At 53.4% G+C, this 57671-nt stretch carries 41 protein-coding genes, 4 tRNA genes, 5 rRNA genes, 1 pseudogene and 1 riboswitch (1 of these 52 only partly in view); of the genes and pseudogenes, 35 read left to right on the top strand and 16 right to left on the bottom strand.

Going from position 1 to position 57671, the window contains the following annotated elements; translation table 11 throughout:
* The 4 genes from IB196_RS21200 to birA all read left to right on the top strand — a co-directional run.
* Positions 1–1899: ribosomal RNA gene (locus tag IB196_RS21200) — 23S ribosomal RNA — on the top strand; it begins 1008 nt to the left of the window's first position.
* Between the two features lie 94 nt (positions 1900–1993).
* Positions 1994–2109 (top strand): 5S ribosomal RNA (gene rrf / locus IB196_RS21195).
* 177 nt (positions 2110–2286) lie between these two features.
* Positions 2287–3315: a UDP-N-acetylmuramate dehydrogenase gene (murB, locus tag IB196_RS21190; protein WP_040232294.1), complete on the top strand. Its 1029-nt coding sequence runs from the start codon at positions 2287–2289 to the stop codon at positions 3313–3315.
* Positions 3312–4274: a bifunctional biotin--[acetyl-CoA-carboxylase] ligase/biotin operon repressor BirA gene (birA, locus tag IB196_RS21185; protein WP_188232195.1), complete on the top strand. Its 963-nt coding sequence runs from the start codon at positions 3312–3314 to the stop codon at positions 4272–4274. The genes murB and birA overlap by 4 nt, the downstream gene beginning before the upstream one ends.
* Before the next feature lie 32 nt (positions 4275–4306).
* Here the strand turns inward: birA and coaA are convergent, their stop codons facing one another.
* Together coaA and IB196_RS21175 are read right to left on the bottom strand one after the other, a co-directional pair.
* Positions 4307–5257: a type I pantothenate kinase gene (gene coaA, locus IB196_RS21180; protein ID WP_040232296.1), complete on the bottom strand. Its 951-nt coding sequence runs from the start codon at positions 5255–5257 to the stop codon at positions 4307–4309.
* 302 nt (positions 5258–5559) lie between these two features.
* A pseudogene (locus tag IB196_RS21175) lies at positions 5560–5628 on the bottom strand (hypothetical protein); the annotation flags it as partial.
* Between the two features lie 19 nt (positions 5629–5647).
* Between IB196_RS21175 and IB196_RS21170 the strand changes: the two are divergent.
* The 13 genes from IB196_RS21170 (at position 5648) to rpoC (ending at position 19838) form a co-directional block, all read left to right on the top strand.
* Positions 5648–5723, top strand: a tRNA-Thr gene (locus IB196_RS21170).
* An 8-nt stretch (positions 5724–5731) separates the two neighbouring features.
* Positions 5732–5816: transfer RNA gene (locus IB196_RS21165), tRNA-Tyr, on the top strand.
* A gap of 115 nt (positions 5817–5931) precedes the next feature.
* Positions 5932–6006 (top strand) — tRNA-Gly (locus IB196_RS21160).
* A gap of 5 nt (positions 6007–6011) precedes the next feature.
* Positions 6012–6087, top strand: a tRNA-Thr gene (locus IB196_RS21155).
* A gap of 118 nt (positions 6088–6205) precedes the next feature.
* Positions 6206–7390 carry an elongation factor Tu gene (gene tuf, locus IB196_RS21150; RefSeq protein ID WP_003031109.1) on the top strand — a complete coding sequence of 395 codons (1185 nt, stop codon included), beginning with the start codon at positions 6206–6208 and terminating at the stop codon, positions 7388–7390.
* A gap of 229 nt (positions 7391–7619) precedes the next feature.
* Entirely contained in the window at positions 7620–8003 is a 384-nt protein-coding gene (gene secE / locus IB196_RS21145; protein ID WP_003033128.1) for a preprotein translocase subunit SecE, read from the top strand.
* 1 nt (position 8004) lies between these two features.
* Positions 8005–8550, top strand: coding sequence for a transcription termination/antitermination protein NusG (gene nusG / locus IB196_RS21140; protein WP_003033125.1), 546 nt, complete (start codon positions 8005–8007; stop codon positions 8548–8550).
* A 155-nt stretch (positions 8551–8705) separates the two neighbouring features.
* On the top strand, positions 8706–9134 hold the full coding sequence (rplK, locus tag IB196_RS21135; protein WP_003033122.1) for a 50S ribosomal protein L11: 429 nt from the start codon (positions 8706–8708) through the stop codon (positions 9132–9134).
* Positions 9135–9137: 3 nt separating this feature from the next.
* Positions 9138–9845, top strand: coding sequence for a 50S ribosomal protein L1 (gene rplA / locus IB196_RS21130; protein WP_005132897.1), 708 nt, complete (start codon positions 9138–9140; stop codon positions 9843–9845).
* A 414-nt stretch (positions 9846–10259) separates the two neighbouring features.
* Positions 10260–10757 (top strand): 50S ribosomal protein L10, encoded by a 498-nt coding sequence (gene rplJ, locus IB196_RS21125; RefSeq protein WP_005132895.1) that lies wholly within the window; start codon positions 10260–10262, stop codon positions 10755–10757.
* 66 nt (positions 10758–10823) lie between these two features.
* Positions 10824–11189, top strand: a complete 366-nt coding sequence (gene rplL, locus IB196_RS21120; RefSeq protein WP_000028882.1) for a 50S ribosomal protein L7/L12 — start codon at positions 10824–10826, stop codon at positions 11187–11189.
* Positions 11190–11509: 320 nt separating this feature from the next.
* Positions 11510–15538: a DNA-directed RNA polymerase subunit beta gene (rpoB, locus tag IB196_RS21115; RefSeq protein WP_003033111.1), complete on the top strand. Its 4029-nt coding sequence runs from the start codon at positions 11510–11512 to the stop codon at positions 15536–15538.
* 76 nt (positions 15539–15614) lie between these two features.
* Positions 15615–19838, top strand: a complete 4224-nt coding sequence (rpoC, locus tag IB196_RS21110; RefSeq protein ID WP_005132891.1) for a DNA-directed RNA polymerase subunit beta' — start codon at positions 15615–15617, stop codon at positions 19836–19838.
* 51 nt (positions 19839–19889) lie between these two features.
* Here the strand turns inward: rpoC and IB196_RS21105 are convergent, their stop codons facing one another.
* Both IB196_RS21105 and IB196_RS21100 read right to left on the bottom strand, forming a co-directional pair.
* The gene (locus tag IB196_RS21105) at positions 19890–20207 is read right to left on the bottom strand and encodes a PTS lactose/cellobiose transporter subunit IIA (RefSeq protein ID WP_005132889.1); all 318 of its coding nucleotides are present in this window, start codon (positions 20205–20207) and stop codon (positions 19890–19892) included.
* 4 nt (positions 20208–20211) lie between these two features.
* A complete protein-coding gene (locus IB196_RS21100) occupies positions 20212–20517 on the bottom strand; it encodes a PTS sugar transporter subunit IIB (protein ID WP_048214121.1) in 306 nt (101 codons plus the stop codon).
* 1093 nt (positions 20518–21610) lie between these two features.
* Here IB196_RS21100 and IB196_RS21095 point away from each other — a divergent pair.
* Entirely contained in the window at positions 21611–21823 is a 213-nt protein-coding gene (locus tag IB196_RS21095; RefSeq protein ID WP_005132883.1) for a cold-shock protein, read from the top strand.
* Between the two features lie 118 nt (positions 21824–21941).
* Here the strand turns inward: IB196_RS21095 and thiH are convergent, their stop codons facing one another.
* From thiH to IB196_RS21060, 7 genes are all read right to left on the bottom strand, one after another.
* Positions 21942–23075, bottom strand: coding sequence for a 2-iminoacetate synthase ThiH (gene thiH, locus IB196_RS21090; RefSeq protein ID WP_005132882.1), 1134 nt, complete (start codon positions 23073–23075; stop codon positions 21942–21944).
* On the bottom strand, positions 23072–23842 hold the full coding sequence (gene thiG / locus IB196_RS21085; protein ID WP_005132880.1) for a thiazole synthase: 771 nt from the start codon (positions 23840–23842) through the stop codon (positions 23072–23074). The genes thiH and thiG overlap by 4 nt, the downstream gene beginning before the upstream one ends.
* A 1-nt stretch (position 23843) precedes the next feature.
* Positions 23844–24044, bottom strand: a complete 201-nt coding sequence (gene thiS, locus IB196_RS21080; RefSeq protein WP_005132879.1) for a sulfur carrier protein ThiS — start codon at positions 24042–24044, stop codon at positions 23844–23846.
* Positions 24025–24783 (bottom strand): HesA/MoeB/ThiF family protein, encoded by a 759-nt coding sequence (locus IB196_RS21075; protein ID WP_005132877.1) that lies wholly within the window; start codon positions 24781–24783, stop codon positions 24025–24027. The genes thiS and IB196_RS21075 overlap by 20 nt, the downstream gene beginning before the upstream one ends.
* Positions 24776–25411, bottom strand: coding sequence for a thiamine phosphate synthase (gene thiE / locus IB196_RS21070; RefSeq protein ID WP_005132875.1), 636 nt, complete (start codon positions 25409–25411; stop codon positions 24776–24778). Before thiE ends, IB196_RS21075 begins: the two co-directional genes overlap by 8 nt.
* The gene (gene thiC, locus IB196_RS21065; protein WP_040230803.1) at positions 25411–27309 is read right to left on the bottom strand and encodes a phosphomethylpyrimidine synthase ThiC; all 1899 of its coding nucleotides are present in this window, start codon (positions 27307–27309) and stop codon (positions 25411–25413) included. The genes thiE and thiC overlap by 1 nt, the downstream gene beginning before the upstream one ends.
* A gap of 83 nt (positions 27310–27392) precedes the next feature.
* Positions 27393–27515: riboswitch (TPP riboswitch) on the bottom strand.
* 51 nt (positions 27516–27566) lie between these two features.
* Positions 27567–28055, bottom strand: a complete 489-nt coding sequence (locus IB196_RS21060) for an Rsd/AlgQ family anti-sigma factor (RefSeq protein WP_005132871.1) — start codon at positions 28053–28055, stop codon at positions 27567–27569.
* A gap of 96 nt (positions 28056–28151) precedes the next feature.
* On the opposite strand from IB196_RS21060, the gene nudC reads away from it, so the two are divergent.
* From nudC to IB196_RS21030, 6 genes are all read left to right on the top strand, one after another.
* Positions 28152–28925, top strand: a complete 774-nt coding sequence (nudC, locus tag IB196_RS21055) for an NAD(+) diphosphatase (protein WP_005132869.1) — start codon at positions 28152–28154, stop codon at positions 28923–28925.
* Positions 28926–28975: 50 nt separating this feature from the next.
* Complete coding sequence (hemE, locus tag IB196_RS21050; RefSeq protein WP_005132867.1) at positions 28976–30040, top strand: uroporphyrinogen decarboxylase; 1065 nt, start codon at positions 28976–28978, stop codon at positions 30038–30040.
* Positions 30040–30720, top strand: coding sequence for a deoxyribonuclease V (nfi, locus tag IB196_RS21045; RefSeq protein ID WP_005132865.1), 681 nt, complete (start codon positions 30040–30042; stop codon positions 30718–30720). The genes hemE and nfi overlap by 1 nt, the downstream gene beginning before the upstream one ends.
* Positions 30721–30753: 33 nt before the next feature.
* Complete coding sequence (locus tag IB196_RS21040; protein ID WP_003842015.1) at positions 30754–31344, top strand: YjaG family protein; 591 nt, start codon at positions 30754–30756, stop codon at positions 31342–31344.
* Positions 31345–31530: 186 nt separating this feature from the next.
* Positions 31531–31803: a nucleoid-associated protein HU-alpha gene (gene hupA / locus IB196_RS21035; RefSeq protein ID WP_001044509.1), complete on the top strand. Its 273-nt coding sequence runs from the start codon at positions 31531–31533 to the stop codon at positions 31801–31803.
* 11 nt (positions 31804–31814) lie between these two features.
* Complete coding sequence (locus IB196_RS21030; RefSeq protein ID WP_005132858.1) at positions 31815–32507, top strand: DUF1481 domain-containing protein; 693 nt, start codon at positions 31815–31817, stop codon at positions 32505–32507.
* A gap of 23 nt (positions 32508–32530) precedes the next feature.
* Here IB196_RS21030 and zraP read toward each other — a convergent pair whose 3' ends face one another.
* The gene (zraP, locus tag IB196_RS21025; RefSeq protein WP_149691959.1) at positions 32531–32956 is read right to left on the bottom strand and encodes a zinc resistance sensor/chaperone ZraP; all 426 of its coding nucleotides are present in this window, start codon (positions 32954–32956) and stop codon (positions 32531–32533) included.
* A gap of 263 nt (positions 32957–33219) precedes the next feature.
* Here zraP and zraS point away from each other — a divergent pair, with 263 nt between their 5' ends.
* Both zraS and zraR read left to right on the top strand, forming a co-directional pair.
* Entirely contained in the window at positions 33220–34605 is a 1386-nt protein-coding gene (gene zraS / locus IB196_RS21020) for a two-component system sensor histidine kinase ZraS (protein ID WP_040230809.1), read from the top strand.
* A gap of 5 nt (positions 34606–34610) precedes the next feature.
* A complete protein-coding gene (gene zraR, locus IB196_RS21015) occupies positions 34611–35936 on the top strand; it encodes a sigma-54-dependent response regulator transcription factor ZraR (protein ID WP_005132845.1) in 1326 nt (441 codons plus the stop codon).
* Here the strand turns inward: zraR and purD are convergent.
* Together purD and purH are read right to left on the bottom strand one after the other, a co-directional pair.
* Positions 35933–37222: a phosphoribosylamine--glycine ligase gene (gene purD, locus IB196_RS21010; RefSeq protein ID WP_040230811.1), complete on the bottom strand. Its 1290-nt coding sequence runs from the start codon at positions 37220–37222 to the stop codon at positions 35933–35935. The genes zraR and purD overlap by 4 nt on opposite strands.
* 15 nt (positions 37223–37237) lie before the next feature.
* Positions 37238–38827, bottom strand: a complete 1590-nt coding sequence (purH, locus tag IB196_RS21005) for a bifunctional phosphoribosylaminoimidazolecarboxamide formyltransferase/IMP cyclohydrolase (protein ID WP_188232270.1) — start codon at positions 38825–38827, stop codon at positions 37238–37240.
* Positions 38828–39447: 620 nt separating this feature from the next.
* Between purH and IB196_RS21000 the strand changes: the two genes are divergently transcribed.
* The 3 genes from IB196_RS21000 to rrf (IB196_RS20990) all read left to right on the top strand — a co-directional run bounded on the left by IB196_RS21000 (position 39448) and on the right by rrf (IB196_RS20990) (position 44341).
* Positions 39448–40989 (top strand): 16S ribosomal RNA (locus tag IB196_RS21000).
* A 235-nt stretch (positions 40990–41224) separates the two neighbouring features.
* Positions 41225–44131 (top strand): 23S ribosomal RNA (locus IB196_RS20995).
* Positions 44132–44225: 94 nt separating this feature from the next.
* Positions 44226–44341, top strand: a 5S ribosomal RNA gene (rrf, locus tag IB196_RS20990).
* The 16S, 23S and 5S rRNA genes sit together here, the layout of an rRNA operon.
* Positions 44342–44423: 82 nt before the next feature.
* Here the strand turns inward: rrf (IB196_RS20990) and IB196_RS20985 are convergent.
* Complete coding sequence (locus tag IB196_RS20985; RefSeq protein ID WP_005132840.1) at positions 44424–44861, bottom strand: acetyltransferase; 438 nt, start codon at positions 44859–44861, stop codon at positions 44424–44426.
* 157 nt (positions 44862–45018) lie between these two features.
* Here IB196_RS20985 and metA point away from each other — a divergent pair, with 157 nt between their 5' ends.
* From metA to aceK, 4 genes are all read left to right on the top strand, one after another.
* Positions 45019–45948 (top strand): homoserine O-succinyltransferase, encoded by a 930-nt coding sequence (gene metA / locus IB196_RS20980; RefSeq protein ID WP_005132837.1) that lies wholly within the window; start codon positions 45019–45021, stop codon positions 45946–45948.
* Positions 45949–46216: 268 nt separating this feature from the next.
* Positions 46217–47818 carry a malate synthase A gene (aceB, locus tag IB196_RS20975; protein ID WP_005132836.1) on the top strand — a complete coding sequence of 534 codons (1602 nt, stop codon included), beginning with the start codon at positions 46217–46219 and terminating at the stop codon, positions 47816–47818.
* Positions 47819–47849: 31 nt separating this feature from the next.
* Positions 47850–49154, top strand: a complete 1305-nt coding sequence (aceA, locus tag IB196_RS20970) for an isocitrate lyase (RefSeq protein ID WP_188232223.1) — start codon at positions 47850–47852, stop codon at positions 49152–49154.
* Between the two features lie 102 nt (positions 49155–49256).
* The gene (gene aceK, locus IB196_RS20965) at positions 49257–51041 is read left to right on the top strand and encodes a bifunctional isocitrate dehydrogenase kinase/phosphatase (protein WP_040229872.1); all 1785 of its coding nucleotides are present in this window, start codon (positions 49257–49259) and stop codon (positions 51039–51041) included.
* A 52-nt stretch (positions 51042–51093) separates the two neighbouring features.
* Here aceK and iclR read toward each other — a convergent pair whose 3' ends face one another.
* On the bottom strand, positions 51094–51918 hold the full coding sequence (gene iclR / locus IB196_RS20960) for a glyoxylate bypass operon transcriptional repressor IclR (protein ID WP_005132825.1): 825 nt from the start codon (positions 51916–51918) through the stop codon (positions 51094–51096).
* Between the two features lie 195 nt (positions 51919–52113).
* Here iclR and metH point away from each other — a divergent pair, with 195 nt between their 5' ends.
* Together metH and IB196_RS20950 are read left to right on the top strand one after the other, a co-directional pair.
* Positions 52114–55797: a methionine synthase gene (gene metH / locus IB196_RS20955; RefSeq protein WP_188232224.1), complete on the top strand. Its 3684-nt coding sequence runs from the start codon at positions 52114–52116 to the stop codon at positions 55795–55797.
* Positions 55798–56036: 239 nt separating this feature from the next.
* On the top strand, positions 56037–57668 hold the full coding sequence (locus IB196_RS20950; protein WP_040229869.1) for a Na/Pi cotransporter family protein: 1632 nt from the start codon (positions 56037–56039) through the stop codon (positions 57666–57668).
* Positions 57669–57671: the final 3 nt, after the last annotated feature.

Here is a 57671-nt window from a genome sequence, read left to right as displayed (position 1 = left end):
AGTCACAGTTAAGTGGGAAACGATGTGGGAAGGCACAGACAGCCAGGATGTTGGCTTAGAAGCAGCCATCATTTAAAGAAAGCGTAATAGCTCACTGGTCGAGTCGGCCTGCGCGGAAGATGTAACGGGGCTAAACTGTGCACCGAAGCTGCGGCAGCGACACTATGTGTTGTTGGGTAGGGGAGCGTTCTGTAAGCCGTTGAAGGTGTGTCGTGAGGCATGCTGGAGGTATCAGAAGTGCGAATGCTGACATAAGTAACGATAATGCGGGTGAAAAACCCGCACGCCGGAAGACCAAGGGTTCCTGTCCAACGTTAATCGGGGCAGGGTGAGTCGACCCCTAAGGCGAGGCCGAAAGGCGTAGTCGATGGGAAACAGGTTAATATTCCTGTACTTGGTGTTACTGCGAAGGGGGGACGGAGAAGGCTATGTTAGCCGGGCGACGGTTGTCCCGGTTTAAGCATGTAGGCGGAGGTTCCAGGTAAATCCGGTACCTTTTTAACGCTGAGGTGTGATGACGAGGCACTACGGTGCTGAAGTAACAAATGCCCTGCTTCCAGGAAAAGCCTCTAAGCATCAGGTAACACGAAATCGTACCCCAAACCGACACAGGTGGTCAGGTAGAGAATACCAAGGCGCTTGAGAGAACTCGGGTGAAGGAACTAGGCAAAATGGTGCCGTAACTTCGGGAGAAGGCACGCTGATATGTAGGTGAAGTGATTTACTCATGGAGCTGAAATCAGTCGAAGATACCAGCTGGCTGCAACTGTTTATTAAAAACACAGCACTGTGCAAACACGAAAGTGGACGTATACGGTGTGACGCCTGCCCGGTGCCGGAAGGTTAATTGATGGGGTTATCCGTAAGGAGAAGCTCTTGATCGAAGCCCCGGTAAACGGCGGCCGTAACTATAACGGTCCTAAGGTAGCGAAATTCCTTGTCGGGTAAGTTCCGACCTGCACGAATGGCGTAATGATGGCCAGGCTGTCTCCACCCGAGACTCAGTGAAATTGAACTCGCTGTGAAGATGCAGTGTACCCGCGGCAAGACGGAAAGACCCCGTGAACCTTTACTATAGCTTGACACTGAACACTGGTCCTTGATGTGTAGGATAGGTGGGAGGCTTTGAAGTGTGGACGCCAGTCTGCATGGAGCCAACCTTGAAATACCACCCTTTAATGGCTGGTGTTCTAACGTGGGCCCGTAATCCGGGTTGCGGACAGTGTCTGGTGGGTAGTTTGACTGGGGCGGTCTCCTCCTAAAGAGTAACGGAGGAGCACGAAGGTTAGCTAATCCTGGTCGGACATCAGGAGGTTAGTGCAAAGGCATAAGCTAGCTTGACTGCGAGAGTGACGGCTCGAGCAGGTGCGAAAGCAGGTCTTAGTGATCCGGTGGTTCTGAATGGAAGGGCCATCGCTCAACGGATAAAAGGTACTCCGGGGATAACAGGCTGATACCGCCCAAGAGTTCATATCGACGGCGGTGTTTGGCACCTCGATGTCGGCTCATCACATCCTGGGGCTGAAGTAGGTCCCAAGGGTATGGCTGTTCGCCATTTAAAGTGGTACGCGAGCTGGGTTTAGAACGTCGTGAGACAGTTCGGTCCCTATCTGCCGTGGGCGCTGGAGAATTGAGGGGGGCTGCTCCTAGTACGAGAGGACCGGAGTGGACGCATCACTGGTGTTCGGGTTGTCATGCCAATGGCATTGCCCGGTAGCTAAATGCGGAAGAGATAAGTGCTGAAAGCATCTAAGCACGAAACTTGCCCCGAGATGAGTTCTCCCTGAGACTGTAAGTCTCCTGAAGGAACGTTGAAGACGACGACGTTGATAGGTCGGGTGTGTAAGTGTAGCGATACATTGAGCTAACCGATACTAATGAACCGTGAGGCTTAACCTTACAACGCCGAAGATGTTTTGGCGGAATTGAGACGATTTTCAGCCTGATTACAGATGACATCGACATGCCAGGGCGTGTTGATAAACAGAATTTGCCTGGCGGCTGTAGCGCGGTGGTCCCACCTGACCCCATGCCGAACTCAGAAGTGAAACGCCGTAGCGCCGATGGTAGTGTGGGGTCTCCCCATGCGAGAGTAGGGAACTGCCAGGCATTAATTAAAGTGAAGAAGCCCATCCTGCCGGATGGGCTTTTTTGCGTCTGTGCGAAAATGCCGGATGCGGCGCAGCGTGTGCCATCGGGTGCAAAGCAACCCCACGCTTCCATAAAACAAGCCATCCTGTGGCATATGCGGTAAACTAAGCGCGATTTTGCATCAGGAAAGCGTCTATGAATCACTCCCTTAAAGCCTGGAACACCTTCGGCATTGACCAGTCTGCCAACGAGATTGTTTGTGCTGAAAATGAGCAACAACTATTGAGCGCCTGGCAAGCTGCCAATGTATTAAACCATCCGGTACTGATTCTGGGTGAGGGGAGTAACGTCCTGTTTCTTGATACCTTCCATGGCACGGTGATCGTCAACCGTATCAAAGGTATAGAGGTTACAGAGAAGCCTGACGCGTGGTATCTACACGTTGGGGCTGGTGAGAACTGGCATCATCTGGTACAGCATACATTGCAGCTTGGCATGCCTGGACTGGAAAATCTGGCGCTTATTCCCGGCTGTGTTGGCTCATCGCCAATCCAGAACATTGGTGCTTATGGTGTAGAGCTGCAGCGCGTCTGCGAATACGTAGACTGCGTAGAGCTTTCGACCGGCAAACATCTGCGTGTTAACGCCACAGAATGTCGATTTGGTTACCGTGACAGCATCTTCAAGCATGAGTACCAGGATCGTTTCGCGATTGTAGCCGTTGGTCTGCGCTTGCCTAAACAGTGGCAGCCCGTTTTGACTTACGGCGACCTGACGCGTCTGGATCCTGCAACCGTGACACCTCAGCAGGTTTTTGACTCTGTTTGCCATATGCGCACCACAAAATTGCCCGACCCAAAAGTACAGGGCAACGCGGGGAGCTTCTTTAAAAATCCGGTTGTCAGCGCTGATATTGCACAGGAACTTCTGGCTAAATTTCCGACTGCGCCTCATTACCCGCAGGCTGACGGCTCTGTAAAACTGGCTGCTGGCTGGCTCATCGATCAATGCCAGCTTAAAGGCATGCGTATTGGTGGCGCAGCAGTACATCAACAACAAGCACTGGTACTGATCAATGCGGGTAATGCGACGAGCCAGGATGTCGTGCAACTTGCACATCATGTACGACATAAAGTGGGTGAGAAGTTTAATGTCTGGCTTGAGCCAGAGGTTAGATTCATGGGCCCGCAGGGTGAAGTGAATGCTGTGGAGATCATCGCATGAAGGATAATACCGTCCCCCTGACGCTCATCTCATTATTGGCTGATGGCGAATTCCATTCAGGTGAGCAACTCGGTGAAAAACTGGGAATGAGTCGTGCAGCGATCAACAAACACATCCAGACGCTACGCGACTGGGGCGTTGATGTATTTACTATTCCAGGTAAAGGCTACAGCTTACCAGAGCCCATCCAGCTCTTAGACTCATCCGTTATTTATTCTCAGCTGGGCGGCGGGAACATCACTGTTCTACCCGTAATCGATTCAACCAACCAGTATCTGCTGGATCGAATTGGTCAACTGGAGTCAGGAGATGCCTGCGTCGCCGAATATCAGCAGGCCGGGCGTGGTCGCCGTGGACGTAAATGGTTCTCTCCCTTTGGCGCTAACCTGTATCTCTCTATGTTCTGGCGCCTGGAGCAGGGCCCGGCAGCGGCGATTGGCCTGAGCCTGGTGATTGGTATTGTCATGGCCGAGGTATTACGCGATCTGGGTGCGGATAAAGTACGTGTTAAATGGCCGAACGATCTCTATTTGCTCGACCGTAAGCTGGCAGGGATCCTGGTAGAACTCACCGGTAAGACGGGTGATGCCGCGCAGATTGTTATTGGTGCAGGTATTAACATGTCCATGCGTCGAGTTGAAGAGAATGTGGTTAATCAAGGCTGGATTAATCTACAGGAAGCAGGGATTAACATTGACCGCAATACTCTGGCAGCACGGCTGATCCGCGAGCTTCGTGCTGCACTGATACTATTTGAGCAAGAGGGGTTAGTGCCTTATTTATCACGCTGGAAGGCACTTGATAACTTTATCAATCGCCCGGTTAAACTCATTATTGGTGATAAAGAAATATTTGGCATATCACGAGGAATAGATGCGCAAGGTGCATTACTGCTTGAGCAGAATGGTGAGATAAAGCCATGGATGGGTGGGGAAATATCGCTTAGAAGCGCTGAATAATAAGAAGAAGGGGAGCATTGGCTCCCCTTTTTTTATTTTCTTAACCTGACTTGTTCAACGGCATGATTGGCACTCTTGGTCATAATCAAGCTGGCCCGCTCACGCGTTGGTAGTATGTTCTGCTTTAAATTCAACCAATTAATCTCTTTCCAGAGCGACATTGCAGTATTGATTGCCTCATCTTCGGACAATTTAGCATAGTTATGGAAATAAGAGTCTGGGTTGGTGAATGCCCCTTCGCGGAATTTCAGGAAACGGTTGATATACCATGTTTGCAGTAATTCCTCTGGCGCATCAACGTAAATAGAAAAATCGACAAAGTCAGAAACAAATACATGATGCGGGTCGTGGGGGTAGTCCATTCCGCTTTGTAATACATTGAGCCCCTCGAGAATCAATATATCCGGCTGGGCAACCGTTTTGTCACCATCAGGGATTACATCATAGATAAGATGAGAATAGACCGGTGCCGTAACGTTGGGGACGCCAGACTTCAGATCGGAAACGAATTTAACCAGACGGTGCATATCATAGGACTGAGGAAAGCCTTTCTTCTTCATGAGTCCACGTTCTTTCAACACCTGGTTAGGATGAAGAAAACCATCTGTTGTAATCAGCTCAACCTTACGATGCTCGGGCCAACGACTCAGTAACGCCTGCAACACGCGCGCAGTCGTACTTTTACCGACAGCGACGCTGCCAGCAATGCTAATGATATAAGGAATACGCTCGCCGTTGGTGCCTAAAAATTGCTCCAGCACAGCCTGACGCCGCAGGTTCGAACTGATGTAAAAATTTAGCAAACGCGATAGAGGCAAATAAATCTCAGCAACTTCTTCCAGCGATAAGTCTTCGTTAATGCCTTTCAGACGAGCAATCTCTTCCTCGGTCAGGGTCATCGGCACTGAATCACGAAGCGCAGCCCACTGGTTGCGATCAAACTGTAGGTAAGGCGACGTTAACGCTTGCTCTTTTATACTCATACGCATGGTCTGGCTGTCATTGCTATATCAGGTCAGTGATAAAAAACGAAATCATCCCCGGCACGCAATGGCACGCACATTTCAGTTAATTTGGACAATGGGCAGGAGGGTAACACCAGATGAGGGGGAATAATAAGAAAAAATCGTCCCCTGAAAAGCATTGTGACGAGTATTCCAGATGTATAAAGATGTGCTTTCTCTCTGTCTGGACGTGAATAACGGAGCAAAACCCTCTCCGGTTATAACGCCCAACGTTGGAAATTTGTGCAATTCAGATAAGAAATAGATTATTTATCGGACGTATAGTGCAAAATGTGAGCGGAAGAACATTTTATGCAATTTTTTAGTTGCATGAGCACGCAGGTATCCATAAAATGCGCGCTACTTGATGCCGACTTAGCTCAGTAGGTAGAGCAACTGACTTGTAATCAGTAGGTCACCAGTTCGATTCCGGTAGTCGGCACCATCAAGTCCGGTGGGGTTCCCGAGCGGCCAAAGGGAGCAGACTGTAAATCTGCCGTCACAGACTTCGAAGGTTCGAATCCTTCCCCCACCACCACTTTCTGGCAGCGTTATCGCCGCCTGAGTTGGTTAAAAAATTTAATCAGCTCGAACATAAAAGAGAGAAATCTCTTTTTTGTTACAGAAAGAACTGGGTAGCCGAGTTTCAGGATGCGGGCATCGTATAATGGCTATTACCTCAGCCTTCCAAGCTGATGATGCGGGTTCGATTCCCGCTGCCCGCTCCAGACGTGCTGATATGGCTCAGTTGGTAGAGCGCACCCTTGGTAAGGGTGAGGTCCCCAGTTCGACTCTGGGTATCAGCACCACTTCACTTCTCCTTCCCGTTTCTCTCTGTTTACTTTTAAAAGCATTCAACAGCTCAGGTATATTGCCTGGTTGATGTGGTGATATCACCGATTTATCCGTGTCTTAGAGGGACAATCGATGTCTAAAGAAAAATTTGAACGTACTAAACCGCACGTTAACGTCGGTACTATCGGCCACGTTGACCATGGTAAAACAACGCTGACCGCTGCAATCACTACCGTTCTGGCTAAAACCTACGGCGGTGCTGCTCGCGCATTCGACCAGATCGATAACGCGCCGGAAGAAAAAGCACGTGGTATCACCATCAACACTTCTCACGTTGAATATGACACCCCGACTCGCCACTACGCGCACGTAGACTGCCCGGGCCACGCCGACTATGTTAAAAACATGATCACCGGTGCTGCGCAGATGGACGGCGCGATCCTGGTTGTTGCTGCGACTGACGGCCCGATGCCGCAGACTCGTGAGCACATCCTGCTGGGTCGTCAGGTAGGCGTTCCGTACATCATCGTGTTCCTGAACAAATGCGACATGGTTGATGACGAAGAGCTGCTGGAACTGGTAGAAATGGAAGTTCGTGAACTTCTGTCTCAGTACGATTTCCCGGGCGATGACACGCCGATCGTTCGTGGTTCTGCTCTGAAAGCGCTGGAAGGCGAAGCAGAGTGGGAAGCGAAAATCATCGAACTGGCTGGCTTCCTGGATTCTTACATCCCGGAACCAGAACGTGCTATCGATAAGCCGTTCCTGCTGCCAATCGAAGACGTATTCTCCATCTCCGGTCGTGGTACCGTTGTTACCGGTCGTGTAGAACGCGGTATCATCAAAGTTGGTGAAGAAGTTGAAATCGTTGGTATCAAAGAGACTGCCAAGTCTACCTGTACTGGCGTTGAAATGTTCCGCAAACTGCTGGACGAAGGCCGTGCTGGTGAGAACGTTGGTGTTCTGCTGCGTGGTATCAAACGTGAAGAAATCGAACGTGGTCAGGTACTGGCGAAGCCGGGCTCTATCAAGCCGCACACCAAGTTCGAATCTGAAGTGTACATTCTGTCCAAAGACGAAGGCGGCCGTCATACTCCGTTCTTCAAAGGCTACCGTCCGCAGTTCTACTTCCGTACTACTGACGTGACTGGTACCATCGAACTGCCGGAAGGCGTAGAGATGGTAATGCCGGGCGACAACATCAAAATGGTTGTTACCCTGATCCACCCGATCGCGATGGATGACGGTCTGCGTTTCGCAATCCGTGAAGGCGGTCGTACCGTTGGCGCGGGCGTTGTTGCCAAAGTAATGAGCTAATTGCCGATAACATTTGACGCAATGCGCAATAAAAGGGCATCATTTGATGCCCTTTTTGCACGCTTTCACACCAGAACCTGGCTCATCAGTGATTTTTTTTGTCATAATCATTGCTGAGACAGGCTCTGAAGAGGGCGTTTAGTCCGAAACGCACCAGAGCATTTCGGTTTGGATCGCCTCGCTTACGCGGGGTGAAAATGTTTGTAGAATACTTCTGACAGGTTGGTTTATGAGTGCGAATACCGAAGCTCAAGGAAGCGGGCGCGGCCTGGAAGCGATGAAGTGGGTTGTTGTCGCTGTATTGCTGCTTGTAGCTATCGTTGGCAACTACCTCTATCGTGACATGATGCTGCCGCTGCGTGCGCTGGCCGTAGTGATTCTGATTGCCGCAGCGGGTGGTGTCGCGCTGTTGACTACAAAAGGTAAAGCGACCGTTGCTTTTGCCCGTGAAGCGAGAACCGAAGTCCGTAAGGTCATTTGGCCAACTCGCCAGGAAACGCTGCACACCACGCTGATCGTTGCTGCGGTCACTGCGGTAATGTCACTGATCCTGTGGGGACTGGATGGTATTCTGGTTCGCCTGGTATCCTTTATCACTGGCCTGAGGTTCTAAGATGTCTGAAGCCCCTAAAAAGCGCTGGTACGTCGTTCAGGCGTTTTCCGGTTTTGAAGGCCGCGTAGCGACCTCGCTGCGTGAGTATATCAAGTTACAAAATATGGAAGAGCTGTTTGGTGAAGTCATGGTGCCGACCGAAGAAGTGGTCGAAATCCGTGGCGGCCAGCGTCGCAAGAGCGAGCGTAAATTCTTCCCGGGCTATGTACTGGTCCAGATGGTAATGAATGATGCAAGCTGGCACCTGGTGCGCAGCGTGCCGCGTGTGATGGGCTTTATCGGCGGTACATCTGACCGTCCGGCACCTATCAGCGACAAAGAAGTTGATGCGATCATGAACCGCCTGCAGCAGGTTGGTGATAAGCCACGTCCGAAAACGATGTTTGAGCCAGGTGAAATGGTTCGTGTTAGCGACGGTCCGTTCGCTGACTTTAACGGTGTGGTTGAAGAAGTGGACTACGAGAAGTCTCGTCTGAAAGTTTCCGTATCTATCTTCGGTCGTGCGACTCCGGTTGAACTGGACTTCGCTCAGGTTGAAAAAGCCTAATACGCCGATCAAAAAAGCGACGATTTAATCGTTGCACAAGGCGCGAGATTGGAATACAATTTCGCGCCTTTTGTTTTTATGGATTCTATCCGTAAAACGAATTTAATCACGGGGAGCCTCCTTGAGGCGCTATAACCCAATCAGAGGAATTTAGAATGGCTAAGAAAGTCCAAGCCTATGTCAAGCTGCAGGTTGCAGCTGGTATGGCTAACCCGAGTCCGCCGGTAGGTCCAGCACTGGGTCAACAAGGCGTGAACATCATGGAATTCTGCAAAGCGTTCAACGCTAAGACTGATTCCATGGAAAAAGGTCTGCCGATCCCGGTTGTTATCACCGTTTACGCTGACCGTTCTTTCACTTTCGTTACCAAAACGCCTCCGGCAGCAGTTCTGCTGAAGAAAGCGGCTGGTATCAAGTCTGGTTCCGGCAAGCCGAACAAAGACAAAGTGGGTAAAATTTCCCGCGCTCAGCTGCAGGAAATCGCGCAGACCAAAGCTGCCGACATGACTGGTTCCGACATTGAAGCGATGACTCGCTCCATTGAAGGTACTGCACGTTCCATGGGCCTGGTAGTGGAGGACTAAGAAATGGCTAAACTGACCAAGCGCATGTCCGTGATCCGTGACAAAGTTGATGCTACTAAACAGTACGACATCAACGAAGCTATCGCTCTGCTGAAAGAGCTGGCCACTGCTAAATTCGTAGAAAGCGTGGACGTTGCCGTTAACCTCGGCATCGATGCACGTAAATCTGACCAGAACGTACGTGGTGCAACTGTACTGCCGCACGGTACTGGCCGTTCCGTTCGCGTAGCCGTATTTACCCAGGGCGCAAACGCTGAAGCTGCTAAAGCTGCAGGCGCTGAGCTGGTAGGTATGGAAGATCTGGCTGACCAGATCAAAAAAGGCGAAATGAACTTTGACGTTGTTATTGCTTCCCCGGATGCAATGCGCGTTGTTGGCCAGCTGGGTCAGGTTCTGGGTCCGCGCGGCCTGATGCCAAACCCGAAAGTTGGTACTGTAACCCCTAACGTTGCTGAAGCTGTTAAGAACGCTAAAGCAGGTCAGGTTCGTTACCGTAACGACAAAAACGGCATCATTCACACTACCATCGGTAAAGTGGATTTTGACGCTGACAAACTGAAAGAAAACCTGGAAGCTCTGCTGGTTGCGCTGAAAAAAGCTAAACCGACTCAGGCAAAAGGCGTGTACATCAAGAAAGTTAGCATCTCCACCACCATGGGTGCTGGTGTTGCCGTTGATCAGTCCGGTCTGACTGCGACTGTGGCGAACTAATATTCGCCTTTACGTGGGAGGTGATTTTGTCTACAATCTTACCCCCACGTTTCTGCTAATTGCAGACGTATATCCGAGATATTCAGGCTGTGGCAAGGCGACAACTGAGTGAATCGCCAGGAGCATAGTTAACTATGTGACTGGTGTGAACGAAGACAGTCAACGCCGGCACAGGTTGAATAGCGACAGATAGACAAGATTTGTTCGTTGGAGCCTGGCCTATCCAGGCCTCCGTCGAAGACCGCAGGTGTTTCGTCAGAAACTTAATGCCCTGCGTAGACGGTGACAGAACGCTAAGATTATTTCTGATACTCTGGCTTGTTTCTGCTCACCGTATTTAGACGCTCTCTCCGTTGGGAGGAGTGAAGTGAGTTCCGGAACATGAGTTCCGGCAAACATCCAGGAGCAAAGCTAATGGCTTTAAATCTTCAAGACAAACAAGCGATTGTTGCTGAAGTCAGCGAAGTAGCCAAAGGCGCGCTGTCTGCAGTAGTTGCGGATTCCCGTGGCGTAACTGTAGATAAAATGACTGAACTGCGTAAAGCAGGTCGTGAAGCTGGCGTATACATGCGTGTTGTTCGTAACACCCTGCTGCGCCGCGTCGTTGAAGGTACTCAGTTCGAGTGCCTGAAAGACACGTTTGTTGGTCCGACCCTGATTGCATACTCTATGGAACACCCGGGCGCTGCTGCTCGTCTGTTCAAAGAGTTCGCGAAAGCGAATGCAAAATTTGAGGTCAAAGCCGCAGCCTTTGAAGGTGAGTTGATCACGGCATCGAACATCGATCGCCTGGCAACCCTGCCGACCTACGAAGAAGCAATTGCACGCCTGATGGCAACCATGAAAGAAGCTTCGGCTGGCAAACTGGTTCGTACTCTGGCTGCTGTACGCGATGCGAAAGAAGCTGCTTAATCGCAGTTATCTTTCTCAAGCATCTGCTTACGTATAAACTTATTCTGATTTTCAGGAACAATTTAAATGTCTATCACTAAAGATCAAATCATTGAAGCAGTATCCGCTATGTCCGTAATGGACGTTGTAGAACTGATTTCTGCAATGGAAGAAAAATTCGGTGTTTCCGCTGCTGCTGCTGTAGCTGTAGCTGCTGGTCCGGCTGAAGCTGCTGAAGAAAAAACTGAATTCGACGTAATTCTGAAAGCTGCTGGCGCTAACAAAGTTGCTGTTATCAAAGCAGTACGTGGCGCAACTGGCCTGGGTCTGAAAGAAGCTAAAGACCTGGTAGAATCTGCACCGGCTGCGCTGAAAGAAGGCGTGAGCAAAGATGACGCAGAAGCACTGAAAAAATCTCTGGAAGAAGCTGGCGCTGAAGTTGAAGTTAAATAAGCCAACTTTTCTGGTTGCAGCCTAAGAAATTAGGCTGATGGCTGGTGACTTTTTAGTCACCAGCCTTTTTGCGCTGTAAGGCGCCAGTAGCATTTCACACTGTTTGACTACTGCTGTGCCTTTCAATGCTTGTTTCTATCGACGCCTTAATATACTGCGACAGAGCATCAGTTCTGTGTAAATCGCAATGAAATGGTTTAAGCGTGATAGCAACAGGCATTGCGGAAAGTATTCGATTTTCCGGTCAACAAAATAGTGTTGCACAAACTGTCCCTTCGTCGGACAGATGGGTCGACTTGTCAGCGAGCTGAGGAACCCTAATGGTTTACTCCTATACCGAGAAAAAACGTATTCGTAAGGATTTTGGTAAACGTCCACAAGTACTGGACATACCTTATCTCCTTTCTATCCAGCTTGACTCGTTTCAGAAGTTCATCGAGCAAGATCCTGAAGGGCAGTATGGTCTGGAAGCAGCTTTCCGTTCCGTTTTCCCGATTCAGAGCTATAGCGGTAATTCCGAGCTGCAATACGTCAGCTACCGCCTTGGCGAACCGGTGTTTGACGTTCAGGAATGTCAGATCCGTGGCGTGACCTATTCCGCACCGCTGCGCGTAAAACTGCGTCTGGTGATCTACGAGCGCGAAGCGCCGGAAGGCACCGTAAAAGACATTAAAGAACAAGAAGTCTACATGGGCGAAATTCCGCTCATGACTGACAACGGTACCTTTGTTATCAACGGTACTGAGCGTGTTATCGTTTCTCAGCTGCACCGTAGTCCAGGCGTCTTCTTTGACTCCGACAAAGGTAAAACCCACTCTTCGGGTAAAGTGCTGTATAACGCGCGCATCATTCCTTACCGTGGTTCCTGGCTGGACTTCGAATTCGATCCGAAGGACAACCTGTTCGTACGTATTGACCGTCGCCGTAAACTGCCTGCGACCATTATTCTGCGTGCGCTGAACTACACCACTGAGCAGATCCTTGACCTGTTCTTTGAGAAAGTTGTTTTCGAAATTCGTGACAACAAGCTGCAGATGGAACTGGTGCCGGAACGCCTGCGTGGTGAAACCGCCTCCTTTGACATCGAAGCTAACGGCAAAGTCTACGTCGAAAAAGGCCGTCGCATCACTGCGCGCCACATTCGCCAGCTGGAAAAAGACGATATCAAACATATCGAAGTTCCGGTTGAATACATTGCTGGTAAAGTTGCGGCTAAAGACTACGTTGACGAATCTACTGGCGAGCTGATCTGCGCAGCTAACATGGAGCTGAGCCTGGATCTGCTGGCTAAGCTGAGCCAGTCTGGCCACAAACGTATCGAAACGCTGTTCACTAACGATCTGGACCACGGTCCGTACATTTCTGAAACTGTACGCGTCGACCCAACCAACGATCGTCTGAGCGCGCTGGTAGAAATCTACCGCATGATGCGCCCTGGTGAGCCGCCGACTCGTGAAGCTGCTGAAAGCCTGTTTGAGAACCTGTTCTTCTCCGAAGACCGCTATGACCTGTCTGCGGTTGGTCGTATGAAGTTCAACCGTTCTCTGCTGCGCGACGAAATCGAAGGTTCCGGTATCCTGAGCAAAGACGACATCATCGAAGTGATGAAGAAGCTCATCGATATCCGTAACGGTAAAGGCGAAGTCGATGATATCGACCACCTCGGCAACCGTCGTATCCGTTCCGTAGGCGAAATGGCGGAAAACCAATTCCGCGTTGGCCTGGTACGTGTTGAGCGTGCGGTGAAAGAGCGTCTGTCTCTGGGCGATCTGGATACCCTGATGCCTCAGGACATGATCAACGCCAAGCCGATTTCCGCAGCAGTGAAAGAGTTCTTTGGTTCCAGCCAGCTGTCTCAGTTTATGGACCAGAACAACCCGCTGTCTGAGATTACGCACAAACGTCGTATCTCTGCACTCGGCCCAGGCGGTCTGACCCGTGAGCGTGCAGGCTTCGAAGTTCGAGACGTACACCCGACTCACTACGGTCGCGTATGTCCAATCGAAACGCCTGAAGGTCCGAACATCGGTCTGATCAACTCCCTGTCCGTGTATGCACAGACTAACGAATACGGCTTCCTCGAGACGCCGTACCGTAAAGTGACCGACGGTGTTGTAACTGACGAAATCCACTACCTGTCTGCTATCGAAGAAGGCAACTACGTTATCGCTCAGGCGAACTCCAACCTGGATGACGAAGGCCACTTTGTAGAAGATTTGGTTACCTGCCGTAGTAAAGGCGAATCCAGCTTGTTCAGCCGCGACCAGGTTGACTACATGGACGTATCCACCCAGCAGGTGGTATCCGTCGGTGCGTCCCTGATCCCGTTCCTGGAACACGATGACGCCAACCGTGCATTGATGGGTGCGAACATGCAACGTCAGGCGGTTCCGACTCTGCGCGCTGATAAGCCGCTGGTTGGTACCGGTATGGAACGTGCTGTTGCCGTTGACTCCGGTGTTACTGCAGTTGCTAAACGTGGTGGTACCGTTCAGTACGTGGATGCTTCCCGTATCGTTATCAAAGTTAACGAAGACGAGATGTACCCGGGCGAAGCAGGTATCGACATTTATAACCTGACTAAATACACCCGTTCTAACCAGAACACCTGTATCAACCAGATGCCTTGCGTATCTCTGGGCGAGCCGGTTGAACGTGGTGATGTGCTGGCAGACGGTCCGTCCACCGACCTCGGTGAACTGGCGCTAGGTCAGAACATGCGCGTGGCATTCATGCCATGGAACGGTTACAACTTCGAAGACTCCATCCTCGTATCCGAGCGTGTTGTCCAGGAAGACCGTTTCACCACCATCCACATTCAGGAACTGGCATGTGTGTCCCGTGACACCAAGCTGGGGCCGGAAGAGATCACCGCTGACATCCCGAACGTGGGTGAAGCTGCGCTCTCCAAACTGGATGAATCCGGTATCGTTTACATTGGTGCAGAAGTCACCGGTGGCGACATTCTGGTTGGTAAGGTAACACCGAAAGGTGAAACCCAGCTGACGCCAGAAGAGAAGCTGCTGCGTGCGATCTTCGGTGAGAAAGCGTCTGACGTTAAAGACTCTTCTCTGCGCGTGCCAAATGGTGTTTCCGGTACGATTATCGACGTTCAGGTCTTTACTCGCGATGGCGTAGAAAAAGACAAACGAGCGCTGGAAATCGAAGAGATGCAGCTGAAGCAGGCGAAAAAAGACCTGTCTGAAGAACTGCAGATCCTCGAAGCTGGCCTGTTCAGCCGTATCTACGCTGTGCTGGTTTCCGGTGGTGTTGAAGCTGAGAAGCTCGACAAACTGCCGCGCGACCGCTGGTTAGAACTCGGCCTGACCGACGAAGAAAAACAGAATCAGCTGGAACAACTGGCTGAGCAGTACGACGAACTGAAACACGAATTCGAGAAAAAACTCGAAGCGAAACGCCGTAAAATCACTCAGGGCGACGATCTGGCACCGGGCGTGCTGAAGATTGTTAAGGTTTATCTGGCGGTTAAACGTCGGATCCAGCCTGGTGATAAGATGGCAGGTCGTCACGGTAACAAGGGTGTAATCTCTAAGATCAACCCGATCGAAGATATGCCACACGATGCTAACGGTACGCCGGTAGATATCGTACTGAACCCGCTGGGCGTACCATCGCGTATGAACATCGGTCAGATCCTTGAAACCCACCTGGGTATGGCTGCAAAAGGTATCGGCGATAAGATCAACGCCATGCTGAAACAGCAGCAAGAAGTCGCGAAACTGCGCGAATTCATCCAGCGTGCTTACGATCTGGGTTCAGATGTTCGTCAGAAAGTTGACCTGAATACCTTCAGCGATGAAGAAGTTCTGCGTCTGGCTGAAAACCTGAAAAAAGGTATGCCGATCGCAACGCCGGTATTCGACGGTGCGAAAGAGTCTGAAATCAAGGAACTGTTACAGCTGGGTGGCCTGCCGACTTCCGGTCAGATCACACTGTTCGACGGTCGTACCGGTGAGCAGTTCGAGCGCCAGGTTACCGTTGGCTACATGTACATGCTGAAACTGAACCACCTGGTTGATGACAAAATGCATGCGCGTTCTACCGGTTCTTACAGCCTGGTTACTCAGCAGCCGCTGGGTGGTAAGGCGCAGTTCGGTGGTCAGCGCTTCGGGGAGATGGAAGTGTGGGCGCTGGAAGCATATGGCGCAGCATACACCCTGCAGGAAATGCTCACCGTTAAGTCTGATGACGTGAACGGTCGTACTAAGATGTATAAAAACATCGTGGACGGCAACCATCAGATGGAACCAGGCATGCCGGAATCCTTCAACGTACTGTTGAAAGAGATTCGTTCGCTGGGTATCAACATCGAGCTGGAAGACGAGTAACTCTCGATCAAACAGGTCACTGGTGCTGGCGTAACAGCCAGCGCCAGATTGTGCTAACTCCGACGGGAGCAAATCCGTGAAAGATTTATTAAAGTTTCTGAAAGCGCAGACTAAAACCGAAGAGTTTGATGCGATCAAAATTGCTCTGGCCTCGCCAGACATGATCCGTTCATGGTCTTTCGGTGAAGTTAAGAAGCCGGAAACCATCAACTACCGTACGTTCAAACCTGAACGTGACGGCCTTTTCTGCGCCCGTATCTTTGGGCCGGTAAAAGACTACGAGTGCCTGTGCGGTAAGTACAAGCGCCTGAAACACCGTGGTGTGATCTGTGAGAAGTGCGGCGTTGAAGTGACCCAGACTAAAGTACGCCGTGAGCGTATGGGCCACATCGAGCTGGCGTCTCCGACTGCGCACATCTGGTTCCTGAAATCTCTGCCGTCCCGTATCGGTTTGCTGCTTGATATGCCGCTGCGTGATATCGAACGCGTACTGTACTTCGAATCATATGTTGTTATCGAAGGCGGTATGACCAACCTGGAACGTCAACAGATCCTGACTGAAGAGCAGTATCTGGACGCGCTGGAAGAGTTCGGTGACGAATTCGACGCGAAGATGGGTGCGGAAGCAATCCAGGCCCTGCTGAAGAGCATGGATCTGGAGCAAGAGTGTGAAACTCTGCGCGAAGAGCTGAACGAAACCAACTCTGAAACCAAGCGTAAAAAGCTGACCAAGCGTATCAAACTGCTGGAAGCCTTCGTACAGTCTGGCAACAAGCCAGAGTGGATGATCCTGACCGTTCTGCCGGTTCTGCCGCCAGATTTGCGTCCGCTGGTTCCGCTGGATGGTGGTCGTTTCGCAACCTCAGATCTGAACGATCTGTATCGTCGCGTGATCAACCGTAACAACCGTCTGAAACGTCTGCTGGATCTGGCTGCGCCGGATATCATCGTACGCAACGAAAAACGTATGCTGCAGGAAGCGGTTGACGCCCTGCTGGATAACGGTCGTCGCGGTCGTGCGATCACCGGTTCTAACAAACGTCCTCTGAAATCTTTGGCTGATATGATCAAAGGTAAACAGGGTCGTTTCCGTCAGAACCTGCTCGGTAAGCGTGTTGACTACTCCGGTCGTTCTGTAATCACCGTAGGTCCATACCTGCGTCTGCATCAGTGCGGTCTGCCGAAGAAAATGGCACTGGAACTGTTCAAACCGTTCATCTACGGCAAACTGGAACTGCGTGGCCTCGCCACCACCATCAAAGCCGCGAAGAAAATGGTTGAGCGTGAAGAAGCTGTCGTTTGGGATATCCTGGACGAAGTTATCCGCGAACACCCGGTACTGCTGAACCGTGCACCAACCCTGCACCGTCTGGGTATCCAGGCATTTGAACCGGTACTGATCGAAGGTAAAGCTATCCAGCTGCACCCGCTGGTTTGTGCGGCATATAACGCCGACTTCGATGGTGACCAGATGGCTGTTCACGTACCGCTGACGCTGGAAGCCCAGCTCGAAGCGCGTGCGCTGATGATGTCTACCAACAACATCCTGTCTCCGGCGAACGGCGAACCTATCATCGTTCCGTCTCAGGACGTTGTATTGGGTCTGTACTACATGACCCGTGACTGTGTTAACGCCAAAGGCGAAGGCATGGTGCTGACTGGCCCGAAAGAAGCTGAGCGTATCTATCGCGCAGGTCTGGCCTCTCTGCATGCGCGCGTTAAAGTGCGTATCACCGAATACGAAAAAGATGAAAACGGCGAATTCGTTGCGAAAACCAGCCTGAAAGACACGACCGTTGGCCGTGCCATTCTGTGGATGATCGTACCGAAAGGTCTGCCTTTCTCCATCGTCAACCAGGCGCTGGGCAAGAAAGCTATCTCCAAAATGCTGAACACCTGTTACCGCATTCTGGGCCTGAAGCCGACCGTTATTTTTGCTGACCAGACGATGTACACTGGCTTTGCTTATGCAGCACGTTCAGGTGCATCTGTTGGTATTGATGACATGGTCATCCCAGAGAAGAAACACGAGATCATCTCTGAAGCGGAAGCTGAAGTTGCTGAGATCCAGGAGCAGTTCCAGTCTGGTCTGGTAACCGCGGGCGAACGCTATAACAAAGTTATCGATATCTGGGCTGCGGCGAACGATCGTGTATCCAAAGCGATGATGGATAACCTGCAAACCGAAACTGTTATTAACCGTGACGGCGTAGAAGAGCAGCAGGTTTCCTTCAACAGCATCTACATGATGGCCGACTCCGGTGCGCGTGGTTCTGCAGCACAGATTCGTCAGCTGGCTGGTATGCGTGGTCTGATGGCGAAGCCAGATGGCTCCATCATCGAAACGCCAATCACCGCGAACTTCCGTGAAGGTCTGAACGTACTCCAGTACTTCATCTCTACTCACGGTGCGCGTAAAGGTCTGGCGGATACCGCACTGAAAACAGCGAACTCCGGTTATCTGACTCGTCGTCTGGTTGACGTTGCGCAGGACCTGGTGGTTACTGAAGACGATTGCGGCACGCTGGAAGGCATCACCATGACCCCGGTTATCGAGGGTGGTGACGTTAAAGAGCCGCTGCGCGATCGCGTTCTGGGTCGTGTGACTGCTGAAGACGTTCTGAAGCCGGGTACGGCGGATATTCTGGTTCCACGCAACACGCTGCTGCACGAACAGTGGTGTGACCTGCTGGAAGAGAACTCCGTTGACTCCGTCAAAGTCCGTTCCGTTGTATCCTGTGACACCGACTTTGGTGTATGTGCGCACTGCTATGGTCGTGACCTGGCGCGTGGCCACATCATCAACAAAGGTGAAGCAATCGGCGTTATCGCGGCACAGTCCATCGGTGAACCGGGTACACAGCTGACGATGCGTACGTTCCACATCGGTGGTGCGGCATCTCGTGCGGCTGCTGAATCCAGCATCCAGGTGAAAAACAAAGGTAGCATCCGTCTGAGCAATGCGAAGTCGGTTGTGAACTCCAGCGGTAAACTGGTTATCACCTCACGTAACACCGAACTGAAACTGATCGACGAATTCGGCCGTACCAAAGAAAGCTATAAAGTGCCTTACGGCTCCGTTATGGCGAAGGGTGATGGCGAACAGGTTGCTGGCGGCGAAACCGTAGCGAACTGGGATCCGCACACCATGCCGGTTATCACCGAAGTGAGTGGTTTCGTCCGCTTCACTGACATGATCGACGGCCAGACCATTACTCGTCAGACCGACGAGCTGACCGGTCTGTCTTCTCTGGTGGTTCTGGATTCTGCAGAGCGTACTGCGGGTGGTAAAGACCTGCGTCCGGCACTGAAAATTGTTGATGCTCAGGGCAACGACGTTCTGATCCCAGGCACCGATATGCCGGCTCAGTACTTCCTGCCGGGTAAAGCGATTGTTCAGTTGGAAGATGGCGTACAGATCAGCTCTGGTGACACTCTGGCGCGTGTTCCGCAGGAATCCGGCGGTACCAAGGATATCACCGGTGGTCTGCCGCGCGTTGCGGACCTGTTCGAAGCACGTCGTCCGAAAGAGCCGGCTATCCTGGCAGAAATCAGCGGCATCATTTCCTTCGGTAAAGAAACTAAAGGGAAACGTCGTCTGGTTATCACCCCGGTAGACGGTAGCGAACCGTACGAAGAGATGATTCCGAAATGGCGTCAGCTCAACGTGTTCGAAGGTGAACGTGTAGAACGTGGTGACGTGGTTTCCGACGGTCCGGAAGCGCCGCACGACATCCTGCGTCTGCGTGGTGTACATGCTGTAACTCGTTACATCGTTAACGAAGTTCAGGACGTATACCGTCTGCAGGGTGTTAAGATTAACGATAAACACATCGAAGTTATCGTTCGTCAGATGCTGCGTAAAGCCACCATCGAAAATGCGGGTAGCTCCGACTTCCTCGAAGGCGAGCAGGTTGAATACTCTCGCGTCAAGATCGCTAACCGCGAGCTGGAAGCGAACGGCAAAGTGGGTGCAACATTCTCCCGCGATCTGCTGGGTATCACCAAAGCGTCTCTGGCAACCGAGTCCTTCATCTCTGCAGCATCGTTCCAGGAAACCACGCGTGTCCTGACCGAAGCCGCTGTTGCGGGTAAACGTGATGAACTGCGCGGTCTGAAAGAGAACGTCATCGTGGGTCGTCTGATCCCGGCAGGTACCGGTTACGCGTACCACCAGGATCGTATGCGCCGTCGCGCAGCGGGTGAACTGCCAGCTGCACCGCAGGTCACTGCTGAAGATGCGTCTGCCAGCCTGGCAGAACTGTTGAACGCAGGTCTGGGCGGTTCTGACAACGATTAATCGTTGCTGACCCTAATAAAAAACCCGCTTCGGCGGGTTTTTTTATGTCTGTTAACTGGCAGGCGGTAACCGCCGATAAAGCTCAATCATATCGCCCGCCAGATCCTGAATCACCATCGCGTTCATCAAATGGTCCTGCGAATGGACGGTGATGAGATTGACCGGTAGCTTGCCGGTACCTTCGTCGATACCGATCAGTTGGGTCTGGATCTTATGCGCTTGTTTAACGTACTCGCGTGATTCCGTCATCGCTTGTTCTGCACCGGTGAAATCACCTTTACGCGCCAGTTGTAGCGCCGTCAGAGCCTGGCTGCGGGCAGCACCCGCATTCACGAGTAATTCCATGATGATTGTTTCTAACTCTTCCATGCCGTTACTCCAGCAGTTTCAGTGCTTTATCCAGTACGGCATCACCTTTCATCATGCCGTAATCCATCATATCGATCACCGCGACCTTTTTACCTAACGGGTCAGCAAGCGCCTGCAGCTTGGCCTGCTCATACTTAACCTGTGGACCGAGCAACACGATATCCGCAGTGGCGATATTCTCTGCAAACTCAGCTACCGGGACCGCTTTGATAGTGACGTCGACCCCTTTTTTCTGGGCGGCATCTTTCATCCTTTGCACCAGCATGCTGGTGGACATTCCGGCGGCACAGCATAAAACGATGTTTTTCATAAGCAGTCTCGATCAACGGGTATTTATTGATAATTATCTCGTGCGGGCAACAGCAACAACCGCTTTGCGACGATTGTGTGTCTGGCATCACAAAGAAATGCCATTTTTTCTGAAACCGGTTACAAAAGGTGCTCAGACCGGTCTGGTCTGACCCAAAAAGCAGTTTTTCCCATAGTGTTCAGGCGTAGATATTAATAATTACTGTCAATAAAGACATGTTATTAAAAACAGTATTGACACTGTTTTTTAAACCCGTATGTTAATACTTAACAGCGGAGAAATAGTCATTTGCTGTTAAATTAGTAAGCGTTAGTAGAGTTTGATAGGGGGTTGCGATAAGGGCCACGAAATATTCTGTTGTATGGGATAGTCGATGCTGAAGCTATTATCTTTGCACATCGACAATGTTTTCAGGCTCTGTAGTTGATTTATCTAATCGCAAAGTAGTGAAAAAAGTGCGACGATGTAAGGCCATGATTTAATAGTTAATGTTGGCAGGTTGCTTTCATGAGAGCTTGCAAGGGAAGTAAGGCCACGCATCAAAGAGTATATGTCGCAAGGGGAAGTGTACTTGTTTAGGTCGCCATTCTTGAGTTTTATTATCAAGCTGGCTGGGTTTATTTAACGATAAATAGAGGAAAGTGTTAGTCAGTATCAGCATCCAATATTATCTGTGATAAACGTGTACATTTAAAATGTAGTATCAACAGCAGTACAAAATTGTTAAGTCTAGTAATGTTAAATCTGAAGTTTGTAGTAACTTAAAGCCCTGGCTGCAACGGTCAGGGCTTTTATTATTTATATATCAATAAGCTACCTTTTCGCGCAACCGCCCCGGCTCAACATTTCACCTGTTGATGGATATTAAATAAATTAATGCTTGCATAATGATTAGAAGCAAGTCTACTATAATGGCATCGGTTTGGAACACAGACCTTATGTAAGCAGTTTTAGTAAAGCAGTTCTCAGTTCAAGCGTTATCCTCAGATACTCTTCTTCATGAGCCTCCTCCCTAAGTGCCCCATAAGTTAATTTCTGCAAAACAGGCCATCTTCGCTGCATAAGCGGCTCAAAAACATGAAAGGAAGTATCTATGTCTAACAAAATGACTGGTTTAGTAAAATGGTTTAACTCTGATAAAGGCTTCGGCTTTATCACTCCTCAGGACGGTAGCAAGGATGTGTTTGTGCATTTCTCCGCTATCCAGAGTAACGATTTTAAAACGTTAGACGAAGGTCAAAAAGTGGAGTTCTCTGTTGAGAACGGCGCTAAAGGCCCGTCTGCTGTTAATGTTATCGCGCTGTAATTGCCGATAATCTCACGAACGCTTACGATAGCGATGAAGGCCAGAGCCTGAGCAGTTAAGTGCCAGTGAAGAAAAACCCGCGAAAGCGGGTTTTTTTGTTTATGCAATAGCGTTGGACTTAGGGCATCTGTGCCGCGCGTCCCAGATAGCTGTCCCAGTCTTTCCACACGGGCTGCAATCCCTGCGCCATCAGTGCTTCAGCCACGGTTTCCGGGCGACGATCGTCGTGCGGAGAGAACTGTTCCAGTTCAGGATGGTTATCGGCATAACCGCCGGGCTGGGTTTTTGAGAAGGCGCTGACGTTGTTAATCGCCAGTGGGATCACATGGTCACGAAACCATGGCGATTCGCGAGTGGAGAGCGACAGCTCAATGTCCGGCGACAGCAAGCGAAATGCACAAATGGTTTGCACCAGCTGGCGTTCATCCATGATTGACGAGGGCTCAACGCCTCCGGTGCATGGGCGCAGACGCGGGAAGGAGATGGAGTAACGGCTCTGCCAGTAATGCTGCTGCATCCACAACAGATGTTCAGCCACCATATAGCAATCAACCCGCCAACTGTCGGACAAACCAATCAACGCGCCAAGACCGATTTTGTCGATCCCTGCGCGGCCCAGCCTGTCCGGCGTGTCCAGCCGCCAGAAGAAATCCTGCTTTTTCCCCTTCAGATGGTGGCGGGCGTAAATCGCTTCATGATAGCTCTCCTGATACACCATCACGCCATCCAGCCCCAGCGTTTTCAGCTCGGCGTATTCCTCGGTCGCCAGCGGCTGAACTTCCATTTGTAGCGAAGCGAACTGGCGGCGAATAGCCGGCAGATGGCGGCGAAAATAGTCCATCCCGACTTTTGCCTGATGTTCACCGGTGACCAGCAGCAGATGCTCAAAACCCAGCTCACGGATAGCGGTACACTCCCGTTGTATTTCATCTTCGTCCAGCGTTTTGCGTTTGATACGGTTGCTCATCGAGAAGCCGCAATAGGTGCAGTCGTTGGCGCAGAGATTCGAGAGATACAGCGGAACGTAAAAGCTGACGGTGTTGCCAAAACGCTGACGGGTAAGCTTCTGCGCCCGCTGTGCCAGCGGCTCCAGATAGGCGGCGGCAGCAGGGGAGAGCAAGGCCATCAAGTCATCTCGGCTCAGTTGTGAAGCGTTGAGGGCATGTTCCACATCAGCGGCGGTTTTCCCGTTGATGCGCAGGCGGATGTCGTCCCAGTCAAGCTGTCGCCATCGGTCGGTGAAAGTTTTCATGCGAAAGCCTCCAGGAATCCGGTTAACGGGCTGGTGGCCTGCGCGAGCGAACTTTTGCTGCCGGGCACGGCCTGGCGCGCCAGCAAACCTGCTTCAACCGCCAGGCGGAAGGCGGTTGCCATCATCACCGGATCGTCAGCCACGGCAATGGCTGTGTTGACCAGCACCGCATCGGCGCCCATTTCCAGCGCCTGCGTCGCGTGACTGGGCACACCGATACCTGCATCGATCACCACCGGCACGGTCGCTTGCTGGATAATAATCTCCAGCATCGCTTTGGTTTCCAGCCCCTGATTAGAACCGATGGGTGCGCCGAGAGGCATCACCGCTGCGCAGCCTACTTCTTCCAGTCGCTTGCACAGTACCGGATCCGCGCCGCAGTAAGGCAGCACCACAAAGCCCTGTTTCACCAGCGCTTCGGCGGCTTTTAGCGTTTCAATCGGATCTGGCAATAGCCAGCGGGCATCCGGGTGGATTTCTAATTTCAGCCAGTGGGTACCCAGCGCTTCACGCGCCAGTTGGGCGGCGAAAATAGCCTCTTCAGCGGTTTTCGCTCCGGAGGTGTTAGGCAGCAGCGTCACGCCCGCGTTGATAAGCGGGGTCAGAATGGCATCGTTATGCTGGCGCAAATCGACCCGCTTCATCGCCAGCGTCACCAGCTGACTGCCGGAGGCGCGAATCGCTTCGACCATCAGCTGCGACGAAGCAAATTTTCCGGTACCGGTGAACAGATGTGAATCAAACGTTTTGTCGGCAATACGTAACATATCAACCCCCTGCAATAACCTGAAAAAGCAGGATCTGGTCGCCTTCCTGCACGATTTGCTGCTGCCACTGCTCGCGCGGCAGGATCTGCTGATTGAGCGCCAGCGCCGCGCCCGGTTTAAGCTGATTAAGCTCGGTGAGCAGCCCGCTGACGGTTTGCCCCTCGGCGCACTGCATCGGCGCATCATTGAACTGAATCTGCATGTTGCCCTCCGCATACCGGGCAGCCATTGGCCCGACGCAGCGCCAGGCTGCGCCACTGACTGGTTTTACCGTCAAACAGGCGTAACTCGCCGCTGGGCGTCGCAATGCCGCTAAGCAGTTTGATGGCTTCCAGCGCCTGCAAGGTGCCCATTACGCCGACAACCGGGCCGACGATGCCGGCGGTACGGCAGTTGCGTTCGGGTTCGACATCATCCGGCCACAGGCAGCGGTAACAACCTTGCTCCCACGGGGGCGTGAGTACCATCAACTGGCCGCCGAAACCCACGGCGCTGGCGGTAACCAAAGGCGTATTCAGCGCCACACAGGCGGCGTTAATTTCCTGACGCGTGGCCATGTTGTCGGTACAGTCAAGCACCACATCGGCACGCGCGACCGCGTGCCGGAGCGCATCGCCTGTCAGCCGCTGCTCAAGGACGACCAGCTCGCTGTCCGGGTTAAGACGTGCCAGATGGCGTTCCGCCGCCTGCGCTTTCGGGCGGGCAATGTCGTCGGTGGTGAACAATATTTGCCGCTGCAGATTGCTCAGATGAACGTCGTCATCGTCCGCCAGCGTCAGCGTGCCGACGCCCGCTCCCGCCAGATACAGCGCGGCAGGCGAGCCTAATCCGCCCAGGCCGACAATCAGCACATGGCCGTCGAGCAGCTTTTGCTGGCCCTCAATAGCGATATCGCCAAGCAGGATCTGCCGGCTGTAACGCATAAAGTCGCGGTCATTCATCACCGACTCCTGCTATATCGAGCAACTGCGCCGTGGCCGCCTGCCAGTCGGCTGCCTGGGTGATAGCGCTGACCACGGCAATGCTGCCGACGCCGGTTGCCAGCACCGCGGGCGCACGTTCCAGACTGATGCCGCCGATGGCGACGGTCGGGTAATTGGCCAGTCGTTCAATATGACTTGCCAGCTGTGTCAGCCCCTGCGGGGCGGAAGGCATCTGCTTGGTTTGCGTGGGGAAAACGTGGCCGAGTGCGATGTAAGAAGGCTTAGCCGCCAACGCGACGTCGATCTCCATATCATCGTGGGTGGAAACCCCCAGGCGTAAGCTCGCCGCCTGAATCGCTTTCAGGTCGGTGGTTTCAAGGTCTTCCTGGCCCAGATGCACGCCGTAGGCGTTATGTTTGATTGCCAGCCGCCAGTAGTCGTTGATAAACAGGCGGGCGTCATAGCGACGCCCCAGCGCGATGGCGGCGATAACGTCGGCTTCCACCTCTTCATCGCGTTTATCTTTGATACGCAACTGGATCGTGCGCACGCCCGCTGCCAGCAGGCGTTCAATCCATTGCACGTTGTCCACTACCGGGTAAAGCCCGAGGCGGAACGGCACGGTCGGGAAATCAGGCTGGTACATTATGCCTCCTCTTTTTTGAGGTAGATTTCACCGCCTTTGGCGCGGAAGTTCTCCGACATATCTGCCATCCCCACTTCAATCGTCTGTGCAGCGGCGTAGTCGCGAACCTCCTGGCTGATTTTCATTGAGCAGAACTTCGGCCCGCACATCGAGCAGAAGTGGGCAACTTTGCCGGACTCCTGCGGCAGGGTTTCATCGTGATAGGCACGGGCGGTGAACGGGTCGAGCGCCAGATTAAACTGGTCTTCCCAGCGGAATTCGAAGCGCGCTTTCGACATCGCGTTGTCGCGGATCTGCGCGCCCGGATGGCCTTTGGCTAAATCTGCGGCGTGAGCGGCAATCTTGTAGGTAATCAGCCCCTGCTTCACATCTTCTTTGTTCGGCAGGCCAAGGTGCTCTTTCGGCGTGACGTAGCACAGCATCGCGCAGCCAAACCAGCCGATCATTGCCGCGCCAATGCCGGAGGTGAAGTGGTCATAGCCCGGCGCGATATCTGTCGTCAACGGCCCTAAGGTGTAGAACGGCGCCTCGTGGCAGTGCTCCAGCTCTTCGGTCATGTTGCGCTGGATCATATGCATCGGCACATGTCCCGGGCCTTCAATCATCACCTGCACGTCGTATTCCCAGGCGATTTTGGTCAGCTCGCCCAGCGTATGCAGTTCGGAGAACTGCGCTTCGTCGTTGGCATCCTGAATCGAACCAGGGCGCAGACCATCGCCAAGAGAGAGTGAAACGTCGTAGGCGGCGCAGATTTCGCAAATCTCACGGAAATGTTCAAACAGGAAGTTCTCTTTGTGATGCGAGAGGCACCATTTCGCCATGATCGAACCGCCGCGCGAGACAATACCGGTCAGGCGTTTAGCGGTCATTGGCACGTAGCGCAGCAGCACGCCGGCATGGATGGTGAAGTAGTCGACGCCCTGTTCGGCCTGTTCCAGCAACGTATCGCGGAACGCTTCCCAGGTGAGATCTTCGGCGATCCCATTGACCTTCTCCAGCGCCTGGTAGATCGGTACGGTACCGATCGGCACCGGGCTGTTACGCAGGATCCACTCGCGGGTTTCGTGGATATAGCGGCCGGTGGAGAGATCCATCACCGTGTCTGCGCCCCAGCGCGTTGACCATACCAGTTTTTCGACCTCTTCTTCGATAGAGGAGGTGACCGCCGAGTTACCGATGTTGGCATTCACCTTCACCAGGAAGTTGCGGCCGATGATCATCGGCTCGGATTCCGGGTGGTTGATGTTAGCAGGAATAATCGCCCGGCCCGCGGCCACTTCATCACGCACGAATTCCGGCGTAATGTTTTCCGGCAGGCGCGCGCCAAAGTTCATCCCCGGATGCTGGTGGCGCAGCACTTCACTACGAATACGCTCGCGGCCCATGTTTTCTCGGATGGCGATAAACTCCATCTCCGGGGTTACGATCCCCTGGCGGGCGTAGTGCAGTTGGGTCACGCGCTTACCAGATTTGGCGCGCTTAGGCGTCAGCAGGCCGCTAAAACGCAGCTCGTCCAGGCCATCGTCGGCCAGGCGCTCTTTGGTATAAGCGGAGCTGCGGTCGTCTAATTCTTCGCTGTCGTTACGCGCAGCAATCCACGGCTGGCGCAGTTTCGCCAGACCCTGCTGGACGTTAATCGCTACGTCAGGATCGCCATACGGCCCGGAGGTGTCGTATACCGGAACGGCTTCGTTCTCTTCGAACTGCGGGTTGTCTTTGCTACCGCCAATCAGCGTTGGGCTGAGCTGAATTTCGCGCATCGGAATGCGGATATCCGGCTGCGAACCGGTAATATAAATGCGTTTTGAGTTAGGGAAGGCGGTCCCTTCCAGGGTATCGATAAAGTGTTGGGCTTGAGCGCGCTGTTCGCGGCGTGATGGTTTAGTAGTGGCAGACATAGCTCATTCCAAATAAAAGTCAGGATATGGCTTGTCAGACGACGGATGAAGCAAGAGATAAGCTCGCCCGGGGGCGATGCTATTGCAGATTGACTCTTGTTCCCTTCGCAGGTTTTAACCTGATCAGGTTCCGCGGATCCCGAATTAACGGTCTCAGCCTTTTCCACTCATGCTGTTGTGGAAAATAAGCACTCCGACAAGAAGTAACCTCTGTCTTAGAGGTAATGAATGTAAACTACGCGTTAATGCGACAAATCTCAAGCAGGACGTTTGAGAGTGCCACTCTCGTGCATCGCATCAAATACCAGCATGATCAGCTTATCTTCGAGCACGAATCGGGCCTCCAGCGCCTCGCCGATATCTGATAAAGCCTGTTGAAATTCAAGGAAGTTATCATGATCAATGGCGGTCTCCAGACTGGTGTCATAGTAGTCCATGATCAGTTGTGTGTTGGCTTCCAGTAGCGGCCAAATTTTTGTGGCTTTTAAAAGCTGCCCGTTCCCTTCCAATTTATGGAGAATACGTTCATAAATACTGAAGTGTCCGGTGGAGAGGTAATCGACCAGGCTCTGACAAAAATCATCCAGCGCTTTTTCATTGAGCCGCATGTACGATTCTTTGCCAGGCTTAATGCCAACCAGATTGTAGTAAGCCACGAGCAGGTGCTTACGTACATGTAGCCAGCGATCAACCAGTTTATTACTTCCTCCGACGTGCTCCGTCAGGCTTTCCAGCTGGTTTAGCATGATTGACTCCGCAAGATGGTGTTTAGGAACTGCTCACCCATAAATGTAAAAATAATGTAAACAACATGCCTGTGAAGCAAAGGTTGCGCAAGAGATATGGATCGTATAATTGAAAAATTAGATAGCGGCTGGTGGATTGTCAGCCATGAGCAAAAGTTATGGTTGCCTCATGGCGAACTGCCTCACGGCGACGCAGCACGTTTTGATTTGATCGGGCAGCGCGCACTTCCTATCGGCGAATGGGAAGGGGAGACGGTCTGGCTGGTGCAGCAGCAACGTCGACACGATATGGGGTCAGTGCGCCAGGTCATTGACCAGGATGTTGGCCTGTTTCAACTGGCCGGACGCGGCGTACAGCTGGCCGAGTTTTACCGCTCGCATAAATTCTGCGGCTACTGCGGGCACACGATGTACCCAAGTAAAACGGAATGGGCGATGCTGTGCAGCCACTGCCGGGAACGCTACTACCCGCAAATTGCCCCCTGCATTATCGTTGCTATTCGTCGTGATGATTCCATTCTGCTGGCCCAGCACGTTCGCCATCGCAATGGCGTGCATACCGTGCTGGCGGGTTTTGTCGAAGTGGGCGAGACACTCGAGCAGGCGGTGGCACGTGAAGTCATGGAAGAGAGCGGCATTAAGGTGAAAAACCTGCGCTATGTCACTTCTCAGCCGTGGCCGTTCCCACAGTCTTTGATGACCGCATTTATGGCAGAGTATGATAGCGGGGAGATTGTTATCGACCCGAAAGAACTGCTGGAAGCGAACTGGTATCGCTACGACGATTTACCGCTGCTTCCCCCGCCAGGCACCGTCGCGCGTCGATTAATTGAAGACACTGTGGCAATGTGTCGGGCTGAGTACGAGTAAAGAACGAGTGATGATACACTGATGGACTGACGCAATAAGGAACTGCAAAAATGACCGAACTGAAGAACGATCGTTATCTGCGTGCGCTGCTGCGCCAGCCCGTTGATGTCACTCCGGTATGGATGATGCGCCAGGCGGGCCGCTATCTACCGGAATATAAAGCCACGCGCGCCGAGGCGGGCGATTTTATGGCATTGTGCAAAAATGCCGAGCTGGCCTGCGAAGTCACGCTGCAGCCGCTGCGTCGTTATAAGCTTGATGCCGCGATCCTCTTCTCGGATATCCTGACGATTCCCGATGCGATGGGACTCGGGCTGTATTTTGAAGCCGGAGAAGGCCCACGCTTTACCTCGCCGATTGTCAGCAAGGCTGACGTCGACAAACTGCCGATCCCGGACCCGGAAGATGGGCTGGGTTACGTGATGAATGCGGTGCGCACGATTCGCCGTGAACTGAAAGGTGAGGTGCCGCTGATCGGTTTCTCCGGTAGCCCGTGGACGCTGGCGACCTATATGGTCGAAGGTGGTAGCAGCAAGGCCTTCACCGTGATTAAAAAGATGATGTACGCCGATCCACAAGCGCTGCATCTGCTGTTGGATAAGCTGGCGAAGAGCGTCACGCTGTACCTGAACGCGCAGATCAAAGCGGGCGCGCAGTCAGTGATGATTTTCGACACCTGGGGCGGCGTGTTGACCGGTCGTGACTATCAGCAGTTCTCCCTGTACTACATGCACAAAATCGTCGATGGCCTGCTGCGCGAGAACGACGGTCGTCGTGTACCGGTGACGCTGTTCACCAAAGGCGGCGGCCAGTGGCTGGAAGCGATGGCAGAAACCGGCTGTGATGCGTTAGGCCTCGACTGGACCACTGACATTGCCGACGCGCGTCGTCGTGTGGGTCATAAAGTGGCGCTGCAGGGCAATATGGATCCGTCCATGCTGTATGCGCCGCCAGCCCGTATCGAAGAAGAGGTTGCGACGATTCTGGCCGGATTTGGTCAGGGTGAAGGTCATGTCTTTAACCTGGGCCATGGCATTCATCAGGACGTACCGCCAGAACATGCGGGCGTCTTTGTCGAGGCGGTACATCGCCTGTCGTCGCAGTACCACCGCTAATGGATCTCGCGTCGCTGCGCGCGCAGCAGCTTGAACTGGCCTCTTCAGTGATCCGCGAGGATCGCCTGCAGAACGATCCGCCGGATCTGATCGGCGGAGCGGACGTGGGGTTTGAGCAGGGCGGCGAAGTGACGCGGGCCGCGATGGTTCTGCTGAAATACCCTACGCTGGAACTGGTTGAATACAAGGTGGCGCGAATCGCCACCACCATGCCTTACATTCCAGGCTTTCTCTCCTTTCGTGAAACACCCGCGTTGATGGCCGCCTGGCAGCAGCTCTCGCACAAGCCTGATCTGCTGTTCGTTGACGGTCACGGTATCTCTCACCCGCGCCGCCTGGGCGTAGCCAGCCATTTTGGTCTGCTGGTGGATGTCCCGACGATTGGCGTGGCGAAAAAACGGTTGTGCGGCAAGTTTGATCCGCTCGCTGCCGAACCCGGAGCGTTAGCGCCGTTGCTGGATAAAGGCGAACAGCTGGCGTGGGTCTGGCGCAGCAAAGCACGCTGTAACCCGTTGTTTATCTCTACGGGTCATCGCGTGAGCCTGGACCGCTCATTGGCATGGGTACAACGCTGTATGAACGGCTATCGTCTGCCGGAACCAACGCGCTGGGCAGATGCGGTGGCATCTGAACGCCCGGCTTTTACGCGGCTTGCAGCCAAAACGCCCCATATCGGGTAAACTGCGGCTAATTTCCGTATTTGAGAGCTCATCATGTTACAAAACCCGATTCACTTGCGTCTGGAGAAGCTGGAAAGCTGGCAGCACGTTACGTTTATGGCCTGCCTGTGCGAACGCATGTATCCCAACTACGCGATGTTCTGCAAGCAAACTGAATTTGGCGATGGGCAGATTTATCGTCGAATCCTGGATTTGATTTGGGAAGCGCTGACGGTTAAAGATGCCAAAATCAATTTCGACAGCCAACTGGAAAAGTTTGAAGAGGCTATCCCGTCGGCAGATGATTACGATTTGTACGGTGTTTATCCTGCGATTGATGCCTGCGTGGCATTAAGCGAACTGATGCATTCACGTCTGAGTGGCGAAACGCTGGAACACGCGATTGAAGTCAGTAAGGCTTCAATTACCACAGTAGCGATGCTGGAAATGACCCAGGCCGGTCGCGAAATGACCGATGAAGAGCTAAAAGAAAACCCTGCTGTTGAGCAAGAATGGGATATTCAGTGGGAAATATTCCGACTTTTGGCTGACTGTGAAGAACGCGATATTGAGCTGATAAAAGGGCTGCGAGCAGACCTGCGCGAGGCTGGCGAGAGCAATATTGGTATAAATTTTCAGCAATGACACAACAAAACGTGATTTAACGCCTGATTTGTCGTGCCTGAAGGCTTCCCATCCGCCCCCCGTCTGGTCTACATTTGGGGGGCGAAAAAAAGTGGCTATCGGTGCGTGTATGCAGGAGAGTGCTTTTCTGGCATTTCCGTCGCACTCGATGCTTAGCAAGCGATAAACACATTGTAAGGATAACTTATGAACAAGACTCAACTGATTGATGTAATTGCAGACAAAGCAGAACTGTCTAAAACACAGGCTAAAGCTGCTCTGGAATCCACTCTGGCTGCTATTACTGAGTCTCTGAAAGAAGGCGATGCTGTACAACTGGTTGGTTTCGGTACCTTCAAAGTGAACCACCGTGCTGAGCGCACTGGCCGTAACCCGCAGACCGGTAAAGAAATCAAAATCGCCGCAGCTAACGTACCGGCATTTGTTTCTGGTAAAGCACTGAAAGACGCGGTTAAGTAATTCGCGTGGCAGTGAACAGTTTTAACGAAGGGGCGGTTTCGCCCCTTTTGTCCATCTGGCGTCATACGCTCTGGCTTTCAGGTGTGCTGTTGCTGTCGGCCTGTAGTCGTCATTCCGAACTTCCTCCGTTCACGGCCAGCGGTTATGTTGGCGAGCAGGGGGCGGTACGCGTCTGGCGTAAAGATTCCAGCGACGATGTTCACTTGCTCTCGGTATTTAGTCCGTGGCGTAAAGGCGATACCACCACCAGTGAATACCGCTGGCAGGGTGATACGCTCACTTTGATAGAACTCAACACTTACAGTAAACCGCCGGAACATGTCCGTATACGCTTCGATGACCGGGGCGAACTGAGTTTCATGCAGCGTGAAGTCGACGGTCTTAAGCAGCAGCTTTCCAGCGATCAAATCGCGCTTTACCGCTATCGCGCCGATCAAATCCGCCAGACCAGCGATGCGTTGCGTCAGGGACGGGTGATATTGCGTCAGGGACGCTGGCATGCGAATCACACGGTCACGACCTGTGAGGGTGAAACGCTGAAGCCCGATCTGGAATCGTGGGCGATAAACCATATTGAGCGCCGCCAGAGCCATTCATCCGTAGAGGTGAGCGTGGCATGGCTGGAAGCGCCCGAAGGGTCGCAGCTACTGCTGGTCGCTAATGAAGATTTTTGTCACTGGCAGCCTACAGCCAAAACCTTCTGATAATCTGCCATCAGGCAATACTGTTACCAGTGACCCATTCCCATATGGCCACCACCGCCGCATCCGCCGTAACCCATTCCGGCTCCGCGAGGTACGCCCGCCTGCGCCATTGCGACATCGCGCTTAACGCGCTGCTCATCCAGCGACTGATTCAACGACTCCATCTCTTTTGCTACCGCATTAATCTTTGCAGTATCTGGCGAACTGGCTGTTAGCAACGCATTGTATTCGTAGCGTTTAGATGTCAGTTGTTGCCGTAAGGCGCTGGTCTGCGCGTAGTAATCATCATAGATTTTCTGCGCGACCGCCTGTTGTTCGCTGGTCATAGGCGCACCGCCCCGCTGCTGCATACCATCACCATACCCCCAGTGATGTTGTGCCAGCGCCGGGGTGGAACCCAGAGCAATCAGCGAGAGTACAATCAGCGCCAGTTTATTATTCCGTTTCATCATTCGTTCTCCTGTTGGTTATCTTACATTCCTTGTTGCATCTTCCGTGCCAGACCGGAGATCTCCGTTCTACGGGCATCACGCGTGGTTTGCCTGGTGCAAAGCGAGTAAAAATGACTCGCCCGGGCGTAACCAGCGGGTCATTTTTACCCGGTACTTTCAGCGGTTTGTGTCTGAGGGCAGGGTTATCCGGGGTAAAAAATGGCATGATTTCTGCTGTATACCTGAAACGACGAAAGGAAACGGTGGGAAAGGGAGAGCATATGCGTCTGTATAAAGACACGGCGGCAAAGTGGTTGAGCCGACTCTTGCTGGCGGCAATCCTGATTTTAGTTGGCTGGTTTTCGATTATGACTATCCGGGACTATGGGCGGGAAAGCGGTGCTGCACGGCAAACGCTACTGGAAAAAGGCAGCGTGCTGATCCGTGCTCTGGAGTCTGGTACGCGCGTAGGTATGGGGATGCGCATGCATCATGCTCAACAGCAGACGCTGCTGGAACAAATGGCCGTACAACCCGGCGTGCTATGGTTTGCCGTTGTTGATGAGCATGGCGTCATTATCACTCACAGCAATTCCGCGATGGTCGGGAAAACGCTCTATTCACCGGATGTCCTGCGGCAGCTTAATCCCGGAGAACAAGAAAGCTGGCGAAATATTGATATTCCAGTGGGGAACGGTGAAAACACGCCGGCTCTGGAAATTTATCGCCAGTTTCAGCCGACGTATGGTCCAGGACGTCATGGCATGGCGCGTTGCGCCAGCGATGACGGACGGCTTAACATCCCTGCACAAACCATATTTATCGCCTTTGATGCCAGCGTACTGGCAGCGACTCAGGCCAGAGAGTGGCGTAACACCCTGATTGTCCTGTCCGCGCTGGCAGCCGTGTTGCTGGCCACCGTGCTGACCTTTTTCTGGTATCAGCGCTATCAGCGTTCGTACAAAGAACTGCAGGATGCGATGAAGCGTAAAGAAAAACTGATGGCGCTTGGGCATCTGGCGGCAGGGGTTGCACATGAAATTCGTAACCCGCTGTCTTCTATCAAAGGTCTGGCAAAGTATTTTGCCGAACGTACTCCGGCAGGAGGCGAGTCGCACGAGCTGGCGCAGGTCATGGCGAAAGAGGCGGACCGCTTAAATCGGGTGGTGAGTGAACTCCTTGAACTGGTGAAACCCGCGCACCTTGCGCTCCAGAAAGTGGATCTCAATGAGGTCATCACTCACTCATTGCATCTGGTAAGCCAGGATGCTCAAAGTCGGGAGATTCAGTTACGGTTTACGATAAATTCTGCACTACCAACCATTCAGGCCGATCCTGACCGGCTAACGCAGGTCCTGTTGAATCTGTATCTGAATGCCATTCATGCGATTGGCCGCCAGGGCACGATTACGGTTGAAGCGAGTGAATGCAGCGCCGAACGCGTTAAAATTGTGGTGGCCGATAGCGGAAAGGGAATTGCAGCGGAACAGCTGGAGGCCATTTTTACGCCTTACTTTACGACCAAAGCTGACGGAACCGGCCTCGGGCTGGCGGTTGTGCAGAACATAGTCGAACAGCACGGTGGTACCATTCAGGTGGCAAGCGTTGAGGGCAAAGGCGCGGTCTTTACTCTCTGGCTGCCGACCAAAGCGAAACAACAGGACTAACAAGGATGACGCGCGGAAAAATCACTATTCTGGTGGTGGATGACGATATTAGCCACTGCACCATTTTACAGGCGCTGCTGCGCGGCTGGGGTTATGAGGTCGCGCTGGCCTATAGCGGGCGCGCGGCTCTGGAACAGGTGCGCGAACGTGTATTTGATTTAGTGCTGTGCGATGTGCGCATGGCAGAGATGGACGGTATCGCTACGCTGAAAGAGATTAAAGCGCTGAATCCGGCGATTCCGGTATTGATCATGACGGCGTTCTCCAGCGTGGAGACCGCCATTGAGGCGCTGAAAACAGGGGCGCTGGACTACTTAATCAAACCGCTGGACTTTGACCGGCTGCAGGAGACGCTGGAGAAGGCGCTCGCGCACAGGCGGGAAACGGGTGCTGAATTGCCGTCAGCGTCGGCGGCGCAGTTTGGCATGATTGGTCGCAGTCCGGCGATGCAGCAGTTGCTCAGTGAAATTGCGATGGTTGCGCCCTCGGACGCCACGGTGCTCATCCACGGAGACTCCGGGACGGGCAAAGAGCTGGTGGCCCGTGCGCTACATGCCAGCAGCGCACGCAGCGATAAGCCGCTGGTAACACTGAACTGCGCGGCACTCAATGAATCTTTGCTGGAATCCGAGCTGTTCGGTCACGAGAAAGGGGCGTTTACCGGGGCGGATAAACGCCGGGAAGGTCGCTTTGTGGAAGCTGATGGCGGCACGCTGTTTCTTGATGAAATTGGCGATATTTCACCGTTGATGCAGGTGCGTCTGCTGCGAGCTATCCAGGAGCGAGAAGTACAGCGGGTTGGCAGCAACCAGACTATTGCGGTTGATGTCCGGCTGATCGCCGCCACGCACCGGGATCTGGCGGAGGAAGTCAGTGCCGGGCGCTTTCGCCAGGATCTCTACTATCGCCTGAACGTCGTCACCATTGAAATGCCAGCATTGCGCCAGCGTCGGGAAGATATTCCGCTGCTGGCCGAACATTTTCTCCAGCGTTTTGCCGCGCGTAACCGAAAAGCGGTGAAAGGCTTTACTCCGCAGGCGATGGATCTCCTGATCCATTACGACTGGCCGGGCAATATTCGTGAGCTGGAAAATGCGATTGAGCGCTCGGTGGTGCTGCTAACGGGGGAATATATTGCTGAACGTGAACTGCCAATGGCGATTGCTGCGACGCCGATAAAAACGGAATACAGTGGCGAGATCCAACCGCTGGTGGATGTCGAAAAAGAGGTGATTCTGGCGGCGCTGGAAAAAACGGGCGGCAATAAAACCGAAGCCGCCCGTCAGTTAGGTATTACGCGCAAAACGCTGCTGGCTAAGCTCAGCCGTTAGTTTTGCTCACGTTCGATGGCGCGCCAGCCGATGTCGTTACGGCTGAAGCTGCCGTCCCAATGGATGTCGGTCATCAGGGCGTAGGCGCGTTTCTGCGCGTCTGCCACGGTGTGACCCAGTGCGGTAGCGCACAGAACGCGGCCGCCGTTGGTCAGCACGCGATCGTCAGCAGACAGTTTGGTGCCCGCGTGGAACACCTTACCGTCAGCGACGTCTTCCAGCGGCAGACCGTGGATCTCATCGCCAGTATTGTAATTGCCCGGATAACCGCCGGCGGCAATGACCACACCCAGCGAGGCGCGTTCGTCCCACTCGGAGGTTTTCTCATCCAGCTTGCCGTCGCAGGCGGCGAGGCAAAGATCCACCAGATCCGATTTCATGCGCAGCATTATCGGCTGGGTTTCCGGATCGCCGAAGCGGCAGTTGAACTCGATAACCTTCGGGTTGCCCTGCTTGTCGATCATCAGACCCGCGTAGAGGAAACCGGTGTAGGTGTTACCTTCCGCCGCCATGCCTTTTACGGTTGGCCAGATGATGCGTTCCATGGTGCGCTGGTGTACTTCGTCAGTCACTACCGGAGCAGGGGAGTAGGCCCCCATCCCGCCGGTGTTCGGCCCAGTATCACCATTGCCGACGCGTTTGTGGTCCTGACTGGTGGCCATCGGCAGCACGTGCTCGCCGTCGACCATCACGATGAAGCTGGCTTCTTCACCGTCGAGGAACTCTTCGATAACGATACGATGGCCCGCGTCGCCAAACGCGTTACCGGCCAGCATGTCATGCACGGCGGCTTCGGCTTCTTCAAGCGTCATCGCCACGATAACGCCTTTACCGGCAGCCAGACCGTCGGCTTTAATAACGATCGGCGCGCCTTTCTCGCGTAAGTAAGCCAGTGCAGGCTCAACTTCGGTGAAGTTCTGATATTCCGCCGTCGGAATCTGGTGACGGGCGAGAAAATCTTTGGTGAAGGCTTTGGAGCCTTCCAACTGCGCGGCGCCTTCGGTTGGCCCGAAGATCTTCAGGCCAGCGGCGCGGAACGCATCGACCACGCCAATCACCAGCGGCGCTTCCGGGCCAACGATGGTCAGATCGATCTTCTCGTTCTGGGCAAAGCTCAGCAGCGCAGGAATGTCGGTCACGCTGATGGCCACGTTTTGTAACGCAGGCTCCAGTGCGGTTCCGGCATTACCCGGTGCGACAAAGACGGTGGAAACCAGCGGAGACTGCGCCGCTTTCCAGGCCAGGGCGTGCTCGCGCCCGCCGTTGCCAATCACTAATACTTTCATCGTCTGCTCCGTGAATTAATGGCGGAAGTGGCGCATGTCGGTGAATACCATCGCGATACCGTGTTCATCGGCAGCGGCAATCACTTCGTCATCGCGGATAGAACCACCAGGCTGGATAACGCAGGTCACGCCCGCGGCAGCAGCGGCATCAATCCCATCGCGGAACGGGAAGAAAGCGTCGGACGCCATAGAGGATCCTTTCACTTCCAGGCCTTCGTCGGCGGCCTTAATCCCGGCAATTTTGGCGGAGTACACGCGGCTCATCTGGCCTGCGCCTATGCCGATAGTCATGTTCTCTTTGGCGTAAACAATGGCGTTGGATTTCACGAATTTAGCCACTTTCCAACAGAACAGCGCATCACGCAGCTCTTGCCCGGTCGGTTGGCGTTTGGTTACCACGCGCAGTTCAGCTTCGCTCACCATACCGAGGTCACGGTCCTGAACCAGCAGGCCGCCGTTCACGCGCTTGAAGTCCAGGCCCGGAACGCGCTGCGCCCATTGGCCGCAGACCAGCACGCGAACGTTCTGCTTGGCTGCGGTAATTTTCAGTGCTTCTGCTGTGGCGGATGGCGCGATGATCACTTCCACGAACTGGCGGGAGATAATCGCCTGCGCGGTTTCAGCATCCAGCTCGCGGTTGAAAGCGATGATGCCGCCGAATGCGGAGGTCGGGTCGGTTTTGTAGGCGCGATCGTAAGCGTCAAGAATAGAGGTACTTACCGCCACGCCGCATGGGTTCGCGTGCTTAACGATCACGCAGGCCGGTTCGTTGAACTCTTTCACACACTCCAGTGCGGCATCGGTATCAGCGATGTTGTTATAGGAGAGCGCTTTGCCCTGTACCTGCGTTGCGGTGGCAACGGAAGCCTCTTTAACATTCTCTTCTATATAGAAGGCAGCCTGCTGGTGGCTGTTCTCGCCGTAGCGCATATCTTGCTTCTTAATGAAGTTCAGGTTCAGGGTGCGCGGGAAGCGGCCAGCGGCTTCTTTGCTTTCACCATGATAGGCCGGAACCATGCTGCCGAAGTAGTTGGCAATCATGCTGTCGTAAGCGGCGGTGTGTTCGAAGGCTTTGATGGCGAGATCGAAACGGGTGGCGAGGGTCAGAGAACCATCGTTGGCATCCATCTCTTTAATAATGGCGTCGTAGTCGCTGCTCTTCACAACGATAGCCACATCTTTATGGTTCTTGGCAGCGGAGCGCACCATGGTCGGGCCGCCGATATCAATGTTCTCCACCGCATCTTCCAGCGAGCAGCCTTCGCGGGCGACGGTCTGGGCGAATGGATACAGGTTAACAACCACCATATCGATAGGCGCGATACCATGTTGTTCCATTATTCCGTCATCCTGACCGCGACGGCCCAAAATGCCGCCGTGGACTTTTGGATGCAGGGTCTTCACGCGTCCATCCATCATTTCCGGGAAACCGGTGTAATCGGAAACTTCGGTCACTGGCAGACCTTTCTCTGCTAACAGGCGGGCAGTGCCACCTGTTGAAAGCAGCTCCACACCACGTGCGGAAAGTGCCTGAGCGAATTCGATGATACCGGCCTTGTCAGAAACACTGAGCAGAGCGCGGCGGACTGGACGACGTTGTTGCATGGTAAATCCCCTGGATTTGACTATTACAGAGAGCGTTAGGTGAATTCTTGCGTAAAAACTTAACTAACGCCCCTTACGGGGCATCCTTGTTGTGCGGTGGCATTGTAACGAAAACGTTTGCGCAACGCTCGCGAATTTTTCTCTTTCCCTCAATTCCATTATTTCATCTCTATATGATGAGGGATAAAACCAGGTGGCTCGCGAAAGAGATCCTTATTTTTGTGGATAACTCTGTGCGTAAATGGGTATAAGGCGGTGTTTTGCTGTGGAATGCAGCAGTCAGTCATTTTTCTGTCATTTAAGGGTTGCGGGCTGAGGGAAACTCCCTATAATGCGCCTCCATCGACACGGCGGATGTGAATCACTTCACACAAACAGCCGGTCCGGTTGAAGAGAAAAACCTGAAAATGAGGGTTGACTCTGAAAGAGGAAAGCGTAATATACGCCACCTCGCGACAGAGCGCTAAAGCGCGTCGCAACTGCTCTTTAACAATTTATCAGACAATCTGTGTGGGCACTCGAAGATACGGATTCTTAACGTCGCAAGACGAAAAATGAATACCAAGTCTCTGAGTGAACACGTAATTCATTACGAAGTTTAATTCACGAGCATCAAACTTAAATTGAAGAGTTTGATCATGGCTCAGATTGAACGCTGGCGGCAGGCCTAACACATGCAAGTCGAACGGTAGCACAGAGGAGCTTGCTCCTTGGGTGACGAGTGGCGGACGGGTGAGTAATGTCTGGGAAACTGCCCGATGGAGGGGGATAACTACTGGAAACGGTAGCTAATACCGCATAACGTCGCAAGACCAAAGAGGGGGACCTTCGGGCCTCTTGCCATCGGATGTGCCCAGATGGGATTAGCTAGTAGGTGGGGTAACGGCTCACCTAGGCGACGATCCCTAGCTGGTCTGAGAGGATGACCAGCCACACTGGAACTGAGACACGGTCCAGACTCCTACGGGAGGCAGCAGTGGGGAATATTGCACAATGGGCGCAAGCCTGATGCAGCCATGCCGCGTGTATGAAGAAGGCCTTCGGGTTGTAAAGTACTTTCAGCGAGGAGGAAGGCGTTGTGGTTAATAACCGCAACGATTGACGTTACTCGCAGAAGAAGCACCGGCTAACTCCGTGCCAGCAGCCGCGGTAATACGGAGGGTGCAAGCGTTAATCGGAATTACTGGGCGTAAAGCGCACGCAGGCGGTCTGTCAAGTCGGATGTGAAATCCCCGGGCTCAACCTGGGAACTGCATCCGAAACTGGCAGGCTAGAGTCTTGTAGAGGGGGGTAGAATTCCAGGTGTAGCGGTGAAATGCGTAGAGATCTGGAGGAATACCGGTGGCGAAGGCGGCCCCCTGGACAAAGACTGACGCTCAGGTGCGAAAGCGTGGGGAGCAAACAGGATTAGATACCCTGGTAGTCCACGCCGTAAACGATGTCGACTTGGAGGTTGTGCCCTTGAGGCGTGGCTTCCGGAGCTAACGCGTTAAGTCGACCGCCTGGGGAGTACGGCCGCAAGGTTAAAACTCAAATGAATTGACGGGGGCCCGCACAAGCGGTGGAGCATGTGGTTTAATTCGATGCAACGCGAAGAACCTTACCTACTCTTGACATCCACGGAATTTAGCAGAGATGCTTTAGTGCCTTCGGGAACCGTGAGACAGGTGCTGCATGGCTGTCGTCAGCTCGTGTTGTGAAATGTTGGGTTAAGTCCCGCAACGAGCGCAACCCTTATCCTTTGTTGCCAGCGGTTCGGCCGGGAACTCAAAGGAGACTGCCAGTGATAAACTGGAGGAAGGTGGGGATGACGTCAAGTCATCATGGCCCTTACGAGTAGGGCTACACACGTGCTACAATGGCATATACAAAGAGAAGCGACCTCGCGAGAGCAAGCGGACCTCATAAAGTATGTCGTAGTCCGGATTGGAGTCTGCAACTCGACTCCATGAAGTCGGAATCGCTAGTAATCGTGGATCAGAATGCCACGGTGAATACGTTCCCGGGCCTTGTACACACCGCCCGTCACACCATGGGAGTGGGTTGCAAAAGAAGTAGGTAGCTTAACCTTCGGGAGGGCGCTTACCACTTTGTGATTCATGACTGGGGTGAAGTCGTAACAAGGTAACCGTAGGGGAACCTGCGGTTGGATCACCTCCTTACCTTAAAGAAGCGTTCTTTGTAGTGCTCACACAGATTGTCTGATGAATGATGAACTTCTGAATGTACTTTCGAGTGCATTAAGAAGTTTTGCTCTTTAAAAATCTGGATCAAGCTGAAAATTGAAACGACACACTGTTTCATTTCTCCGTAATAAGAAATGAAAAGCGGTGTGTTCGAGTCTCTCAAATTTTTGCAAGTCGATGATGAATCGAAAGAAACATCTTCGGGTTGTGAGGTTAAGCGACTAAGCGTACACGGTGGATGCCCTGGCAGTCAGAGGCGATGAAGGACGTGCTAATCTGCGATAAGCGTCGGTAAGGTGATATGAACCGTTATAACCGGCGATTTCCGAATGGGGAAACCCAGTGTGATTCGTCACACTATCATTACGTGAATACATAGCGTAATGAAGCGAACCGGGGGAACTGAAACATCTAAGTACCCCGAGGAAAAGAAATCAACCGAGATTCCCCCAGTAGCGGCGAGCGAACGGGGAGCAGCCCAGAGTCTGAATCAGCTTGTGTGTTAGTGGAACGGTCTGGAAAGTCCGACGGTACAGGGTGATAGTCCCGTACACCAAAATGCACAGGTTGTGAACTCGAAGAGTAGGGCGGGACACGTGGTATCCTGTCTGAATATGGGGGGACCATCCTCCAAGGCTAAATACTCCTGACTGACCGATAGTGAACCAGTACCGTGAGGGAAAGGCGAAAAGAACCCCGGCGAGGGGAGTGAAAAAGAACCTGAAACCGTGTACGTACAAGCAGTGGGAGCCTCTTAATGGGGTGACTGCGTACCTTTTGTATAATGGGTCAGCGACTTATATTCTGTAGCAAGGTTAACCGCATAGGGGAGCCGAAGGGAAACCGAGTCTTAACTGGGCGTTAAGTTGCAGGGTATAGACCCGAAACCCGGTGATCTAGCCATGGGCAGGTTGAAGGTTGGGTAACACTAACTGGAGGACCGAACCGACTAATGTTGAAAAATTAGCGGATGACTTGTGGCTGGGGGTGAAAGGCCAATCAAACCGGGAGATAGCTGGTTCTCCCCGAAAGCTATTTAGGTAGCGCCTCGTGAATTCATCTTCGGGGGTAGAGCACTGTTTCGGCTAGGGGGTCATCCCGACTTACCAACCCGATGCAAACTGCGAATACCGAAGAATGTTATCACGGGAGACACACGGCGGGTGCTAACGTCCGTCGTGAAGAGGGAAACAACCCAGACCGCCAGCTAAGGTCCCAAAGTCACAGTTAAGTGGGAAACGATGTGGGAAGGCACAGACAGCCAGGATGTTGGCTTAGAAGCAGCCATCATTTAAAGAAAGCGTAATAGCTCACTGGTCGAGTCGGCCTGCGCGGAAGATGTAACGGGGCTAAACTGTGCACCGAAGCTGCGGCAGCGACACTATGTGTTGTTGGGTAGGGGAGCGTTCTGTAAGCCGTTGAAGGTGTGTCGTGAGGCATGCTGGAGGTATCAGAAGTGCGAATGCTGACATAAGTAACGATAATGCGGGTGAAAAACCCGCACGCCGGAAGACCAAGGGTTCCTGTCCAACGTTAATCGGGGCAGGGTGAGTCGACCCCTAAGGCGAGGCCGAAAGGCGTAGTCGATGGGAAACAGGTTAATATTCCTGTACTTGGTGTTACTGCGAAGGGGGGACGGAGAAGGCTATGTTAGCCGGGCGACGGTTGTCCCGGTTTAAGCATGTAGGCGGAGGTTCCAGGTAAATCCGGTACCTTTTTAACGCTGAGGTGTGATGACGAGGCACTACGGTGCTGAAGTAACAAATGCCCTGCTTCCAGGAAAAGCCTCTAAGCATCAGGTAACACGAAATCGTACCCCAAACCGACACAGGTGGTCAGGTAGAGAATACCAAGGCGCTTGAGAGAACTCGGGTGAAGGAACTAGGCAAAATGGTGCCGTAACTTCGGGAGAAGGCACGCTGATATGTAGGTGAAGTGATTTACTCATGGAGCTGAAATCAGTCGAAGATACCAGCTGGCTGCAACTGTTTATTAAAAACACAGCACTGTGCAAACACGAAAGTGGACGTATACGGTGTGACGCCTGCCCGGTGCCGGAAGGTTAATTGATGGGGTTATCCGTAAGGAGAAGCTCTTGATCGAAGCCCCGGTAAACGGCGGCCGTAACTATAACGGTCCTAAGGTAGCGAAATTCCTTGTCGGGTAAGTTCCGACCTGCACGAATGGCGTAATGATGGCCAGGCTGTCTCCACCCGAGACTCAGTGAAATTGAACTCGCTGTGAAGATGCAGTGTACCCGCGGCAAGACGGAAAGACCCCGTGAACCTTTACTATAGCTTGACACTGAACACTGGTCCTTGATGTGTAGGATAGGTGGGAGGCTTTGAAGTGTGGACGCCAGTCTGCATGGAGCCAACCTTGAAATACCACCCTTTAATGGCTGGTGTTCTAACGTGGGCCCGTAATCCGGGTTGCGGACAGTGTCTGGTGGGTAGTTTGACTGGGGCGGTCTCCTCCTAAAGAGTAACGGAGGAGCACGAAGGTTAGCTAATCCTGGTCGGACATCAGGAGGTTAGTGCAAAGGCATAAGCTAGCTTGACTGCGAGAGTGACGGCTCGAGCAGGTGCGAAAGCAGGTCTTAGTGATCCGGTGGTTCTGAATGGAAGGGCCATCGCTCAACGGATAAAAGGTACTCCGGGGATAACAGGCTGATACCGCCCAAGAGTTCATATCGACGGCGGTGTTTGGCACCTCGATGTCGGCTCATCACATCCTGGGGCTGAAGTAGGTCCCAAGGGTATGGCTGTTCGCCATTTAAAGTGGTACGCGAGCTGGGTTTAGAACGTCGTGAGACAGTTCGGTCCCTATCTGCCGTGGGCGCTGGAGAATTGAGGGGGGCTGCTCCTAGTACGAGAGGACCGGAGTGGACGCATCACTGGTGTTCGGGTTGTCATGCCAATGGCATTGCCCGGTAGCTAAATGCGGAAGAGATAAGTGCTGAAAGCATCTAAGCACGAAACTTGCCCCGAGATGAGTTCTCCCTGAGACTGTAAGTCTCCTGAAGGAACGTTGAAGACGACGACGTTGATAGGTCGGGTGTGTAAGTGTAGCGATACATTGAGCTAACCGATACTAATGAACCGTGAGGCTTAACCTTACAACGCCGAAGATGTTTTGGCGGAATTGAGACGATTTTCAGCCTGATTACAGATGACATCGACATGCCAGGGCGTGTTGATAAACAGAATTTGCCTGGCGGCTGTAGCGCGGTGGTCCCACCTGACCCCATGCCGAACTCAGAAGTGAAACGCCGTAGCGCCGATGGTAGTGTGGGGTCTCCCCATGCGAGAGTAGGGAACTGCCAGGCATTAATTAAAGTGAAGAAGCCCATCCTGACGGATGGGCTTTTTTGCGTCTGTGCGGCGTGCAGCAGTTATCCGGAAGTACGGCTACCCGTGTACGAGGCTGAGTAACGGATACGGTCGTCCGAGATCGTCTACTTCCGTGCGTCCCGTCACTTTAAAGCCCATTTTCTTATAAAACCCCACCGCTTGATCATTTTGTTCGTTAACGTCAGTTGTCAGTGTCGATGTTAACGATAAAGCATGTTCAATCAGCAGTTTACCGACACCGCTACCGCGCATATCCGGATCAACAAACAGAGCATCTATATGCTTATCGGTCAGGAGCATAAAGGCGACTGGCTCATCCTTTTCCGTTACTGCAACCCATAGTGGAGCTTCTGGTAAAAATGAACGTACCAGCTCTTCCAGCTCAATTCGGTAATCCGGTGAGAGGAAATGGTGCGTCGCATCGACTGAACGACACCAGATAGAAACTAACTTCTCGCCTTCGTCCCGGCGTGAACGACGAATGGTCAGGGCCATAGCATTCTCCTTTTATGTTTACTGCACTATTCTACAGCAAGGAACCGTGAAACTTTCTCAACTTGAACATGCAGGCTCGACATTCGCATGATTCCTGGGTATCTTCAGCTGTCTGGATGTCTAAACGTTTAAACGTATGTAGTGAGGTTATCAGGTTATGCCAATTCGCGTGCAGGACGAGCTACCCGCCGTCAGTTTCTTACGTGAGGAAAACGTCTTTGTGATGACGACATCCCGCGCTTCCGGTCAGGAAATTCGACCACTGAAGGTGCTCATCCTCAACCTGATGCCCAAGAAGATTGAAACGGAAAACCAGTTCCTGCGCTTACTGTCTAACTCACCACTACAGGTAGATGTTCAGCTATTGCGCATCGATGCTCGCGAGTCACGCAATACCCCTACGGAGCATCTGAATAACTTTTACTGTAATTTCGAAGATATCAGCGATCAGAACTTTGACGGACTGATCGTGACCGGCGCGCCGTTGGGTCTGGTTGAATTTAATGACGTGGCTTACTGGCCGCAGATTCAACAAGTGCTTGAATGGGCGAAAGATCACGTTACCTCAACGCTATTTGTTTGTTGGGCGGTGCAGGCTGCGCTGAATATCCTGTACGGAATTCCTAAGCAAACCCGTACGGACAAACTCTCAGGCGTCTATGAGCACCATATTCTGCATCCTCATGCGCTGCTGACGCGTGGATTCGATGATGCGTTCTTGGCTCCGCATTCGCGCTATGCCGATTTTCCTGCTGCGCTTATTCGCGACTACACCGATCTCGAGATTTTTGCCGAGACAGAAGAGGGAGATGCCTACCTGTTTGCCAGCAAAGATAAACGTATTGCCTTTGTGACGGGCCATCCGGAATATGACGCCCATACGCTCGGCAGTGAGTATTTTCGTGACGTCGAAGCGGGCCTGACGCCGGAAGTACCCTATAACTACTTCCCGAAAGATGACCCGCAAAACAAACCGCGGGCAACCTGGCGCAGCCACGGCAATCTGTTGTTTACTAACTGGCTCAACTATTACGTCTACCAGATCACGCCATATGATCTGCGTCACATGAATCCAACGCTGGATTAATCTTCTGTAGCAGACGATCCTTAAGCGTTTCAGCATGTTGAATCAGGCACCTTCGGGTGCCTTTTTTATTTCCGAAACGCACCTCATCATGTAATTAAATTTTATTTATATTGTTATCAGTGAGTTAACTGATATTTAAATTAAAAATGGAAATTGTTTTTGATTTTGAAATTTAAATGAGTAGTCTTAGTTGTGCTGAACGAAAACCGCACAACGATCCTTCGTTCGCATTGGGGATGTGTTTGGATCAATGACGAGGAACTACGCAATGAATCAACAGGCAACGACAACCGATGAACTGGTCTTCATCAGGCCGCGTGGCGAACAGGAACAGCAGATTCTGACCGCTGAAGCGGTAGAGTTTCTGACCGAGCTGGTGACAAGATTTACGCCAAAACGCAATAAACTTCTGGCTGCACGTATCCAACAGCAGCAGGATATTGATGACGGTAAGTTGCCTGACTTTATTTCGGAAACAGCTTCCATTCGTGAAGGTAACTGGAAAATTCGCGGTATTCCTGATGATTTACTGGATCGCCGCGTAGAGATAACCGGGCCTGTTGAGCGCAAGATGGTCATCAACGCGCTGAACGCGAACGTCAAAGTCTTTATGGCTGATTTTGAAGATTCGCTGGCTCCTGGGTGGAGCAAAGTAATCGACGGGCAGATCAACCTGCGCGATGCGGTCAATGGCACCATTAGTTACACCAACGAAGCCGGTAAAATTTATCAGCTCAAACCCAATCCAGCCCTGTTGGTGTGTCGCGTTCGCGGCCTGCATCTGCCGGAAAAACATGTCACCTGGCGTGGTGAACCCATCCCGGGCAGCCTGTTCGATTTTGCCCTCTATTTCTTCCACAACTACAAAGCGTTACTGGCAAAAGGCAGCGGCCCTTATTTCTATCTGCCAAAAACGCAAGCCTGGCAAGAAGCAGCATGGTGGAGCGAAGTGTTCAGCTATGCGGAGGATCGCTTTAATCTGCCGCGTGGCACCATTAAAGCGACTCTGCTGATTGAAACGCTGCCGGCCGTTTTCCAGATGGACGAAATTCTGCACGCGCTGCGTGACCATATTGTCGGCCTGAACTGCGGTCGCTGGGACTACATTTTCAGCTATATCAAAACGCTGAAGAACCACCCGGATCGCGTGTTGCCAGACCGTCAGGTGGTGACGATGGATAAGCCATTCCTCAGCGCCTATTCGCGCCTGCTGATTAAAACCTGCCATAAACGCGGCGCGTTCGCGATGGGCGGCATGGCGGCGTTCATTCCCAGCAAAGATGCGGAACGTAACAACCAGGTGCTGACCAAAGTCAAAGCGGACAAAGCGCTGGAAGCCAATAACGGTCATGACGGCACTTGGATTGCTCATCCGGGACTGGCAGATACCGCAATGGCGGTGTTCAACGACGTACTCGGTGAAAACAAAAATCAGCTGTTCGTGACCCGTGAAGAAGATGCGCCGATTACCGCAGAACAACTGCTGGCGCCTTGTGAAGGTGAACGTACTGAAGAAGGCATGCGCGCCAACATCCGTGTGGCGGTGCAGTACATCGAAGCGTGGATCTCCGGCAACGGCTGCGTACCGATTTACGGTCTGATGGAAGATGCGGCCACCGCCGAAATCTCCCGTACCTCCATCTGGCAGTGGATCCACCACCAGAAAACGCTCAGCAATGGCAAACCGGTGACCAAGCCGCTGTTCCGCCAGATGCTGGCTGAAGAGATGCTGGTGATTCAGGACGAGCTGGGCGAACACCGCTACAGCAGCGGGCGTTTTGACGATGCCGCGCGCCTGATGGAGCAAATCACCACATCAGATGACTTAATCGACTTCCTCACCCTGCCAGGTTACCGCCTGCTTGCGTAATCCACCACAAAACAATATGGAGCATCTGCACATGAAAACCCGTACCCAACAAATCGAAGAATTACAGAAAGAATGGACACAACCGCGCTGGGAAGGCATTACCCGCCCATATAGCGCGGAGGAAGTGGTGAAATTACGTGGCTCGGTCAACCCGGAATGCACGCTGGCGCAGCTTGGCGCAGCGAAAATGTGGCGTTTGCTGCACGGTGAATCGAAGAAAGGCTATATCAACAGCCTCGGCGCGCTGACCGGCGGCCAGGCGCTGCAGCAGGCGAAAGCCGGTATTGAAGCGGTCTACCTTTCAGGCTGGCAGGTGGCGGCAGATGCCAACCTGGCCTCCAGCATGTACCCGGACCAATCGCTGTATCCGGCGAACTCCGTCCCGGCAGTGGTGGATCGGATCAACAACACATTCCGTCGCGCCGATCAGATCCAATGGTCAACAGGTATTGAACCGAACGATCCGCGCTATGTGGATTACTTCCTGCCGATCGTTGCTGATGCCGAAGCCGGTTTTGGCGGCGTACTGAACGCGTTTGAACTGATGAAATCGATGATTGAGGCTGGTGCAGCGGCCGTTCACTTCGAAGATCAGCTCGCATCGGTAAAAAAATGTGGTCACATGGGCGGCAAAGTTCTGGTGCCGACTCAGGAAGCTATCCAGAAACTGGTGGCCGCCCGTCTGGCAGCCGACGTCATGGGTGTTCCGACGCTGGTTATTGCGCGTACTGATGCTGACGCAGCCGATCTGATAACGTCTGACTGCGACCCATACGACAGCGAGTTCATCACCGGCGAACGTACCAGCGAAGGGTTCTACCGTACGCATGCGGGTATTGAGCAGGCGATCAGCCGTGGTCTGGCCTATGCACCTTATGCGGATCTGGTGTGGTGTGAAACCTCCACGCCGGATCTCGAACTGGCGAAGCGCTTTGCCGATGCGATTCACGCGAAATTCCCCGGCAAACTGCTGGCCTACAACTGTTCGCCGTCGTTTAACTGGCAGAAAAATCTGGACGATAAAACCATCGCCAGCTTCCAGCAGCAGCTGTCTGACATGGGCTACAAATACCAGTTTATTACCCTGGCGGGTATTCACAGTATGTGGTTCAACATGTTCGACCTCGCACGCTCCTATGCGCAGGGTGAAGGCATGCGCCACTATGTTGAGAAGGTTCAGCAGCCAGAATTTGCGGCGGCTAAAGACGGTTACACCTTTGTATCCCATCAGCAGGAAGTGGGCACTGGTTACTTCGATAAAGTGACGACCATTATTCAGGGTGGCGCGTCATCCGTTACCGCGCTGACCGGGTCGACCGAAGAATCGCAGTTCTGATCACTGCCCGGTGGCGCTGCGCTTACCGGGCCTACGAAGGGATGTAGGCCGGATAAGCGAACGCGCCATCCGGCATGACGTTATGCCGGATGGGAGAAATCAATGACGCGTGGCCTGGAATTACTGATTGCTCAAACCATCCTGCAAGGCTTTGACGCGCAGTATGGTCGATTTCTGGAAGTTACCTCTGGTGCGCAACAGCGTTTTGAACATGCCGACTGGCATGCTGTTCAACAGGCGATGAAAAGTCGTATCCACCTTTACGATCATCATGTGGGTCTGGTGGTGGAACAACTGCGTTGTATTACTGACGGTAAAAGCACTGATGCGGATTTTTTACTTCGCGTGAAAGAGCATTACACCCGGCTCTTGCCGGATTACCCACGCTTCGAGATTGCGGAGAGTTTTTTTAACTCCGTTTACTGCCGATTATTTGACCACCGCTCGCTGACTCCCGAGCGGCTGTTTATTTTCAGCTCTCAACCAGAGCGCCGTTTCCGCACGATCCCACGCCCGCTGGCGAAAGACTTTTTTCCCGATACCGGCTGGGAGTGGCTGCTAACTCGCGTCCTTAGCGATCTGCCCTTGCGTCTGCCGTGGCAGAACAAACATCGGGATATCCACTACATCATTGAGCACCTGACCGAAACCCTCGGTGCGGATGTGTTGCAGGGCTGCCATTTACAGGTGGCGAACGAGCTGTTTTATCGCAATAAGGCCGCCTGGCTGGTCGGGAAGCTGATTACCCCTTCCGGGACGCTGCCGTTTTTACTGCCAATTCACCGGACAGACGAAGGCGAGCTGTTTGTCGATACCTGCCTGACCACGACGGCGGAGGCGAGCATTGTTTTTGGCTTTGCTCGTTCCTATTTCATGGTGTATGCACCGTTGCCCGCGGCACTGGTGGAGTGGTTGCGCGAGATCCTGCCCGGTAAAACCACCGCTGAATTGTATATGGCGATTGGCTGCCAGAAGCACGCCAAAACCGAAAGCTACCGTGAATATCTGCTCTATCTTGCCCATTGCGATGAGCAATTTATCGAAGCGCCGGGGATTCGCGGCATGGTGATGCTGGTGTTTACTCTACCGGGCTTTGATCGGGTGTTTAAAGTTATCAAAGACAAATTTGCGCCGCAAAAAGAGATGTCTGCCGCCCACGTCCGCGCCTGTTATCAACTGGTTAAAGAGCATGATCGCGTTGGGCGGATGGCTGACACCCAGGAGTTCGAGAACTTTGTGCTGGATAAACGGCAAATCGATCCGGCACTGATGGCGCTGTTATTGCAGGAAGCCCCGGAAAAAATTACCGATCTCGGCGATCAGATTGTCATTCGCCATCTGTATATTGAACGGCGGATGGTGCCGCTGAATATCTGGCTGGAGCAGGTCGAAGGCCAGCAACTGCGCGATGCCATTGAAGAGTACGGCAACGCGATCCGTCAGCTGGCCGCCGCCAATATTTTCCCAGGCGATATGCTGTTTAAGAACTTCGGCGTGACCCGTCACGGGCGCGTGGTGTTCTATGACTACGACGAAATTTGCTATATGACGGAGGTGAATTTCCGCCATATCCCGCCTCCGCGTTATCCGGAAGATGAGATGAGCGCCGAGCCGTGGTACAGCGTATCGCCAGGGGATGTCTTCCCGGAAGAGTTTCGCCACTGGCTGTGTGCTGACCCGCGTATTGGTCCGCTATTTGAAGAGATGCACGCTGACTTGTTCAACGCCGACTACTGGCGGGGTTTGCAAACGCGGATCCGGGAAGGGCACGTGGAAGATGTCTACGCCTACCGTCGTCGGCAACGGTTCAGCGTGCGTTATGAAACCGACCGTAGGCCGGATAAGGCGCTTGCGCCGCCATCCGGAAATGTGCGCCGATCTGCCTGATGGCGCTACGCTTATCAGGCCTACCGAAAATGCCCCCTTTGGGGCATTTTGTTTATTTAATGCCGCCATACGCCAGCGTCACTTCTTTCGCCGCTTTGATCGCCATGGCGCCAAACTCGGTCACGCGATCGTCGGTAATGCGCGAAATCGGGCCGGAGATGGAAATGGCGGCGAACGGCTGGCGGTGCTCGTCATAGATGCACGACGCCACGCAACGCAGGCCCAGCGCATGTTCCTCATCATCAAAGGAATAGCCGCGCTTACGTGTCTGGGCGAGATCCTCTTTCAGATGCACCGGTGACACCAGCGTGGCGTGAGTGTAGGCGTGCAGACCTTTACGGTGCAGCAACCCAGTCACCTGTTCTTCGCTCAGCTGGGATAAAAACGCTTTGCCCGCCCCGGAGGCGTGCATCGGCAGTTTGCCGCCGATGGGCGCGGACATGCGCATCAGTTGGGTGCACTGCACCTGGTCGATAATAATCGCCTGATGGTCGCTTTGATCCAGCACGGCGAGGTTTACCGTTTCACCGGAATCTTCCATTAGCTTGCGCAGAATCGGGTGGACAATCGCCAGCAGATTACGGCTTTGCAAAAAGCTGCTGCCGACGATAAACGCATGCGCGCCCACGGCCCAATGCCCTAATTCACCCACCTGACGAACAAATCCCTGCTGCTGCATGGTGGTCAACAATCGGTGAGTCGTGGAGTTTGGCAGGCCGGCCTGCTGCGCCAGCTCGGTCAGCGCCACGCTTCCGTTGGATTCCGCAATCCACTCGAGCAGCTTCAGGCCACGCGTCAGGGACTGAACCTGCCCGGTTGCGGGCGCAGTGGTAGCGGCGGGTTTTCTACCGCGTTTCGCGGGAACGGGGGCAACCATGGCAGACTCCTTTTCTGTATCGTGGAAATCATTTTCGTTTTATTCAAATATAATGCAAGAATTCCTGTACTGATCGGATGAGTGAAGCTGAACATGTCTCATGTTGGCCGTTGTTCTCTTTTCCGCCTCTCAGGTTTGTGCCAGTATGGCCTGTTGAGTTTTTTTCGGTCTGGTTGAGCGTTGTCGGGAGCGAGTGTGAGCAGCAAAGTAGAACAATTACGTCAGCAGTTAAATGAACGTATTCTGGTGCTGGACGGCGGTATGGGCACCATGATCCAGGGATATCGTCTGAGCGAAGAGGATTTCCGCGGCGAACGCTTTGCCGAATGGCCGTGCGATCTGAAAGGCAACAACGACCTGTTGGTGCTCAGCAAACCGGAGGTGATCGCCGCGATTCACAACGCCTACTTCGAGGCGGGCGCGGACATCATCGAAACCAACACCTTTAACTCCACGACTATCGCCATGGCGGATTACCAGATGGAATCCCTGTCGGCGGAAATCAACTTTGCGGCAGCCAAACTGGCGCGCGCGGCGGCAGACGAATGGACGGCGCGCACGCCGAACAAACCGCGCTATGTCGCGGGCGTGCTTGGCCCAACTAACCGTACGGCATCTATCTCGCCCGACGTCAACGACCCGGCTTACCGTAATATTACCTTTGATCAGCTGGTGGCCGCCTACCGGGAATCCACCAAAGCGCTGGTGGAAGGCGGCAGTGACCTGATCCTGATTGAAACCGTTTTCGATACCCTCAACGCCAAAGCCGCTATTTTCGCGGTTAAAACTGAATTCGAAGCGCTGGGCGTTGAGCTGCCGATTATGCTCTCCGGCACCATCACCGACGCTTCCGGGCGTACGCTCTCCGGCCAGACCACCGAAGCATTCTACAACTCCCTGCGCCACGCCGATGCGCTGACTTTTGGTCTGAACTGCGCCTTAGGGCCGGATGAACTGCGCCAGTACGTGCAGGAACTGTCGCGCATTGCCGAATGCTACGTGACCGCGCACCCGAATGCTGGGCTGCCGAACGCCTTTGGTGAGTACGATCTCGATGCCGACACCATGGCGGTGCAAATCCGCGAATGGGCCGAGGCGGGTTTCCTGAATATTGTTGGCGGCTGCTGCGGCACCACGCCGGAACATATCGCTGCGATGAGCCGTGCGGTTGACGGGCTGCCGCCGCGCCGGCTGCCGGAAATCCCGGTGGCCTGCCGCCTGTCTGGCCTCGAACCGCTGAACATCGGCGATGACAGCCTGTTTGTAAACGTCGGCGAACGGACCAACGTTACCGGTTCGGCGAAGTTTAAGCGTCTGATCAAAGAAGAGAAATACAGCGAGGCGCTGGACGTCGCCCGCCAGCAGGTAGAAAGCGGTGCACAGATTATCGATATCAACATGGATGAGGGGATGCTCGACGCCGAAGCGGCGATGGTGCGTTTCCTCAACCTGATTGCCGGTGAACCGGATATCGCCCGGGTGCCGATTATGATCGACTCATCAAAATGGGACGTTATCGAAAAAGGGCTGAAGTGCATTCAGGGCAAAGGCATCGTTAACTCCATCTCGATGAAAGAGGGGGTTGAGACCTTTATTCATCACGCGAAGCTGCTGCGTCGCTACGGTGCCGCGGTGGTGGTGATGGCCTTTGACGAGCAGGGCCAGGCTGACACCCGCGCGCGCAAAATTGAGATCTGCCGTCGCGCCTACAAAATTTTGACCGAAGACGTCGGTTTCCCGCCGGAAGACATTATCTTCGACCCGAACATCTTTGCGGTGGCGACCGGCATTGAGGAACACAACAACTATGCGCAGGACTTTATCGGTGCCTGTGAAGACATCAAACGCGAACTGCCGCACGCGCTGATCTCCGGTGGTGTCTCCAACGTGTCGTTCTCGTTCCGTGGTAACGACCCGGTTCGTGAAGCCATTCACGCGGTATTCCTCTACTATGCTATTCGCAACGGCATGGATATGGGGATCGTCAACGCCGGACAACTGGCAATCTATGACGACCTGCCCACCGAGCTGCGCGATGCCGTTGAAGATGTGATCCTCAACCGCCGTGACGATGGCACCGAACGACTGCTGGAGCTGGCCGAGAAGTATCGCGGCAGTAAAACCGACGACACGGCGAATGCCCAGATGGCGGAGTGGCGCAGTTGGGACGTGAAAAAGCGCCTCGAATACTCGCTGGTGAAAGGCATAACCGAGTTTATTGAGCTGGATACCGAAGAAGCTCGCCAGCAGGCCGCGCGCCCGATCGAGGTTATTGAAGGACCGCTGATGGACGGCATGAACGTGGTTGGCGACCTGTTCGGCGAGGGCAAAATGTTCCTGCCGCAGGTGGTGAAATCCGCCCGCGTGATGAAGCAGGCGGTGGCGTACCTTGAACCGTACATTGAGGCCAGCAAAGAGAAAGGTTCCAGCAACGGCAAAATGGTCATCGCGACCGTGAAGGGCGATGTGCACGATATCGGTAAAAATATCGTCGGCGTGGTGCTGCAATGTAACAACTACGAAATCGTCGACCTTGGCGTGATGGTGCCTGCGGAGAAAATCCTCAGAACCGCGCGTGAAGTGAATGCCGATCTGATTGGCCTTTCCGGGCTTATCACCCCGTCGCTGGACGAAATGGTCAACGTGGCGAAAGAGATGGAGCGTCAGGGCTTCACTATTCCGCTGCTGATTGGCGGCGCGACCACCTCGAAAGCGCACACGGCGGTAAAAATCGAGCAGAACTATAGCGGCCCGACGGTGTACGTGCAGAACGCCTCGCGTACCGTGGGTGTCGTGGCCGCGCTGCTCTCTGACACCCAGCGCGATGATTTTGTCGCCCGTACACGTAAAGAGTACGAAACCGTGCGTATCCAGCACGCGCGTAAAAAACCGCGTACCCCGCCGGTAACGCTGGCAGCCGCGCGTGAAAACGATCTGGCGTTTGACTGGGAAAACTACACGCCGCCGGTGGCGCACCGCCTCGGCGTACAGCCAGTCGAAGCCAGCATCGAAACGCTGCGTAACTACATCGACTGGACGCCGTTCTTTATGACCTGGTCGCTGGCGGGAAAATATCCGCGCATCCTCGAGGATGAAGTGGTGGGGGAAGAGGCGAAGCGCCTGTTCAAAGACGCCAACGACATGCTCGATAAACTCAGCGCAGAGAAGACCCTGAATCCGCGCGGTGTGGTGGGTTTATTCCCGGCCAACCGCGTGGGTGATGACATCGAGATTTACCGTGACGAGACGCGGACGCACGTCATCAACGTGAGCCATCACCTGCGTCAGCAGACGGAAAAAGTCGGTTTCGCCAACTACTGCTTGTCTGACTTTGTCGCGCCGAAACTGAGCGGCAAAGCTGATTACATTGGGGCTTTCGCAGTTACCGGTGGTCTGGAGGAAGATGCGCTGGCGGACGCCTTCGAAGCCCAGCATGACGACTACAACAAGATTATGGTGAAAGCGATCGCCGACCGTCTGGCGGAAGCATTCGCGGAATATCTGCACGAGCGCGTGCGTAAAGTCTACTGGGGTTATGCGGCAAACGAGAACCTCAGTAATGAAGAGCTAATTCGCGAGAACTACCAGGGGATTCGTCCGGCGCCGGGTTATCCGGCGTGCCCGGAACATACCGAAAAAGCCACCATCTGGGAACTGCTGGATGTGGAGACGCACACCGGAATGAAGCTCACCGAATCCTTCGCGATGTGGCCAGGTGCGTCGGTCTCCGGCTGGTATTTCAGTCATCCGGACAGCAAATACTACGCCGTGGCGCAAATTCAGCGCGATCAGGTTGAAGATTACGCCTTCCGTAAAGGGATGAGCGTAGCGGAGGTTGAGCGCTGGTTAGCGCCGAATCTCGGCTACGATGCCGATTGATTCACAAAACTGTCATCTTTCTTTACAACAAACAGGGCGCTCAATGAGTGCCCTGTCTCTTTATTACGTTTAAACCCTTATACTGAAAGAAGGTTCGCGAGCGCTGTTTGCCGGATGGCGGCGTAAACGCCTTATCCGGCCTACAAGGGACATTCTGTAGGCCTGATAAGCGCAGCGCCATCAGGCACGCTATCCGCGCCGAGCCCAGGAACATATAACGATAAGGAGTACCTGATTCCGTGTTAACTCTGTTACACCTGCTTTCTGCCGTCGCGATGCTGGTTTGGGGTACGCATATTGTGCGTACGGGTGTGATGCGCGTCTTCGGCGCTCGTTTACGCACCGTACTCAGCCGTAGTGTTGAAAAGAAGCCGCTCGCCTTTTGCGCAGGGATCGGCGTTACTGCTCTGGTGCAAAGCAGCAACGCGACCACTATGCTGGTGACCTCGTTCGTCGCGCAGGATCTGGTGGCGCTCACCCCTGCGCTGGTGATTGTGCTCGGCGCCGACGTGGGGACCGCGCTGATGGCGCGTATCCTGACCTTCGATCTCTCCTGGCTGTCACCCTTGCTGATTTTTATCGGCGTCATTTTCTTTCTTGGGCGCAAGCAGTCTCGTGCCGGACAGCTGGGCCGGGTAGGCATTGGTCTGGGGTTGATTTTGCTGGCGCTGGAGCTGATTGTGCAGGCGGTAACGCCGATCACTCAGGCTAACGGCGTACAGGTTATTTTCGCCTCGCTCACCGGCGATATCATGCTGGATGCGCTGATCGGCGCCATGTTTGCGATTATCAGTTACTCCAGCCTGGCGGCGGTACTGTTGACGGCAACGCTGACCGCCGCAGGCATTATCTCGTTCCCGGTAGCGTTATGTCTGGTGATTGGCGCTAACCTCGGCTCTGGCCTGTTGGCGATGCTCAACAACAGTGCTGCGAATGCCGCTGCCCGTCGTGTGGCGCTCGGCAGTCTGCTGTTTAAGCTGGTGGGCAGCCTGATTATCCTGCCGTTTGTTCATCCGTTGGCGAATTTGATGGATGAGTTACCGCTGCCGAAATCTGAACTGGTTATCTACTTCCACGTCTTCTACAACCTGGTGCGCTGCGTGGCGATGGTGCCGTTCGCCGAACCGATGGCGCGTTTTTGTAAACGCATCATCCGCGATGAGCCGGAGCTGGATGCGCATCTGAAGCCCAAACACTTGGACGTCAGTGCGCTGGATACGCCGACGCTCGCGCTGGCGAATGCCGCCCGTGAAGCCCTGCGTATTGGCGACGCCATGGAACAGATGATGGAAGGGCTGAAGAAGGTGATGCACGGCGAGCCGCGCGAAGAGAAAGAGTTGCGCAGGATGGCGGATGACATCAACGTGCTGTACACGGCGATTAAGCTCTATTTGGCGCGGATGCCAAAGGATGAACTGGCGGAAGAGGAGTCACGCCGTTGGGCGGAGATCATCGAAATGTCGCTCAACCTCGAACAGGCTTCCGATATCGTCGAGCGCATGGGGAGTGAGATTGCCGATAAGTCGCTGGCCGCCCGTCGGGCATTCTCTGTCGAAGGGCTGAAAGAGCTGGATGCGCTTTACGATCAGCTGCTCAGCAATCTGCAGCTGGCGATGTCGGTGTTCTTCTCCGGCGATGTGACCAGCGCCCGTCGTCTACGCCGCAGCAAGCATCGCTTCCGTATTCTCAACCGTCGTTATTCGCACGCGCACGTTGACCGACTGCATCAGCAGAACGTGCAAAGCATCGAGACCAGTTCCCTGCATCTGGCGCTGTTGGGCGATATGCAGCGTCTGAACTCGCTGTTTTGCTCCGTGGCCTACAGCGTGCTGGAACAGCCGGATGAAGACGATGAGCGGGATGATTATTGAGTG

Source organism: Citrobacter sp. C6_1, from assembly GCF_014596835.2.
GTDB classification, from domain to species: Bacteria; Pseudomonadota; Gammaproteobacteria; order Enterobacterales; family Enterobacteriaceae; genus Citrobacter; species Citrobacter pasteurii.
This window is presented reverse-complemented; position numbering and strand designations above follow the sequence as displayed.

Bases quoted from the DNA above. Each gene is read 5' to 3' on its own strand.
- murB (WP_040232294.1), top strand. From the start codon at position 2,287: ATGAATCACTCCCTTAAAGCCTGGAACACCTTCGGCATTGACCAGTCT.
- birA (WP_188232195.1), top strand. From the start codon at position 3,312: ATGAAGGATAATACCGTCCCCCTGACGCTCATCTCATTATTGGCTGAT.
- coaA (WP_040232296.1), bottom strand. From the start codon at position 5,257: ATGAGTATAAAAGAGCAAGCGTTAACGTCGCCTTACCTACAGTTTGAT.
- tuf (WP_003031109.1), top strand. From the start codon at position 6,206: ATGTCTAAAGAAAAATTTGAACGTACTAAACCGCACGTTAACGTCGGT.
- secE (WP_003033128.1), top strand. From the start codon at position 7,620: ATGAGTGCGAATACCGAAGCTCAAGGAAGCGGGCGCGGCCTGGAAGCG.
- nusG (WP_003033125.1), top strand. From the start codon at position 8,005: ATGTCTGAAGCCCCTAAAAAGCGCTGGTACGTCGTTCAGGCGTTTTCC.
- rplK (WP_003033122.1), top strand. From the start codon at position 8,706: ATGGCTAAGAAAGTCCAAGCCTATGTCAAGCTGCAGGTTGCAGCTGGT.
- rplA (WP_005132897.1), top strand. From the start codon at position 9,138: ATGGCTAAACTGACCAAGCGCATGTCCGTGATCCGTGACAAAGTTGAT.
- rplJ (WP_005132895.1), top strand. From the start codon at position 10,260: ATGGCTTTAAATCTTCAAGACAAACAAGCGATTGTTGCTGAAGTCAGC.
- rplL (WP_000028882.1), top strand. From the start codon at position 10,824: ATGTCTATCACTAAAGATCAAATCATTGAAGCAGTATCCGCTATGTCC.
- rpoB (WP_003033111.1), top strand. From the start codon at position 11,510: ATGGTTTACTCCTATACCGAGAAAAAACGTATTCGTAAGGATTTTGGT.
- IB196_RS21105 (WP_005132889.1), bottom strand. From the start codon at position 20,207: ATGGAAGAGTTAGAAACAATCATCATGGAATTACTCGTGAATGCGGGT.
- IB196_RS21100 (WP_048214121.1), bottom strand. From the start codon at position 20,517: ATGAAAAACATCGTTTTATGCTGTGCCGCCGGAATGTCCACCAGCATG.
- IB196_RS21095 (WP_005132883.1), top strand. From the start codon at position 21,611: ATGTCTAACAAAATGACTGGTTTAGTAAAATGGTTTAACTCTGATAAA.
- thiH (WP_005132882.1), bottom strand. From the start codon at position 23,075: ATGAAAACTTTCACCGACCGATGGCGACAGCTTGACTGGGACGACATC.
- thiG (WP_005132880.1), bottom strand. From the start codon at position 23,842: ATGTTACGTATTGCCGACAAAACGTTTGATTCACATCTGTTCACCGGT.
- thiS (WP_005132879.1), bottom strand. From the start codon at position 24,044: ATGCAGATTCAGTTCAATGATGCGCCGATGCAGTGCGCCGAGGGGCAA.
- IB196_RS21075 (WP_005132877.1), bottom strand. From the start codon at position 24,783: ATGAATGACCGCGACTTTATGCGTTACAGCCGGCAGATCCTGCTTGGC.
- thiE (WP_005132875.1), bottom strand. From the start codon at position 25,411: ATGTACCAGCCTGATTTCCCGACCGTGCCGTTCCGCCTCGGGCTTTAC.
- thiC (WP_040230803.1), bottom strand. From the start codon at position 27,309: ATGTCTGCCACTACTAAACCATCACGCCGCGAACAGCGCGCTCAAGCC.
- IB196_RS21060 (WP_005132871.1), bottom strand. From the start codon at position 28,055: ATGCTAAACCAGCTGGAAAGCCTGACGGAGCACGTCGGAGGAAGTAAT.
- nudC (WP_005132869.1), top strand. From the start codon at position 28,152: ATGGATCGTATAATTGAAAAATTAGATAGCGGCTGGTGGATTGTCAGC.
- hemE (WP_005132867.1), top strand. From the start codon at position 28,976: ATGACCGAACTGAAGAACGATCGTTATCTGCGTGCGCTGCTGCGCCAG.
- nfi (WP_005132865.1), top strand. From the start codon at position 30,040: ATGGATCTCGCGTCGCTGCGCGCGCAGCAGCTTGAACTGGCCTCTTCA.
- IB196_RS21040 (WP_003842015.1), top strand. From the start codon at position 30,754: ATGTTACAAAACCCGATTCACTTGCGTCTGGAGAAGCTGGAAAGCTGG.
- hupA (WP_001044509.1), top strand. From the start codon at position 31,531: ATGAACAAGACTCAACTGATTGATGTAATTGCAGACAAAGCAGAACTG.
- zraP (WP_149691959.1), bottom strand. From the start codon at position 32,956: ATGAAACGGAATAATAAACTGGCGCTGATTGTACTCTCGCTGATTGCT.
- zraS (WP_040230809.1), top strand. From the start codon at position 33,220: ATGCGTCTGTATAAAGACACGGCGGCAAAGTGGTTGAGCCGACTCTTG.
- zraR (WP_005132845.1), top strand. From the start codon at position 34,611: ATGACGCGCGGAAAAATCACTATTCTGGTGGTGGATGACGATATTAGC.
- purD (WP_040230811.1), bottom strand. From the start codon at position 37,222: ATGAAAGTATTAGTGATTGGCAACGGCGGGCGCGAGCACGCCCTGGCC.
- purH (WP_188232270.1), bottom strand. From the start codon at position 38,827: ATGCAACAACGTCGTCCAGTCCGCCGCGCTCTGCTCAGTGTTTCTGAC.
- IB196_RS20985 (WP_005132840.1), bottom strand. From the start codon at position 44,861: ATGGCCCTGACCATTCGTCGTTCACGCCGGGACGAAGGCGAGAAGTTA.
- metA (WP_005132837.1), top strand. From the start codon at position 45,019: ATGCCAATTCGCGTGCAGGACGAGCTACCCGCCGTCAGTTTCTTACGT.
- aceB (WP_005132836.1), top strand. From the start codon at position 46,217: ATGAATCAACAGGCAACGACAACCGATGAACTGGTCTTCATCAGGCCG.
- aceA (WP_188232223.1), top strand. From the start codon at position 47,850: ATGAAAACCCGTACCCAACAAATCGAAGAATTACAGAAAGAATGGACA.
- aceK (WP_040229872.1), top strand. From the start codon at position 49,257: ATGACGCGTGGCCTGGAATTACTGATTGCTCAAACCATCCTGCAAGGC.
- iclR (WP_005132825.1), bottom strand. From the start codon at position 51,918: ATGGTTGCCCCCGTTCCCGCGAAACGCGGTAGAAAACCCGCCGCTACC.